The sequence below is a fragment of the Actinosynnema sp. NPDC020468 genome (genome assembly GCF_040642015.1).
In the GTDB taxonomy this organism is placed as follows: domain Bacteria; phylum Actinomycetota; class Actinomycetes; order Mycobacteriales; family Pseudonocardiaceae; genus Actinosynnema.
On the sequence record NZ_JBFAEO010000012.1, the window covers coordinates 1 to 57,671 of the forward strand.

General features: G+C 73.0%; 38 protein-coding genes (1 of these 38 running past the window's edge). 12 read left to right on the plus strand and 26 right to left on the minus strand.

Annotated features, from left to right (window positions below; genetic code table 11):
- From AB0G50_RS11175 to sigC, 4 genes are all read right to left on the minus strand, one after another.
- Positions 1-866 (minus strand): hypothetical protein (locus AB0G50_RS11175; RefSeq protein ID WP_360105341.1); only part of this gene is annotated, 866 nt, incomplete at its 3' end.
- Entirely contained in the window at positions 854-1,972 is a 1,119-nt protein-coding gene (locus tag AB0G50_RS11180; RefSeq protein ID WP_360105344.1) for an MFS transporter, read from the minus strand. The genes AB0G50_RS11180 and AB0G50_RS11175, both read right to left, overlap by 13 nt.
- 55 nt (positions 1,973-2,027) lie before the next feature.
- Positions 2,028-3,029, minus strand: a complete 1,002-nt coding sequence (locus AB0G50_RS11185; protein ID WP_360105347.1) for a hypothetical protein — start codon at positions 3,027-3,029, stop codon at positions 2,028-2,030.
- 209 nt (positions 3,030-3,238) lie between these two features.
- Positions 3,239-3,808, minus strand: coding sequence for an RNA polymerase sigma factor SigC (gene sigC / locus AB0G50_RS11190; RefSeq protein WP_360105730.1), 570 nt, complete (start codon positions 3,806-3,808; stop codon positions 3,239-3,241).
- Positions 3,809-3,879: 71 nt separating this feature from the next.
- Here sigC and AB0G50_RS11195 point away from each other — a divergent pair, with 71 nt between their 5' ends.
- A complete protein-coding gene (locus tag AB0G50_RS11195) occupies positions 3,880-4,611 on the plus strand; it encodes a zf-HC2 domain-containing protein (RefSeq protein WP_360105350.1) in 732 nt (243 codons plus the stop codon).
- Between the two features lie 277 nt (positions 4,612-4,888).
- On the opposite strand, the gene AB0G50_RS11200 is transcribed toward AB0G50_RS11195, so the two are convergent.
- The gene (locus AB0G50_RS11200; RefSeq protein WP_360105353.1) at positions 4,889-5,179 is read right to left on the minus strand and encodes a hypothetical protein; all 291 of its coding nucleotides are present in this window, start codon (positions 5,177-5,179) and stop codon (positions 4,889-4,891) included.
- 271 nt (positions 5,180-5,450) lie between these two features.
- On the minus strand, positions 5,451-6,536 hold the full coding sequence (locus tag AB0G50_RS11205) for an acyl-CoA dehydrogenase family protein (RefSeq protein WP_360105356.1): 1,086 nt from the start codon (positions 6,534-6,536) through the stop codon (positions 5,451-5,453).
- 90 nt (positions 6,537-6,626) lie between these two features.
- On the opposite strand from AB0G50_RS11205, the gene AB0G50_RS11210 reads away from it, so the two are divergent.
- Both AB0G50_RS11210 and AB0G50_RS11215 read left to right on the plus strand, forming a co-directional pair.
- Positions 6,627-8,201, plus strand: coding sequence for a CoA transferase (locus AB0G50_RS11210; RefSeq protein WP_360105359.1), 1,575 nt, complete (start codon positions 6,627-6,629; stop codon positions 8,199-8,201).
- Entirely contained in the window at positions 8,198-9,727 is a 1,530-nt protein-coding gene (locus AB0G50_RS11215; protein WP_360105362.1) for a class I adenylate-forming enzyme family protein, read from the plus strand. The genes AB0G50_RS11210 and AB0G50_RS11215 overlap by 4 nt, the downstream gene beginning before the upstream one ends.
- On the opposite strand, the gene AB0G50_RS11220 is transcribed toward AB0G50_RS11215, so the two are convergent.
- The 6 genes from AB0G50_RS11220 to AB0G50_RS11245 form a co-directional block, all read right to left on the minus strand.
- Entirely contained in the window at positions 9,717-10,148 is a 432-nt protein-coding gene (locus AB0G50_RS11220) for a hemerythrin domain-containing protein (protein WP_360105365.1), read from the minus strand. The genes AB0G50_RS11215 and AB0G50_RS11220 overlap by 11 nt on opposite strands.
- The gene (gene uppS / locus AB0G50_RS11225) at positions 10,145-10,888 is read right to left on the minus strand and encodes a polyprenyl diphosphate synthase (RefSeq protein WP_360105368.1); all 744 of its coding nucleotides are present in this window, start codon (positions 10,886-10,888) and stop codon (positions 10,145-10,147) included. The genes AB0G50_RS11220 and uppS overlap by 4 nt, the downstream gene beginning before the upstream one ends.
- Before the next feature lie 122 nt (positions 10,889-11,010).
- Complete coding sequence (locus AB0G50_RS11230; RefSeq protein WP_360105371.1) at positions 11,011-11,688, minus strand: DJ-1/PfpI family protein; 678 nt, start codon at positions 11,686-11,688, stop codon at positions 11,011-11,013.
- Positions 11,689-11,693: 5 nt separating this feature from the next.
- Positions 11,694-12,449, minus strand: a complete 756-nt coding sequence (locus tag AB0G50_RS11235) for a zinc ABC transporter substrate-binding protein (protein ID WP_360105374.1) — start codon at positions 12,447-12,449, stop codon at positions 11,694-11,696.
- Positions 12,428-13,264: a metal ABC transporter permease gene (locus AB0G50_RS11240; protein ID WP_360105377.1), complete on the minus strand. Its 837-nt coding sequence runs from the start codon at positions 13,262-13,264 to the stop codon at positions 12,428-12,430. The genes AB0G50_RS11235 and AB0G50_RS11240 overlap by 22 nt, the downstream gene beginning before the upstream one ends.
- Positions 13,261-13,893: an ATP-binding cassette domain-containing protein gene (locus tag AB0G50_RS11245; RefSeq protein WP_360105380.1), complete on the minus strand. Its 633-nt coding sequence runs from the start codon at positions 13,891-13,893 to the stop codon at positions 13,261-13,263. The genes AB0G50_RS11240 and AB0G50_RS11245 overlap by 4 nt, the downstream gene beginning before the upstream one ends.
- Before the next feature lie 310 nt (positions 13,894-14,203).
- On the opposite strand from AB0G50_RS11245, the gene AB0G50_RS11250 reads away from it, so the two are divergent.
- Together AB0G50_RS11250 and AB0G50_RS11255 are read left to right on the plus strand one after the other, a co-directional pair.
- Positions 14,204-15,163 (plus strand): ATP-binding cassette domain-containing protein, encoded by a 960-nt coding sequence (locus AB0G50_RS11250; protein ID WP_360105383.1) that lies wholly within the window; start codon positions 14,204-14,206, stop codon positions 15,161-15,163.
- Positions 15,160-15,972, plus strand: coding sequence for an ABC transporter permease (locus AB0G50_RS11255; RefSeq protein WP_360105386.1), 813 nt, complete (start codon positions 15,160-15,162; stop codon positions 15,970-15,972). The genes AB0G50_RS11250 and AB0G50_RS11255 overlap by 4 nt, the downstream gene beginning before the upstream one ends.
- A gap of 55 nt (positions 15,973-16,027) precedes the next feature.
- Here AB0G50_RS11255 and AB0G50_RS11260 read toward each other — a convergent pair whose 3' ends face one another.
- Entirely contained in the window at positions 16,028-16,258 is a 231-nt protein-coding gene (locus AB0G50_RS11260; protein WP_360105389.1) for a DUF397 domain-containing protein, read from the minus strand.
- Here AB0G50_RS11260 and AB0G50_RS11265 point away from each other — a divergent pair.
- Positions 16,215-16,643 (plus strand): hypothetical protein, encoded by a 429-nt coding sequence (locus AB0G50_RS11265; protein ID WP_360105392.1) that lies wholly within the window; start codon positions 16,215-16,217, stop codon positions 16,641-16,643. The genes AB0G50_RS11260 and AB0G50_RS11265 overlap by 44 nt on opposite strands.
- A 3-nt stretch (positions 16,644-16,646) precedes the next feature.
- Positions 16,647-17,987: a caspase family protein gene (locus AB0G50_RS11270; protein WP_360105395.1), complete on the plus strand. Its 1,341-nt coding sequence runs from the start codon at positions 16,647-16,649 to the stop codon at positions 17,985-17,987.
- Here AB0G50_RS11270 and AB0G50_RS11275 read toward each other — a convergent pair.
- Positions 17,984-21,109, minus strand: coding sequence for a BTAD domain-containing putative transcriptional regulator (locus tag AB0G50_RS11275; RefSeq protein WP_360105398.1), 3,126 nt, complete (start codon positions 21,107-21,109; stop codon positions 17,984-17,986). The two genes, AB0G50_RS11270 and AB0G50_RS11275, sit on opposite strands and share 4 nt — an antisense overlap.
- A 186-nt stretch (positions 21,110-21,295) precedes the next feature.
- Here AB0G50_RS11275 and AB0G50_RS11280 point away from each other — a divergent pair, with 186 nt between their 5' ends.
- Positions 21,296-22,918, plus strand: coding sequence for a hypothetical protein (locus tag AB0G50_RS11280; protein ID WP_360105401.1), 1,623 nt, complete (start codon positions 21,296-21,298; stop codon positions 22,916-22,918).
- Between the two features lie 10 nt (positions 22,919-22,928).
- The gene (locus AB0G50_RS11285) at positions 22,929-25,043 is read left to right on the plus strand and encodes a hypothetical protein (protein ID WP_360105404.1); all 2,115 of its coding nucleotides are present in this window, start codon (positions 22,929-22,931) and stop codon (positions 25,041-25,043) included.
- Here the strand turns inward: AB0G50_RS11285 and AB0G50_RS11290 are convergent.
- The 12 genes from AB0G50_RS11290 to AB0G50_RS11345 form a co-directional block, all read right to left on the minus strand.
- Positions 25,009-30,183, minus strand: coding sequence for an NACHT domain-containing protein (locus tag AB0G50_RS11290; RefSeq protein ID WP_360105407.1), 5,175 nt, complete (start codon positions 30,181-30,183; stop codon positions 25,009-25,011). The two genes, AB0G50_RS11285 and AB0G50_RS11290, sit on opposite strands and share 35 nt — an antisense overlap.
- Positions 30,184-30,924: 741 nt before the next feature.
- Positions 30,925-33,426, minus strand: a complete 2,502-nt coding sequence (locus AB0G50_RS11295; RefSeq protein WP_360105409.1) for a sensor histidine kinase KdpD — start codon at positions 33,424-33,426, stop codon at positions 30,925-30,927.
- Positions 33,427-33,438: 12 nt separating this feature from the next.
- A complete protein-coding gene (locus AB0G50_RS11300) occupies positions 33,439-33,843 on the minus strand; it encodes an ATP-binding protein (RefSeq protein WP_360105412.1) in 405 nt (134 codons plus the stop codon).
- A 4-nt stretch (positions 33,844-33,847) separates the two neighbouring features.
- Positions 33,848-34,222, minus strand: coding sequence for an STAS domain-containing protein (locus AB0G50_RS11305; RefSeq protein WP_360105415.1), 375 nt, complete (start codon positions 34,220-34,222; stop codon positions 33,848-33,850).
- Positions 34,223-34,497: 275 nt separating this feature from the next.
- Positions 34,498-35,115: a cysteine hydrolase gene (locus tag AB0G50_RS11310; RefSeq protein WP_360105418.1), complete on the minus strand. Its 618-nt coding sequence runs from the start codon at positions 35,113-35,115 to the stop codon at positions 34,498-34,500.
- 123 nt (positions 35,116-35,238) lie between these two features.
- The gene (locus AB0G50_RS11315) at positions 35,239-36,264 is read right to left on the minus strand and encodes a medium chain dehydrogenase/reductase family protein (RefSeq protein ID WP_360105421.1); all 1,026 of its coding nucleotides are present in this window, start codon (positions 36,262-36,264) and stop codon (positions 35,239-35,241) included.
- A gap of 92 nt (positions 36,265-36,356) precedes the next feature.
- Positions 36,357-37,514, minus strand: a complete 1,158-nt coding sequence (locus AB0G50_RS11320; RefSeq protein ID WP_360105424.1) for a glycosyltransferase 87 family protein — start codon at positions 37,512-37,514, stop codon at positions 36,357-36,359.
- A gap of 301 nt (positions 37,515-37,815) precedes the next feature.
- Positions 37,816-38,136: a DUF6355 family natural product biosynthesis protein gene (locus AB0G50_RS11325; RefSeq protein ID WP_360105427.1), complete on the minus strand. Its 321-nt coding sequence runs from the start codon at positions 38,134-38,136 to the stop codon at positions 37,816-37,818.
- A gap of 495 nt (positions 38,137-38,631) precedes the next feature.
- Positions 38,632-39,264 (minus strand): hypothetical protein, encoded by a 633-nt coding sequence (locus tag AB0G50_RS11330; RefSeq protein ID WP_360105430.1) that lies wholly within the window; start codon positions 39,262-39,264, stop codon positions 38,632-38,634.
- Between the two features lie 16 nt (positions 39,265-39,280).
- Complete coding sequence (locus AB0G50_RS11335) at positions 39,281-50,863, minus strand: fibronectin type III domain-containing protein (protein ID WP_360105433.1); 11,583 nt, start codon at positions 50,861-50,863, stop codon at positions 39,281-39,283.
- The gene (locus AB0G50_RS11340; RefSeq protein WP_360105436.1) at positions 50,856-51,851 is read right to left on the minus strand and encodes a hypothetical protein; all 996 of its coding nucleotides are present in this window, start codon (positions 51,849-51,851) and stop codon (positions 50,856-50,858) included. Before AB0G50_RS11340 ends, AB0G50_RS11335 begins: the two co-directional genes overlap by 8 nt.
- A gap of 25 nt (positions 51,852-51,876) precedes the next feature.
- Positions 51,877-52,416, minus strand: a complete 540-nt coding sequence (locus AB0G50_RS11345) for a hypothetical protein (protein ID WP_360105439.1) — start codon at positions 52,414-52,416, stop codon at positions 51,877-51,879.
- Positions 52,417-52,607: 191 nt separating this feature from the next.
- Between AB0G50_RS11345 and AB0G50_RS11350 the strand changes: the two genes are divergently transcribed.
- The 3 genes from AB0G50_RS11350 to AB0G50_RS11360 all read left to right on the plus strand — a co-directional run.
- Entirely contained in the window at positions 52,608-52,829 is a 222-nt protein-coding gene (locus AB0G50_RS11350) for a hypothetical protein (RefSeq protein ID WP_360105442.1), read from the plus strand.
- A gap of 98 nt (positions 52,830-52,927) precedes the next feature.
- Positions 52,928-56,830, plus strand: coding sequence for a DUF4132 domain-containing protein (locus AB0G50_RS11355; protein WP_360105445.1), 3,903 nt, complete (start codon positions 52,928-52,930; stop codon positions 56,828-56,830).
- Between the two features lie 306 nt (positions 56,831-57,136).
- On the plus strand, positions 57,137-57,671 hold the beginning of the coding sequence (locus tag AB0G50_RS11360) for an AAA family ATPase (RefSeq protein WP_360105448.1). The gene runs 539 nt beyond the window's last position; only the first 535 of its 1,074 coding nucleotides appear in the window; it begins with the start codon at positions 57,137-57,139; its stop codon lies off the right edge, out of view.

Here is a 57,671-nt window from a genome sequence, read left to right on the forward strand (position 1 = left end):
AGCCGATGCTCGCGCCGGGTCTCCAGGAGTTGGCCGAGCGGTTGTCGGACAGCTTCGACACCCGCGTGAAGGTCGAACTCGGGCAGCGGAAGGGCGATCGCCGCGCCGAGCAGCAGGAAGTAGTTGCCCCACACCGTCTCCAGGTCGTTCTGTCCACTGTAGACACCGCCGCGCAACCGACCGCGCCGCACCCGGTCGGCGACCCGCTCCAGCAGGTCGGCGCCGAGCCCGAGCTTGAGCCGCGCCACGGCCGCGATCGCGCCGGCCGACGTGTCGGCGAACTCCCCGCCGGTGTCGCTCTCGTGCCGCACGCCGAGCCAGTGCGCGGTGTCGGCGGCCACCAGCGCGTGCCACGCCCGGCCGCGGTCCCACACACCCGTCGGCCGCGCGAGGTGAAAACGGCTGTGCGCCAAGGCTTCCGTGCGGTGCCCGGCCCACGCGAGCAGCGGCACGGTGCCGGCCGCGCCGTCGACCCGGCACTCCGGCTCGGGTCCGAGCGCGGTGCCCCAGGGGATCTCCCGCCCGTCGAACGAGGACGCGAGCGCCGCGGCGGCGTCGGTGGCGACCGAGTGGTCGGCGGTCACCCCGAGCCGGTGCCCGGCCGCGCCGTACCAGAAGATCAAGCCCCGGCACGCGGTGTCCTCGTGCGTCCAGCGGACCAGCCTGCGGGTCCACGCCTCCGCCGCGCCGACCTCGCCGGTCAGCTTGGCGCGCAACCACAACGTCCCGACCCAGCACCCGCCCGCCCACGAGCCGCGCGCGGTCGTCCGCCACTGCTCCCCTTGCGCGTACAGGGGAAACCGGTCGCCCACCGCCGCGGCGACCCCGTCGACCCGGTCCAGCAGCGCGCCGATCAGCGCCTCCACCGCAGCACCACCGCTCCCGCGCCCGCGAACAGCGCCGCCACCAGCAGCCACCCCGCGCGGTACCCCGCCGCGTCCACCAGCACCCCGACCACCGGCGGTCCGAGCGCGAACCCGGCGAAGAACCCCGCCGACACCAGCGCCGAGTCGCGCCCGGTGTGCCCCGGCGTCGCCGTCGCGAGCACCAACGACATCGACACCGCGTTGGCCGACACCGCGAACGCGCCGACCGCGAGCACGCCGACCCACGCGAACCCGCCGCCGAGCACGCCCGCGAACGCCAGCGACAGCGCCGCGAGCACCGCGCCCGCCGCCAACGGCGCGAGCAGCACCCGCGGCGTCCCGACGCGCGTCCACAGCACCCGCCCGACAATCCCGGTCACCCCCAGCCCGGCCACCAGCGCGGCGGCCGACCGCGGCGGGAAACCCAGGTCCTGTCCCGCGAACAGCGCGACGTAGGTGTTCACCGCCGCGATGCCCGCGCCCAGCGGCACCGAGAAGGCGAGCAGTCGACGGACCGTCGGTTCCGCGGTCCACGCCACCCGCACCACCGTCCGCCGCACGGGCTCCGGATCGGCGGGCAACCCCAGTGCCGCCACCGCGGCCACCCCGGCGAGCACCGCCGCGCACCCCACCGCGACCCGCCAGTCCACCGCCTGCGCCACCCACGCCAGCGGCAACCCGGCGGCGAACGCGCCGAGCTGCACCCCCGACTGCTTGACCCCCACCGCGCCCGGCCGCCGCGCGGGCGCCACGTGCGCCGCGATGACCCGGTTCGTCGCCGGGTTCGCCAGCGCCTGCGGCACACCGCCCAGCGCGACCGCGCCGACCAGCGCCCCGTACCCGCCCGCGACCGCGAACACCCCGAGCGCGACCGCCGACACCGCGAACAGCGCCACCGTCGCCCGACGCGCGCCGACCGCGTCCACCACCGACCCGACGATCAGCGACAGCACCGCCGCCACCCCGAACCCGGCCGTGACGAGGACGCCGAGCAGCGGTCGTGCCACGGCCAGGTCCGCCACCAGGAACGGCGCCAGCGCGCCCAGCAGGAACAGCGGCAGCATGGAGAAACCCATGGCCGAGGTCAACAGGGCAACCAGTCGCACGCTTCTCCCCCCGGGGTACCGCCACTAGTCGCGGCCGGCCGCCCCGGAGTTCCCGTCACCCCTGGGGGAACAGCGCGCGCGGCGGCGGCAGCCGTTCGGTGAGGGTCACGCACTGGGTGGTGATCCGGGCCGCGGCGGCCGGCAGGAACGGGGTCAACTGCACCGACAGCGCCCGGCACGCGGAGAGCACCGCGCCGAGCACCACGTCCAGCCGCCGACCGTCCTGCTCGGTCGACCGCGCCAACTCCCACGGCCGCGCCCCGTCCAGGAACTCCGCCGCCCGCTCCACGATCCGCCACACCGCGCCGCCCGCGCCGACCAGGTCGAACTCGGCCAGCGCGCGGTCGACCAGCCCGGGCGCCTCGCGGCACGCGTCGGTCAAGCCCGGCACCTCCGCGGGGGCGGGCGGGCGGCCGTCGCGGTACCGGTGCACCATCACGGTCACCCGGTCGACCAGCGCGCCCAGGTCCTTGCGGCGCACGTCGCCCAGCAGCCACCAGCGCGCCCCGTCCGGACCGCCCACCAGGTCGGCCCGCGCGTCGACGCGCACCACGTCGGTCGGCGGCGGCAACCCGGCCGAGAGCAGCAAAGCCTCCAGCAGCAAGGGATCCCCGTCGGTCACGTGCACCCGTCGATCGGCCTCGAGCCACCAGCGCCGGTACCGCGCGCCGAAGCCCGTCACCGGTCGCAGTTCGGCCAGCCCCGGCGACAACCGCACGTCGCGCAACCCGGCCGGGTCCACCTCCGCCGACACCCGCAGCCGACCGCTGTCGATCAACCCGGCCAGCGGACCGGCGAACCGGGACAGCCGGAACACCCCGTCGACCAGGTCGCCCGCCTCGGCGCAGGCCCGTCCGATCCGCTCCGCACCGGCCCGGTGGGCCTCGTCGTCGACCTCGGGCAACACGGCGGTCGAGGACAGCGCCAACCCGTCGCGCAACTCGGGGTGGCACGCCGCGAACCACACCCGGTCACCGCGCAGTCGGTGGTGGCGCGCCAGCACGTCGGCGGGCACGAGGGCGGCGGACGAGTCGGCCGTGACGCAGCAGCGCGGCATGCGCGCGACGCTAACAGCGCCCCACCCGGACTCCACGCCGATTTTCGGCCCACCGCGCCGTGACCGGAGCCCGACGCCCGCGTCGATCCCGGCGGGGCTCGCACCGACTTCGGCAGCGCGCAGCCCTAACGCTGCGAACCGCGCGCACACCGTGAACAGTGCTCGCACTGCGGCCGTGCGACCCATCGCGACGGCCGCCGGCCGGGTGCTCAGCCGGTGCCGGTGTCCTCGTTGCCCTGGCCGCGCAACAGGTCCTCGCGCGCCCGCGCGACCCGGGACCGGACGGTGCCGATCGGGCACCCGCACACCTCGGCCACCTCGGCGTAGGACAGGCCGAACACCTGGGTCAGCAGCAGCGCCTCGCGGCGGTCCGGGGTCAAGCCCGCGAGCAGCAGGTTCAGCTCCACCACGTCCTCGAACCCGGCCGAGCGGCCGTGGTCGGCGGACTGGCGCGCGTCCGACACCACCTCGTGGTCGGCGGCCCAGGCGATGGACGGGCGGGCCACGGCGGCGCGGATGTGGTCGACCACGGTGCGGCGGGCGATCGACAGCAGCCACGTGCGCGCCGAGGAACGGCCTTCGAACGCGGGCAGGCTGCGCAGCGCGCGCAGGTAGACCTCCTGGGCGAGGTCGTCGGCGCGACCGACGTCGGTCAGGTGGGCGACCAGCCGCCACACGTCACGCTGGGTGGCCCGGATGAAGCGCTCCAGTGCCACGCGATCACCCGAACCGGCAGCGAGCGCCCACGCGGTGACCGCGTCGTCATCACCGTGTGAGATCGACACGATTCCGAAGGTTAGTGCACGACACCCCGGGAACTTCTACGGCCGGTCGGACGACAATCAACCACGTGGACTGCGAGACCTGCCGCGAAGCGCTCTCGGCGAGGCTGGACGCCGAGTCCGAGCCCGTGCCCGCCGCCGACACCGACGCGCACCTGGAGGGCTGCCCGTCCTGCCGCGCCTGGCAGGACTCCGCCGCCGCGCTGACCAGATCACTGCGACTGCGCCCGGCCACCGCGACCCCGGACCTGGTCGACGCGGTCCTGGCCGCCGCGCCGCCGCCACCCCGTCGTCGCACCGGCTGGTACCCGCGACTCGGGCTCGGCGCGGTGGGCGTGGCGCAGGTGACGCTGGGCCTCGGCCAACTGTTCGGCTCCAGCACGAGTCCCGACGCGACCTCGGGCCACGGCCTGCACGGCGCGAGCAGCGGGCACCTGTTCAACGAGTCGACCGCGTGGAACCTGGCCCTGGGCCTCGGATTGCTGTGGGCGGCCCTGTGGCCGCGCGGCACCTCGGGCCTGCTGCCGGTGACGGCGGCGTTCGTCGCCGTGCTGACGCCGTACTCGGTGGGCGACCTGGTGTCCGGTCAGGCGACCGTGCAGCGCGTGACATCGCACGCGATCCTGTTGCTGGGCTTGGCGTTGCTGATCACCGTGCACCGCGGCCGCCGCGACCCGGACGGCCACCGCGCGCCCGCGCCGACCCCAACCGTCGACCTCACCTCGACCACCGAGCTCACACCACCGTCGTCCACACCCCGCCGCACCCGCCTGCGCCCGGTGAGCCGCAAGGCCGCCTGACCCCGTGCTCGACCTGCGCGCCCTCGGTCCGGCCAAGGCGTGGGTCGACGGTGTGCGGGTCGACGCGGGCCACGCCCGGCAGCGCTGCGTCCTCGCGGTGCTGCCGGTCGACGCGGGTCGCGCGGTGCCGGTGGACGCGCTGGTCGACCGGGTGTGGGCCGATCCGCCGCGCCGGGCCAGGGGCCGTGGTCGCGGGGTGTGTGTCGCGGCTGCGCCGGGTGCCGGCGGTCGGGATCACCCGCGGTCCCGGCGGCTACGCGGTGTCCGTCGACTCGGGTCATGTCGACCTGCGCCGCTTCCGCAGACACCGCTCGGCGTCCAGGTTGTGCACGAGGACCGGGCCCGTACGAATCCCCGATCCTCGCAGTGCCGACGAACCCGCACCGCCGGCCGCACCCACCGCGCCGACACCACCGGCTGCACCCACCGCGTTCGCGACACCGACACCTGCCGCCCCGCCGGCCGCGCCGGTCGTGCCGGTCGCATCCGCCGTGCCGCTCAACACCGGCTCGGCGTCGGTCGTGCCGAAGGGCTGAGCCAGAACCGCCGTGACCGTGGTGATCGCCACCTGTCTCCACCGCATCGAAGCCGCCTCCCCTGACCTCACCGGAGCCCCGGATTTGCCGCCGCAGATGCCCCATTCCTGCAATTCCCCGCTCAATGCTCCCTTGCCCGGCGGGTCGATTGTTCAACAAGCAGACAACTCCACAATTCCATCCACCCCGCCGTGAACAAGCCGATGAAAAAGCCCGCCCTGGCCGAGGACATTGTCGGATTGAGGGATTGTTGAACAACTACACAAGGGAGCAAGGGGGCAAGGGAACGAAAAGGGGGCGAGGTCAGCGGAGGAGGCGGCGGGCGGTGGTGTCGATGTGGAGTTCGTCGGCGCCGTCCAGGATGCGGGCGGTGCGGGCCAGGCGGGTGAGCATGGGGAGTGGGGTGGTGGGGGTCAGGCCTTCCGCGCCGTAGACCTGGGTCGCGGAGTCGACCACGCGGGTCAGGGTGCGGGCGGCGGCGACCTTGGCCAGGCCGATCTCGATGCGGGCGTCCTCGCCCGCCGCCACCAGCGCCGCCGCCTCGTGGACCAGCGCACGGGCCGAGCGCACCGCCAGCGCCGACTCGAACACGTGCTGGCGCACGAGCTGACGATCACCCAGCGGCACCCCGCCCACCTCCCGCGACACCGCCCGCGCGCACAACAACCGGTAGGCCCGCTCCGCCTGCCCCACCCACCGCAGGCACCGCAACGTCCGCCCCAACGCCAACCGGGTCCCCGCGATCACCAACCCCTGCCCCACCTCGCCCAGCAACGCCTCCTCACCCACCCGCACCTCGTCCAACTCCACCTCGACCTGCCCGAGCGCACCCAGCACCGGCAGGTCCCGCACCACCCGGAACCCCGGCGCGTCGGTCGGCACCACGAACAACGACGCCCCCGCCGCCAGCACCGTCGTGAACGCCGCCTCCCGCACCCCGGACACGAACCACTTCCGCCCCGACAGCACCCACCCGCCCGCCACCCGCGTCGCCCGCAACCGCACCGCGCCCGGATCCGACCCGGCCACACCCGGTTCGGTCATCGCGTAACTCCCCCGCGCCTCCCCGGACACCAGGGCCCGCACCCACCGCTCCCGCACCGCGCCCGTCCCGAACGCCGACAGCATCCGCACGTCCAGCAGGCTCGCCGACCCCAGCGCCGCCGGACCGTGGTCGCTCGCCCCCTCGGCCTCGGCCACCGCGAAGTACTCCCCGAGCCCCCACCCCTGCCCGCCGCACGACCGGGGCAGCGGCAACGCCCAGAGCCCCGCCTCCTTGGCCTCCCGCCGAAGTCCGGCCAACGCCGAGGACGCCGCGGGCCCACCACCGTCCAGCACCGACTCCCACGGCTGCACGCGCGACGTCACGAAGCGACCGACCTGTTCCACCCCGACCAACCCCCACAACTCCCGACCGCCGGGAACCCGGCCGCCCGTCGATCCGACTGGTGGGACGCACCCCACCGGAAGGAGGACCGAGTGATCCAGCGGACGTCGGCCGACGCGACCGTGCGCGGCGACTCGGCGGCGGCGGACGTCCTCGGCGTCCTGCTGCACCAGTCGGGCGCCGGGGTCTCCCGGTTCCCGGACCACGACCGGGCGGCGTGGGCCCGGCACGGCGACACGGACGTCGAGGTCGACTGGGCCGGCCCGCTGCACGGCGACCAGGTCGTGGACGAGGCGAGCGCGCAGGCGGTCTGCGGCGTGATGCACGTGCACGGCCGCAGCACGGGCGTCCCGGCCGGACTGGGCCTGGACTACTGCGGCACGGCGGCGGGCGTCGTCGCCGCGACCGGCCTGAAAGCCGCCGCGCTGGGCGGTTTCCGGCACGTCACCACCTCCGTGGCCCAGGTCGCGCTGCTCACCGTCTCGCAGTACCTGGCCGCCGCCACCGGCGAGGAAGCCGCCGAAACCGGGCCGGGCGGACCGCCGTTCCGCAGCGCCGACGGCGTCCTGTTCGAGCTGGAAACCCTGGACCCCCTGGTGTGGCGGGACTTCTGGCGCGACCTCGACGTGCCCGGCCCGGTCGCCGGCACGTCCTGGCGCCCCTTCCAGTTCCGCTACGCCACCGCGACCGCGCCGCTGCCCTACGCCCTGCACCGCGCGTGCGCCGACCGCCTGTTCGCCACCCTGGCCGACCACGCCCGCGCCACCGGCATGGACATCTGCCCGCTGCACGACCCCGCGCCACCGACCGGCCCGGCCATCAATATGTCCACAATGGACACCGAGGCGAAAACCTCACCACCAGGCGATCTCCCGCTCTCCGGCGTGGTGGTGCTCGAGGCCGGCCGCCGGGTTCAGGCGCCACTGGCGGCCCACCTGCTACGACTGCTCGGCGCCCGGGTCACCCGGATCGAACCGCCGGGCGGCGACCCGTTGCGCGGCATGCCACCCACGTGCGGCGACACCTCCGCCCGCTGGCTCGCGCTCAACCGCGGCAAGGACGCGGAGGAGGTCGACATCAAGACCGAGGCGGGCCGCCGCCACCTGCGCGAGCTCACCGCCGCCGCGGACGTGTTCCTGCACAACTGGGCGCCGGGCAAGGCCGAGGAGCTGGCCCTGGGCGCGACCGACCTGGTCCGGGTCAACCCGAGCCTGGTGCACGTGCACACGTCGGGTTGGGCGGGCCGGCTCGAGAACCCGCCGCTGGGCACCGACTTCATGGCCCAGGCGCGCACCGGCCTCGGTGCCCTGCTGCGCCCCGCCGACGAGGCGCCCGCGCCGTCGCTGATGACGCTGCTGGACGTGCTGGGCGGTCTGCTCGGCGCCTACGCGGCGGTGTCGGGTCTGCTGCTGCGCCGGGACACCGGTCGCGCGGTGCGCGCCGAGTCCTCGCTGCTCGCCGCCTCGGACCTGTTGCGGCACAACGCGACCACCCGTCCGGAGCCGGGGTTCCGCCGACCGCGCCGCACCGACCGCGGCTGGTTCCACGAGGGCGTGCCGGTGACCGACGACCTGGCGGCCCTTCCCGACGACCCGAGGTTCGCCGACGCCGTGCGGCGCGACCACGACCACTGCCCGGAAGTACTGACACCCTGGGGTTTCCGATGACCGCTGTCGCCGCACGAGACCTGGTACCGCACGAGCTCCGCCGAACGTGGGCCGCGCGCGGCCACTACCCGGACCGCGACCTGCACGACCTGTTCTCCGTCCAGGTGTTCCTGCACCCCGACAGGCCGGCGGTGGTCGACGACGACGGCGTGCTGACCTACGCCGACCTCAACACCCTGGTCCGCCGGATGGCCGTCCGCCTCACGCGTCTCGGCGTCGGCGCGGGCGACGTGGTCGCGACGCAGCTGCCCAACGGCAGGCACGCCTGCGCGGTGGACCTGGCGGTGGCCGCGATCGGCGGTGTGGTCCTGCCGTTCCCGGTCGGTCGCGGCGAGCTCGAGGCCCGCTCGCTGGTCGGTCGCAGCGGCGCGGTGGCCGTGGTGCTGGACGACGGGGTGCACCACGACCTGGGCGCGCCGCCGTGGCTGCGGCACGTCCTGACGCCCGCCGACCTCCTCGGCCCGGACGAGCCGTTCACCCCGGTGCGCTCCGACCCCGACGGCCCGGCCCGGATCCTGGTGTCGTCCGGCTCCGAGGCCGAGCCGAAGATGGTGCTGTACTCGCACAACGCGCTGCTCGGCGGGCGCGGCGCGTTCGTCGGCCGGCTGATGGAGCCCGGCCGCGAGCTGCGCGCGCTGTTCCTGGTGCCGCTCGCGTCGTCGTTCGGCAGCAACGGCACCACGGTCACCCTGGCCCGGCACGGCGGAACCCTGGTGCTGCAACGGAAGTTCACGCCCGAGGGCACGCTGGCGCTGATCGAGCGGGCACGGCCGACGCACGTGTTCGGCGTGCCGACGATGTTCCGCATGCTGCTCGACCACGTCGGGGAGCACGACACGTCCTCGGTGCGGGTCCTCGCGCCCGGCGGCGCGCAACTCGACGCGGTCACCGCGCGCCGCTGCCGGGAGGCGTTCTCCTGCACGGTGGTCAACGTCTACGGCTCGGCCGACGGCGTGAACTGCCACACCGCGCTGGACGACCCGCCGGAGCGGGTGGCGGGCGCGGGCCGGCCGAACCCGGCGGTGGCCGAGATCCTGGTGGTGGACGAGGACTTCCGCCCGCGACCGACCGGCGAGGTCGGCGAGATCGTGGCCCGCGGCCCGATGTCGCCGATGCGCTACCTCGACGACGACCTCAACGTCCGCCACCGCACGCCCGACGGCTGGGTCCGCACCGGCGACCTGGGCGTGTTCGACGCGGAGGGCTACCTGACCGTGGTGGGCAGGCGCGACGACGTGGTGATCCGCGGCGGCGAGAACATCAGCCCGGCCGAGGTCGAGCGGCTGCTGGTCGGGCACCCGGCGATCACCGACGTGGCGTGCGTCGGCGTGCCGGATCCCCTGATGGGCCAACGGTTGTGCGCGTGCGTGGTGGGCGAGGTGGACGTGGCCGACCTGGACGCGTTCCTCACCGCCGCGGGCCTCGCCCGCTACAAGCACCCGGAACGCGTGGTGCGCCTGGCCGCCCTGCCACTGACGCCGGCGGGCAAGGTGGACCGGGACACCCTGCGCGCGCTCACGGGATGAACGTGACGATCCGGGCGACTTCCTCCGGCGTGGCGGGCAACCGGTCGAGCAGCGCGGCGATCTTGCGCTCCTCGTAGGTGAAGTGCGTTTCCAGCAACGCCGCCACGGTGTCCACTTCGGACCGCAGCCGCTCCGGGTCGTCGGGCGGCACGACCAACCGCGCCAACGCCTCGGTGATGATGTGGTGATCACGGGTGAGTTCGGCGAGCACCGGCGCCAACTCCGGGTGGTGCGCGCCGAGGACCGGGAACACGTCCCGGTCCTCGGCGGTGTGGTGCCGGGTGAGCGCGTCGCAGAACGCGACGCAGTACACCCGCAGGTCGTCCACCGGCAATCCCTCGCGCAACCGGTCGAGCTGGTCGCGCAACGCCAGGTGCACCTGCACCAGCTGGTTGCCGAGCGCGGTGATCCGGTCCCTCACGACGCCCTCCGAACCTGGAACGCCCGCAGCGCGCGCAGGAAGTCCACCTTCCGGAACCCGGGCCAGTGCACGTCGCAGAAGTGCAGCTCGGCGTGCGCGGCCTGCCACAGCAGGAAACCCGACATCCGCAGCTCGCCACTGGTCCGGACGACCAGCTCCGGATCGGGCCGCCCCGCACCGGGCAGGTGCCGCGCGATGTCGTCGGCGGTGAGCGACCGGGCGAGCACCGCCGGGTCCGACGTCGGCGCGGAGTCCAGCAACGACCGCACCGCGTCCACGATCTCCTCCCGCCCGTCGTACCCGATCGCGACGGTGAGCACCGAGTCGCCGTCGCCGCCCAGCGCGGCCTTCAGCGCGTGCGCCGTCGAGTCGGGCACCAGGTCCAGTCGCCCCGCCACCGCGAGCCGCCACCGCGGCGACCGCGGCAGCACCCGCCCGACGACGACCTCCTCCACCACCCGCATCAGGAACGCGACCTCGGCCTCGTCCCGCTTGCGCAGGTTGTCCGCCGACGCCACGTAGACGGTGACGTGCCGGATCCCCAGTTCCGCGCACCACCCCAGCACGGTCTCCAGGTGCTCGGCACCGTGCCGGTGCCCGACGCTCGGGTTGGCGTACCCCGCGCCCCGCGCCCACCGCCGGTTGCCGTCCATGATCATCGCCACGTGCGCGGGCACCGGTCCCCGACGCACCCTCCTCGCCCACCGCGCCGCGTACCAGGCGCGCAGCACCCCGTTCATGATCGCGACCCTAGTACCGGAACGACCGGCGCGCCGCCCCCTTCCGAGGGGTGGTCGCCCGGGTGCCGGTCACCGATCCGGCGTGCGGGTGAACGCCCTGGTCTCGGCCCCCGACCGTCCACTCAGGACTTCCGCCACACCGTCCCGCGCCGCTCGTACTCCAGCACGGTCTCCGCCCGTTGCGCGGCCTGCGCGCCCAGGAACCGCTCCACCACCCACAGCGCCGCGTCCAACCCCGACGTGATGCCGCCCGCGGTGATCAACGTGCCGTCGTCCACCACCCGCGCGTCGACCACGGTCGCGCCCTGCGCCGCCAGGTCCGCCTTCGCGCCGGAGTGCGTGGTCGCCGGACGCCCCTTCGTGAGCCCGGCCGCGGACAGCACCATCACGCCGGTGCAGACACCCACCGGCAACGCCTCGGCGGAGGCCAGCGCGGCCAGGAAGCGGCGGTCGGCGTTGACCCGGTGCACACCCGGCCCGGTCCGGTCGGTGTACCCGCCGCCGGGCACCACGAGCACGTCCGCGTCCCGCGGCGACCAGCCCTGGCGCACGTCCACGCGCGTGCCGTAGGTGCAGGTCACCACCGCGGGTCGACCGGTGGTGACCTGGCTGACGACCACCCGCCCGGTCATCTTCCCGACCAGTCCCAGCACCTCCACCGGCCCGGCGAAGTCCTGCTCCTCCACGCCGTCGAACATCAGCACCTGCACGCGCAGCGGCGACGAGGCGGACGCGACCGGCGCGGCGGCCAACCCGCCCGCGGACAGGGCCGACGCCTTCAGGAAAGCACGGCGCTCCACCGGGCTCACCGCAGCGCTTCCGCGATCGACTTCGCGTTCACCCGGTACACGCCCAGCAGGTCCAGGTCGTCCTCCGGGTAGTTCACGATCGACACCTGCTTCGCGGTGGTGTCCGGCAGCACGGTCCCGGTGCTCATGTGCGCGTTGTCGAACACGAAACCGGGCTGCTTCGCGGACAGCTCCGCCACCTGCGACGCGGTGACCGGCGCCGGGCCGTAGGTGCCGAGCACCTCCGCGCCCGCCAACGCCGCCGCGTAGCCGACGAACGCCTGCGCGACCACGGTCGGCCGCCGCCCACCCGGCCACGCCGCCTTCACCTCGTCGGCCAGCCGCGCGTACTCGGTGTCGAACGCCGCCGTCCACTTCTCCGCCGCCGACCGGGTGCCGAACAACTCCCCCAGCCGCAGCACCTCGGCCTTGACCTTGTCCCGGTCGTTGTCCAGCGCGACCTCGACGGTCTTCGCGGACGACCCGGCCGCCGCGGTGATCTTCGTGGCGAACCCCTCGAAAGGCGCGTACAGCACGAAGTCCGCCTTCGCGACGGTCGCCAGGTCCGACGGCTTGGGGTCGTAGTCGGGCGCGTGCACGACGGACTTCGGCACGATCACCGTGACGTCGAGCGCGCCGGCGGCCTTGGCGAAACCGGCCTCCCACGTGGTGGTCGCGACGACCTTCGGCCCGGTGGTGGAGGCCGGCGTGGCCTGGGTGCCGCACCCGGTCAGCACCAGCGCGAGGGCGACTAGTGCGTGGCGTGCTGCCATGTCGTGGTTCTCCGTTCGGGGATCAGGTGTGCGGCGAGGGCGACCACGCCGGCGAGCAGGACGAGCACCGGACCGGGCGGCTGGTCCAGCAGGAGCGCCAGGACGAACCCGGCGGCGTTGACCACGACGCCGATGCCGACCGCCCACGCGGCCATGCCCGACAGCGAACCGGCGAGCCGGCGGGCGGCCAGCGCGGGCAACAACGTCAGCGCGTCCACGAGCAGCGCGCCGGTCAACCGGATCGCGCCCGCCACCGCGACCGAGACCAGCACCAGCAGCACCAGGGTGAGCCGGTCGACCCGGACACCGGAGCACGCGGCCAACTCCCGGTCGTGCAACAACAGCGCGACCTGCTTGCGCCGCACCAGGAACAACCCCGGCACCACGACCGCGAGCACGCCGAGCAGCACCACGTCGCCGGTCCGGGTGGCCAGGATCGAGCCCCACAGCAGCTCGAACGCGCCCGCCGCGTTCACCCCGGACACCGACAGCACCAGCAGCGCGGCCGCGATCGCCATGCTCATCACCAACCCCATGGCGCCGGACAACCCGCTCGCGCCCCGGGCCAGCGGCGCGAGCCCCGCGCCGGAGAGCCCGCACGCGACCACCGCGCACAGCAACGGGTCCAGCCCGGTGAGCAGGCCGATCGCGATGCCCAGCAACGCGATGTGCATCATGGCGAACCGCACCGGCATGATGTCCAACCCGATGATCACCACGCCCACCACCGGGAGTCCGATCGCGCCGAGCACCAGCGCGACCGCCGCCCGCTGCACGGCGCCGAGCGCGAACAGGTCGACCAGGTCCGCGCTCACGACACCTCGCGCAACCGGCCGGCGGCCATCTCCAGCACCCGGTCGCAGCGCCGCACCACCGCGCGGTCGTGCGTCACCACCAGCACGGTGACCGGCAACGACGCGAGCAGTTCGGCCGCGGCCTCCTGACCGGCGAAGTCGAGCGCCGCGGTCGGTTCGTCGGCCGCCAGCACCCCCGCGCCCGCCGCCACGCACCCGATCGCCCGCGCCAGGTAGGTGCGCTGGAGCTGCCCGCCGGACAACGTGTGCAGCGCGCGTCGGCGCAACGCACCGACCCCGAGGTCGTCGGCGGCCCGCCCGGCCTGCTCGGGCGCGCCGGAGGACGCCAGCAACTCCTCCGCCAGCAACGGGAACCGACCGGCCTGGCGCTGCGGGATCCACGCCACCTCGCGCCGCCTGCGCGCCCAGTCCCGGGTGGACGCGGCGCGGTGACCGCCCACCTCGATCACCCCGGAGGAGTCCCGGTGCAGACCGAGCAGCGCGCGCAGCAGGGTCGTCTTGCCCGACCCGTTGGTGCCGGTCAGCGCGACCCGTTCCCCCGGCTCCACGACCAGGTCCACCTCGTGCACCACGTCACGTCCGCCGTGCGCGCACCGCACGCCCCGCAACACGACCCCCAGTCCCGCCACCCCGGTTGGCCTCCTCGCCGTCTCGCCGCACTAGTCGGCCGTCGTGGCGGGTTGGTTCCCGTTGATTCGATCGGGTGACCCCGGGAACTCGGCGGTCCGCCGAACCGACCTGGTACACGGCGGACCCGCACCCTTCGCGGGTCCGACCACCCGCACGCGTGCCCACACCGGGTCGGTCCGCCCGGACGGCCCACCGACCCGGTGTCACACGCCGTGCCGGCCGGCATTCGCCGTGACATGGATCTGCCCGCCTGATGACATGCGGCGGGGTCATCGTCTCTCCCGACGGAACACTTCCAAGGGGGATCCGATGACTTACGCCTTCGAGGCGGAGGGCCTGGTCAAGCGGTACGGCAAAACCACCGCCCTGGCCGGGATCGACCTGGCCGCCAGGCAGGGCACCGTGCTCGGGGTGCTCGGCCCCAACGGCGCCGGCAAGACGACCGCCGTGCGCATCCTGGCGACGCTGCTGCGGCCGGACGGCGGCCGGGCGAGCGTGGCCGGCTTCGACGTGGTCAAGCAGGCCGCGAAGGTGCGCCGGGTGATCGGCCTGACCGGCCAGTACGCCTCGGTCGACGAGGACCTGACCGGCGTGCAGAACCTGGTCCTGATCGGCCAGTTGCTGAACCTGCGCACCGGCGACGCCAAGGCGCGCGCCGCCGAGCTGCTGCGCCAGTTCGACCTGACCGAGGCGGGCGGGCGGCCCGCGAAGACCTACTCGGGCGGCATGCGCCGTCGGCTGGACCTGGCCGCGAGCCTGGTCGGCCGACCGGACGTGATCTACCTGGACGAGCCGACCACCGGCCTGGACCCGGCCAAGCGCGACGACATCTGGAACGTGGTCCGCACGCTGGTGTCCGAGGGCGTCACGGTGCTGCTCACCACGCAGTACCTGGAGGAGGCCGACGCGCTGGCCGACGACATCTCGGTGATCGACCACGGGCGCGTGATCGCGCACGGCACGCCCGCGTCGCTCAAGCGCGTGGTCGGCGGTCAGACGATCCTGGTCCGGCCGCTGGACCCGGAGCGGGTGGCCGACGCGGCCGGGATCCTCGCCGAGGTGTCCGGCACTCGACCCGAGTCGCCGAGCCGCGGCGTGGTGACCGTGCCGGTCGAGGACGACCGGGCGTTCACCGAGGTCGTGCGTCGACTGGACCACGCGGGGGTGTCGGTGGCCGAGCTGTCGCTGCGGCTGCCCAGCCTGGACGAGGTCTTCTTCACCCTGACCGGCAAGCACACCGAGGACAAGGAAGCGGAGGACGCGGCATGACCGCCGTGGCGGAACGGGTGTCGCCACCCACCCGGTTGACCGAGGAACGGCCGTTCGGCATCGTCCGGCACAGCCTGGCGCTGGCCCGCCGGTCGCTGATCAAGACGGCGCGCACGCCCGAGCAGCTGCTCGACGTGACGCTCCAGCCGATCCTGTTCGTGGTGATCTTCGTGTACCTGCTGGGCGGCGCGGTCGCCGGCAACACGCACGACTACCTCCAGCAGCTGCTGCCCGCGATCATGGTGCAGACCACCCTGTTCGGCGGCATGGCGACCGGCGTGAACCTGAACACCGACATCGGCAAGGGCGTCTTCGACCGCTTCCGGTCGCTGCCCATCGCCCGCTCGGCGCCGTTGATCGGCTCGGTGATGGGCGACCTGATCCGGTACGTGGTGGCGGTGATCTCGCTGTTCGCCTTCGGCACCGCGGTGGGCTTCCGCGTGCAGACGGACCTGTTCCACGCCCTCGCGGGCTGCCTGCTGGTGATCCTGTTCGCGTTCTGCGTCAGCTGGGCGTTCGTCCTGGTGGGCATGCTGGTCCGCGAACCGGGAGCCGTGCAGGGCGTGGCGTTCCTGGCCCTGTTCCCGCTGACCTTCGGCACGTCGATGATCGCACCGTCCTCGACCATGCCGGGCTGGCTGCGCACGTGGGTCGACTGGAACCCGGTCACGCACGTGATGAACGCCAGCCGAGCCCTCCAACTGGGCGGCCCCACCGCCGGACCGGTCGGCGTGACCCTGCTGTGGTCACTCGGCTTCCTGGTGGTCTTCGCGCCACTGGCGGTCCGCGCCTACCGACGTCGCGCCTGAACCGGGGGTAGGCCGAGGTGGCCGCGACACGGGGGTGCGCGGCCACCTCGACCTCTTAGTTCCCTCTGGCGTTACTCAGAAACGCACCCCAGGCCCGCCCGGACAGGGCAATGGCCCGGGGTGCGTTCTTGCTGTCCCGAACCCGCACCACCGGCCCGTCGAACCGGACCTCGACACACTCTCCGCCGGGGTTCGAAAGCTCGACTTGACCGTCTACAGGCCGAGTCGGGCAGCGGCCCGGCGTGTCGACGCCCTCGGAGTTGACCGGGGTCCGGGTGGCGGACATCCTGCGGGTGACTGCGGCGGAGGGGTGGCGGATGGCGGAGCAGGGCGTCGAGTTCGTGGTGCTGGGCGAGGAGCACGTGCTCGAGGCGCGGTCGTTGCTCAAGGCGTTGCGCGGTGACGAGGTGCCGGGGTCGGCGCCCGTCCTGCGGCGCGGTGCCGGGGTCGAGGGTGATCTCGGTGTCGTGGACGAGGTTCTCGCCTTGGTGCTCAGCCCCGAGTCGGTGGCCGCGGTGGCCGGTGCCGTCACGACGTGGTTGACCACGCGGCGGCGGGCGGTTCGGGTGCGGATCCGGCACAAGGGGCGGGAGTTGGAGGTCGAGGCCAAGAGCCGGCGGGACGCCGCCGAGTTGTTGGGGGAGATCAAGGATTTCCTGGACGGGAAGTAACCCGTGCGGTTGGGTGACCCGTCCGGCTCGCGGATCGCGTTGATCGGCACGTCGCGGTACCGCGCGGGCAGCGGGCTGGACGACGTGCCGGCGGTGGCGAACAACCTCCGCGCCTTGAAGGAGATCTTCGCCCACCCCGACCTCGGCGGGATGCCGGAGGCGCACGTGCGGACGTTGCTCGACGCCGAGACGCCCGCCCGGGTGGACGAGTGGTTGGAGGACATCGCGCGCGAGAGCCGCGACCTCCTGCTCGTCTACTACTCCGGCCACGGGCTGATCGGCGACGACGAGGAGTTGTACCTGACCGTCGGCGGATCCGACGTGGACCACGTGCACCGCACCGCCGTGCCGTTCGAGTGGATCAAGCGAGCGATCCTCGACAGCCCGGCCCGGACCAGGGTGCTGATCCTGGACTGCTGCCACAGCGGCCAGGCCATGGCGCGGATGGGTCGGCTCGGCGGCGGGGTGACGGCCGTGCTCCAGCAGGTCGACATCGAGGGCACCCAGGTGATCACCGCGTCCGGACCGAGCCAGGCGGCCCGCGCGCCGAGTGGTCAGGAGTTCACCGCGTTCACCGACGTGCTGGTGCAGCTCACCCGCGGCGGCGTCAACGGTGGCCCCGAATTCCTCACCAGCAGCTACCTCTTCCCCTACCTGCTGCACCTGCTCGTGCGCGCCGGCCTGCCCAAACCGCACCAGCAGACCAAGGACACCGCGGGCCAACTCGCCCTGGTGCGCAACGCCGCCTTCACCGACCGCTCCGCGCCCGAACTGCGCCTGCCCGGCACCGAACCCGTCCGCGCCGACCTCGTCGTGCCGCGCGAGGACTACGTCCCGGCCCGGAAGGCGTTGCGGGAGTGGGAGGAGCACGGCCGGTTCGTGCCGCGGCACTACGACCGGCTGGCCGCCGCCTACCGCGACGGCGGCTACGAGCACGACGCCGGTGTCGTGCTGATGGCCGAGGTCCGCCGCAGGTACCGGGCCCTCGCCCGCGAGCAACCGCTGGGTGGCCCGCACGTGCTGCTGTGGAGCGCCCTGCAACGCGCCGTCGCGGGCTACGGCTACCGCCCGGTCCGCGTGCTGGTGTGGCTGTTCGTCGCGATGGCGCTGGGCACCTCGTGGTTCTCCGCGAACCCACCGCTCTCGGTCAACCTGGACGACCGCCCCGCCGGCAACCCGCTCCTGATCTCCGCGGACCTGCTGCTGCCGATCGTCGACCTGGACCAGGACGGCCGGTGGGCGTTCGCGGGGCCGAGCATGTGGGTGGCGAGCGCGCTGATCGTGACGGGGTGGACGGCGCTCACCGTCGTCGCCGCCTGCGCCGTCCGCGTCCTGGGGCGCTAGGCCAAGGACGCCAACGTGATCGCGTCCTCCCGGTCCGACGCCACGCCCATCGCGTAGGCCATCTCGAACGCCGCGTCGCCGATGTCCGCGCGCAGCGACGCCGACAGCCGCACCACGTCCGGGTCGCGCGGGTCGGGCGCGCCGCGGAGTTGTTCCGCCGCGCCGAGAACGCGGGCCGCGGCCGCCGGGTCGCCCGCCGCCACGACGGTCGCCGCCGCGGCCACCGCCACCCGCGCCAGCACGGGCATGTCCTTGCCCACCATCGCGTGGTCCGCCGCCTGCTTCACCAGCGACCGCGCCTCCTCCGGGTCACCGAGGTCGGCGGCCAGGTAAGCCTGCCCCACCACCACCATCGCCCGGAACTGCGGCACGAAGTACGTCTCCGCCACCGCCATCATCGCCATCCGGTACTGCCGGGCCGCCTCGGCCGGGTCGCCGTCCCACCGCGCCAGGTCGCCCAACATCAAGCGCGCCAACGCGACCGGCGTGAACGCGGTCCACCCCTCGAACGCGGGCCTGGTCAGGCTCAGGCACTCCTCGCGCGCCCGCTCGACCTCGCCCACGTGCACCAGGGCACTGGCCAGCAGCACCCGCTCGTGCGCCGCCTCGTCGGTCGGGTCGAGCTCGCGCAGCAGCGAGATCGACTCCTCCAGCGCCTCGACGGCCTTCTCCGCCTCGCCGAACGCCTGGTGCACCGACGCGACGGCCGCCTGCACCTGGGCCAGCCCGAACCGGTCGCCCACCGCGCGGAAACCCTCGATGGCGCGCGTGCTCGACTCCCGGGACGCCGCGAGGTCGCCGACGTTCTCCTCCACCGCCGACCGCAGCATCCACAGCAGCGCCCGCGTCCACGGCACCGGGTGGTCGTGCGCCCGCTCGATCGCGGCCAACGCCAGGTCCGTGTCGTCCAGGAACAACCCGATCAACGGCTCCAGCAACGGCAGCACGGGGTGCTCCGGCACCGACTCGGCGACCTCGGCCACCTCGCGCATCCGGCTGATCTGCTCGGCCAGGTCCCGGAAACCGCCGGTGATCGCGGAGTTGATCAGCTGGAACGCCCGCACCACCTCGCGTTCCGGCGACGGCTGCTCCCCCGGCGCGTCCAGCGCGAGCTGGAACCAGCCGAGCGACTCGCCCCGGTTGCCCCGGATGGTCCAGAACAACCCGAGGGCCGCGGCCAACCGGACCGCGGTGTCCGCGTCACCGGAACCGGCCGTGAAGTGCAGTGCCGCCAACAGGTTGTCGCGCTCGGCGTCCAACCGCGCGATCCACTCCAGCTGCTCGGCCGCGCGCAGGTGGGGCTCCGCGGTCTCCGCCAGGTCCCGGAAGTACTCGGCGTGCCGCCGCCGCGCCTCGCCGATCCGCCCGGTGTCCGCGAGCCGCTCCATCCCGTACTCGCGGATCGTCTCGAGCATCCGGTAGCGCGGCTGCGGCGCTTCCGCCACGTGCAGCAACGACTTGTCCACCAACGCGTTCAGCAGGTCGAACGCCCGATCGCCGACGAGCCGTTCGGCCGCCTCCACGTCCACACCGGCCGGGAACACCGCCAGCCGCTCGGCGAAATCGCGCTCGTCGTCGTCCAGCAGGTCCCAGCTCCACGCCACCACCGCGCGCAACGTCTGGTGCCGGGGCAACGCCGTCCGACTGCCGCCGGTCAGCAACCGGAACCGGTCGTCCAGCCGGTCGGCCAGCTGCGCGGGCGACAACGTCCGCAACCGGGCCGCCGCGAGTTCGATCGCCAGCGGCAACCCGTCCAACCGGCGGCACACCTCGGCGACCGCCGCCGCGTTCTCCGGCGTCACCGCGAACCCCGGCCGCACCGCCGCCGCGCGCTCGGCCAGCAGCGCCACCGCCGAACTCGCCCGCACGTCGGACTCCGGCACGTCGCGACCCGGCACGTCCAGCGGCGGCACGGGCCGGATCGCCTCGCCCGTCACGCCCAGCGGTTCCCGCGACGTGGCCAGCACGCGCAACCGCGGGCACCGGCCCAGCAGCTCGTCGGCCAACCGGGCCGCCGCGTCCACCAGGTGCTCGCAGTTGTCCAGCACCACCACGACGTCCGCCTGCGCCAACGCCTCCACCAGCCGGCCCATCGTGTCGACCGGCCCGCTCGGCCGGTCCACGCTCCGGTTCTCCCGCAACGACAACGCGCCCAGCACCGCGGGCGCCACGTCCGCCGGGTCGGTCACCGACGCCAATTCCACCAGCCACGCGCCGGGCTCCCGCACCGCGACCTCGGTGGCCAACCGGGTTTTCCCCGCGCCACCCGGCCCGACCAGCGTCACCAACCGGTGCGCCGACAGCGCCGCGCCGACCGCCGCGACCTCCGCGTCCCGACCGATCAGACTCGTCAACGGGGTGCGCAGGTTGCCCGAGCGCGGCCGTTCCTGGGGTTCGGCGCGCAGGATCGCCAGGTAGGTCTCGCGCAGCTCGGGCCCGGGGTCCGCGCCCAGCTCGTCGGCGAACGTGCGCCGGACGTCCTCGTAGGCGGCCAACGCCTCGGCGGGCCTGCCGTCGGCGAACAACGCCCGCAGCAGCAACCCCTGCAACCGCTCGCGCAACGGGTGCCGCGCGGCCAGGTCGGTCAGCTCGGCCACCAGGTGCCCGGTCTGCCCTACCGCGAGGTCCGCCTCGGCCCGGTCCTCGACGGCCGCCAGCCGTGCCTCGTCCAAGCCGGCGATGTACCCGGTGGCGAACGGCAGCGCCGCCGCGTCCGCCAACGCCGGGCCGCGCCACAGGTCGAGTGCCTCGCGCAGCAGCCGGCGCGCGGTCGTCGGGTCGCCGTCGGACAACGCGCGCCGCGCCTCCCGCGCCAACCGGTCGAACCGGTGCGCGTCCACGTCGTCCGGAGGCAGGTCGAGCAGGTAGCCGCCGGACGCCGAGCGCAGCGCCGTCGGCTCCGGGAGCACGCGGCGCAGCCGGGACACCAGGGAGCGGACCGCGCTCGTCGCGTCGGCCGGTCGCTCGTCGGGCCACAGCGCCTCGGCCAACTCCTCGACCGTCACCACGCGACCGTTGGCGAGGGCGAGTCTGGCCAGCAGCACCCTCAGGCGCGCGCCACCGACGTCCACGGTCCCACCCGCCGCGACGACCCGGAGCGGCCCGAGCACACCCACCTGCATGGCGCAACTGTGCCACGGGTGCCGCGATCGGGCCCCGCACGGGGGGTGTCCCGCTTCCGCCCGGAAATCGGCCGAACCGACTGGTCCCAGTGGGTGAAAGCACATCAAGAGTGGATTACGACCCCCACGGCGCGGCCGCGGATGTGGTGAACCTGAAAGGGCCACGATGCGCGGAACGGGGGAAAGGTGGACCAGCACACCGGCCTCGAACAGGTGCTGACCGCGGACCAGCCGTTCGGGCCGATAGTCACCGAGGACGTCGTCCACCTCGGACGATCCCAGGTGGACCAGCTGTTCGACCGCGGCAACCGCAGTTATCGACTGGCCGTGGCGGAATCGACGCCGACCTACATCATCGGCCGGAAAGGGGCGGGCAAGACCGCATTCCTGCTCGGTTCGAATCTGGCCGGCGGAGCGCCCCGGGAAGTGCTCCGGACGGAAAACGTCTACCACGAGATGCTGAAAGTCCTGCACGCCTACAGCCGGGAGCACGAGCCGTTCGTCGACCAGCGCGCCGCGCTGTGGCACGCGCTGTTCGACCACGTCGCGCTGTTCCACGCGTGGGTCGGCTTCGACGGCGACGACCGGCTCGGCCGGCTCAACGTCCTGGGCGCGTACCTGGGCCCGTCGACCGAGCCGGGCGTGACCGCGAGCGAGGTCGCCGAGCGGTTCCTCGGCGAGTTGCGCCGGCGGATCGAGGAGCACTCGGGCGAGTCGCTGCGCGAGGCGGTGGACAACGTGACGCACGGCGGCGCGGTCCCGTTCGCCCAGGCGCGGGCCGCGATGCACGACCTGCCGGCCGACCGGCCGTTGGTGATCGTGATGGACAACCTGGAGGACCTGCACCTGCGGTTGCCCGAGCTGACACCGGCGTTGACCGGGTTGTTCCGGTGCGTCGGCACGATGATCGCGCGCAACCGCGACAACCGGCCGTTCGGCGTGCAGATCTGCCTGCCGTCGGAGCTGTTCGACAAGCTGCACGAGATCGCCGCCGCGCCGGAGAAGGACCTGCGCGGCCGGTACCTGAAGATCTTCTGGACCGCGCCGGAACTGCTCCGGCTCACCGGCAACCGACTGGCGCTGTACCTGCGCACGCACCACCCCGCGCAGCTGGAGGTGTTGCGGCGCAAGGCCTCCGGCATCGACCCGAGCGAACCGGCGGTGTCGCTGCTGCGCGCGGCGCTTCCCGAGCGGGTGCGCACCGGCCTGGACTTCGAGGAGGACCCGCTCGCGTACCTGTTGCGGCACACCCAACTCCTGCCGCGGCACCTGATCCAGATCCTCAACTGCGTGTTCAGCCGCCGGGACCGGGGTTCCACGCCGTGGGCGGTGACGCCGACCGCGGTGATCGCGGGCACCCGGTACGCCGAGCACGTGCTGGTGACCGGCGTGCTGACGGCCTACCAGGCGTCGTTCCCGCTCGCGGGCGCGGTGCTGCGCAAGCTCGCGGGCCGCGTCGACATCTCGTTCCCGGCGCGGTCCCTGCACAAGGTCTACAACCAGCAGGGCGTGCGCAAGCTGACCGGCCTGGACTTCGACGAGTTCCTGGCGATGCTGTTCACCCTCGGCGTGCTGGGCGTGCGGTTCGACCAGACCGGCCGGTACAACAAGGCGCACTTCCAATACACGTTCGACTACGACCTCGTGGCACGCGAGGATGTGGACGAGTTGTGCGTGCACCCGCTGTTCACCCGGTACCTGCTGGAGCGCTCGCTGCCGAGGTTGCGCGAGGCGGGCGCGCACGCCACCTACCCGTACGGGTGCGACCCGGCCGGAGCCGATTACCGCGACGCGTTCGGGTACGCCTGAGGAGGCCACCGTGGCCGTGGCACCACGCACGAACAAGCCGATGCCGGGGGTGTCGGCGGAGTACGTGGCGCCGCCGCCCGAGGGGCCGCGGATCGGGATCGCGCTGTCCGGCGGCGGGATCCGCTCGGCGGCGTTCAACCTGGGCGCGATGCAGGCGTTGCAGGAGAACGGGTTGATGGACAACGCCGAGTACCTGGCGGCGGTGTCGGGCGGCAACTACGTGGCGAGCGCGCTCGCGATCTCGGCCGCGCGCGTCGACCCGGAGTTCGCCAACGGGAAACCGCCGTGGGGCAGCGGGTCGCCGGAGGAGCGCTACCTGCGCCAGCACACCGACTACCTGGCGCCGGGGTGGGTCGGCAAGCTGTGGATGCTCGCGAGCGTGGTCTACGGCTTCCTGGTCAACTACGTGCCGTTCGTGCTGACGGCGGTGATCGTCGGGCGGCTGGCCGGGTGGGGCCTGTGGTCGGTGGGCGTTCCGCTGTCCGACCTGCGCCTCAACGGCCTGCGCCCGCCGCACTCGGTGCTGGTGGCGGTGCTGGTGGGCGCGGTCGCGGCGGCGGTGCTCGCGGCGCTGCTGCTGGTGCTGTACCGGCGGTGGTTCAAGAACGACGACCCGGGCGACTACGGTGGTTCGGCGGCGGAGAAGGTGGCGTCCCGCCTGCTGGTGTCGGCGGGCGTGCTGCTGGTCGCGATGGCGCTGCCGCCGTTGGCCCGGGCGTACGGCGCGGGCTCGACGTGGGTGCTGGCGGCCGTCTTCCACGAGGACCCGGCGCTGTTCCACACCACGTGGGGTCGGCTGGTGATGGCGTTCCTGTGGCTGCTGGTGTCCCTGGTGCTGGCGGGCGTGGCGCTGGTGCTGAGCAACCGGTTCCGGGCCCGGCGGGCGATGCTGGTGCTGTCCTCGTTGGCGGGCGCGGGTTTGCTGCTCGTGCCACTGCTGTCCGCGCTCGAGCACTCCGCCCGCACGGGGTTGCACTCGTGGTCCGACGCGATCGGCGTGACGGCGTTCGCGTTGGTGCTGCTGGGAATGGCGGTCTTCGTGCACAACCGCCGCTACTCGATGCACCTGTTCTACCGGGAACGCCTGAACAGCGCGTTCGCCCTGCACCGCACCCGCGACGAGCAGGGCCGGGTGGTCGCCCAACCCATAGACTTCCGCGAGCGGCTGTACTTCACCGACCTGAAACCGTTGACGCGCATGCCGAAACTCGTCGTGTGCTGCGCCGTGAACCTGACCACCGACGACGTCCCGGTCGGCCGCTTCGCCGAGTCGTTCACCTTCGAGCAGGACCGCAGCGGCGGCCCCCTGTTCGACTACGACGACACGTTCCGGATGGAGCAGCGCGACGGCCTGGCCGGCACCCAACTCACCCTGCCGTCCCTGATGGCCGTCTCGGGCGCCGCCCTGTCCCCCCTCATGGGCCGGTACACCTATCCCCCGCTGCGCTTCCTGATGGCACTGACCAACGTCCGCCTGGGCGTCTGGATCAAGAACCCGCTGCACCAGGCGTGGCGCGCACCCGTGGAACCGACCACCGGCTGGTCACGCGCGTGGCGCGCGGTGAAACGCGGCTGGCTGGAACCGGGAGCGTGGTACGTGCTGCGGGAAGCCTTGGGAGCAGCCAAATCCACCCACCGCTACATCTACCTGACCGACGGCGGTCACTGGGAGAACCTGGGCCTGGTCGAACTCCTGCGCCGCCGCTGCACGCACATCCTGTGCTTCGACGCGAGCAGCGACACCACGGGCGGCGGCCTGGACATCGGCCGGGCCATCGCGCTGGCGAGAAGCGAACTGAACGTGGACATCACCCTGAACCCCCGCCCGGTGCTGCCGAACGAGGACGGCATGAGCGAGGAGATGACGGTGGAAGGCACCATGCGCTACCCCAACCCAGGCGCCCAGGAGGGCAAACTCGTCTACGCCAAAGCCGTCCTGACCCCAACCGCAACGTGGGACCTACACGCCTTCAAGGCCAGGGACTCCCGCTTCCCGAACCACTCCACCGGCCGCCAGATGTTCACCGACGAACAATTCGAGGCCTACCGAACCCTGGGCCACGAAGCAGGCAACCAAGCCTGCACCCGCCTCAACCTCGCCCCCCGCCAGTGGAAACGCCCCTGAGCGTTTTCAACAACGCCCGCGCGTCCTCCTTCATCACCGGACTCCACCACGCCAGGTGACAAGCGGCGTCATCCCGGATATGCCGCGGGACGGCGTCGTCGAACGCGATCTCCCTCGCGACCACGGCACCGAACTCCTTTTGATCCCGGCGCAGGTCGACCATCCCCACAGCACACGAAAGCCGCTCCCAGGGACTCAGTGCCGGATCGAACGCCATCTCCCGGAGACCCTCGGCGCCTTCGTCCGCACGAGCCTCGCCGATGGCCAGAAAAACGAGCCTGCGGTGCGTGGGTTCGGCACCCACCAGAAACGCCCGCAACCTGTCGAGCACCTGTCGCCGGCGCCCGGGGAACACCCTGTTGAGGGTTCCGGCACTTGCGACCCTCGTGGTCAGTGGCACCGACTCGTCGACCAGCAAGTCCTGAAGGGCGTCCAACGCCATCGCACGGCCCTGTGCCCCGAATCCGACCAGGTCCTCGGCCACAGCCCACCGCAGGCGGGGGCGCACCGCCCGGTCCCGCGCGATCGCACCGAGAACCGCGGCACCGGCCCGGCGGTCCTCGATCGTGCGTGCTCCCAGCACGTCGGCCGCCTTCCACCGCAGGACGGTCGAGCTCCGCACGTCGTCCCTGATCGCCCGGAGCCCGGCCAAGCCGTCAAGGAGTCTCAGCCGGAACAACGCCGTCACCCGGCGCTGCTCCGAGCCCGACTCCCCTCGCGCGACGTGGCGGAAGAAGGCCGCCACCGACGGCGATGGAGCCCAATCCAAAGTCTGCGCCAATTGGGCCGCCCTCCACCGCACCGAGAATCCGGCGGAGCCGTCCACCACCAATTCTTCCGCTTGGTCGAGGACACGACCCCGACTTTCCGCACCAAGGGCGGACAGTTCCGACCACGCGGCGAATCGCGCACGCGGTTGCGCCGCCAGTGTCGTGAGCACGTCCACTGCCTCAGCCCTGCACTCGGCGGACAGCGAGGCGAGCACGCCGGCGGCCGACACCCGCTCCGACAGGCTGCTCTCGGCGGCGGTCAGGGTTTCGCGGACGAACACCTCCGCCCGCCTCACGGTCGACCTGTCGCGGAACCGCCCGGTGAGGCGTCGATCCGACATCCACGAGTAGTCGTCCACCCACAAGGCATGTTCGGCGTGCTTGCGCCACTCCAGTGGCAGTCGACGCAGCAGGCCGGCGTTCGGCGCGATCGCGCGATGCAGAGCGGCGCCGAGGATCAGGTGCAGCATCTCGTCGTCCCGCCAAGACACCGTGTTGTCCCACAACAGCACCGCGGTCGCCTTCTCGGACGCGGTGAACGTCATCCCCGAGGCGAACCGTCGAAGTGCGGCAACCGCTGTCCCGGCCTGCGTCCGGTCCAACCCCGCCAGTCGGCTGGCCGCCATGCAGCGGGTGGCGATCTCCTCGTCGTCGTCGTTCACCACGCGCGACTCGAAGGTCACCGCCTCCGACCGCATCGCCGGATCCGCCTCGACCAGGTACCCGTACATGCCGGAGCGGTCCAAGTAGGGCGAGCACTCGTTCCGCGCTTCGCTGCGCAGCCAGGACGACATCCCGACCTCCCCCAGGTCCGCGAGCACCTGTGCGGCCAGCACCCTCTGGTAGCACCCGCTGTCGGGATCACCGTGGATCGCGCGCAACCGCCGGGTCACGTCACCTCCCAGCCGGGCGATCGTCCGACAGGCCACCCTCCACGAGTCGTCCCGCATCGACCAGCGGACATCGGTCACGAACGCCACCGCGACCTCCAGGTCCTCCGGAGACCAGCGCGCGAGCAGCACCGCGGCGTCGTCGTTGCGCCCGGCCTCGATCGACCTGTCCGCGAGGAGGCCTTTCAACGCGCGGACCACGTCCGGATCCCCGCCCACTCCCAACTCGTCCAGCGCCCGGACCGCCTGCCACACCCGCGCGGACGGTGATCGCCGATCGGCGATCACGGATCGAAGTGCGGACACCAGCCGATCGCGGAACGCGATGCCGGCATCGGTGAGGCAATTCGCGAGTCGACCCAGGTCGACCAACTGCCCGTGGCGGTCAGCGCACATCTCGACGAGCGCGTCGCAAACGCGGTGCTCGTATCCCCTGCCCAGATGCAGAAGCCCCAGCGCGGCCGACAGCCGAACCGTCGCCGTGCGCGCCGCATCGTCCAGGACTTCGAACATGGATCCCGCCACCGCGTCGTGATCATGCGCCGTGCCCCAGGCGATGGCGACCCGGTGGGAAATCCCGACACCCGAATCATCCCCGCGCACCAGGTCGAGGAACACCGCACACGCCTCGTCACGCAGATCCTCCCGCAGGCGCACCAACTCTTGCCACGCCTCCACGACCAAGCGCGGATCCGGGTGGTGCCGCGCCACCACGACCAAGCGCTCCACCGCCATCGCGTGGAAGCCGGGTCCGCAGTTCACCAACTGCCCCGCCAAGTGCGGCACCCTCCGGTGATCCGTACCCGGATCGGAGAATTCCGTCAGCATCATGTCCAACGCCGGCGAGCGGAAGGGCTCACCGAGGTCGATCAAGGCGCTCAGCACCCGGGTGCGGCGAGCAGGAGCGATCAACGGGTCCACGAGCAACCCGCGCAGCGCACGACCGCACTCCTGACGGAAGTCCGGTCCGTGCTTGGCCAGCCACACCGACGCCCACAACACGTCGGACGCGGTCGTGCCGGGGTCCAGGAGCGCGTCCCGCAGAATCGGGATGCCCTCCCGCTTCCACTCTCCACCCAATCTCGCGAGGTCGTCGGCGCAGTACACCCGCTCCGAGGGGCTGACGCCCGGTTCGGTCAGCAGGGACACCAGTCGCGTGCCCGCCGCTTCCTGGAAGCGCGGGCCGAGGTCGGCCACCGCGGACGCCACCCGAACCCGGTCGGAATGAGACAGGCGCAGATCCCGGCTCAAGGAGAACAACGCGTCAGCGGCCTCATCGGGTCGAGTAGCCCCCAACGACGCCAAGGCCTTGGCCGCCGCGGAACGCCCGGTCAGGCTCAACACCGGATCGCGCAGCACGGCGCGGAACACCTCCGCACCGTGCTCGGCGAACTCCGCCCCGACCTCCACCAGGCCGGTGGCCACCTGCACCACGTCCGTGGTGGGCAGTTCCCCGCTGTCCAGAGCCACCGACAACGCTTGCGCCGCCATCGCCTTGGCCTCGCGGCCGAACGCGGACAGGACGACCGCGGCCGTGCGCAGGCTCGCGCCGCTGCTCGACGGGTCCGCGAGCACCGCTCGCAACCCCCGCTCGGACACCGCCCGCTCGTCAGGTCCGCTCTGCGCCAAGGCTTCCGCGGCGACCAGTCGGTTGCGCACGGGCACACCGGCGTCGTCCACGACCTCGCGCAGGAACGCCAACGCCTCCGCCGTGTGCGCGCCGCGCAACCGGTTGGCCAACGCGGTGGCCGCCGACGCCCGGGACGACCACGGCGCGGCCTCGTCCCGCATCAGGTCCGCCAGCCACGCGACCAGTCCCCGGTGGTACCCGGCCCGGCTGACCCTCCCGAGAACCGTGGTGCCCGGATAACCCGACACCATCGCCCACGACCGGGCGGTGACCAGGAACGCGGTCAGCACCTCGGCGCTCACGGGGGCGTGGTTGGCCAACAGCCGCGCCGCCAGCACGTGCTGATCCGCTCCCTGCGCGTGCAGGTGGTCGATCAACGCGTCGGCCTGGTCCGGTCGGAGCCGGGTGTAGTGCAGCAGCACCGCACGGGCGTGTCGCCCGGGCTCCCAGGACCTCGCCACGTGCAGGAGGTGGTCCACCAGGTCGTGCGCCGGGTCGAACACCTCCGGCAGCTCGCGGGCCCTGGCCGTCGCCGCCAGGTGTTCGGCGAAGCTGTGGTGCAGGAACGACACGTCGTCGTTCCTGATCGTGAACAGCCCCACCGACACCAGGAACGCCATCAGCTCGACCCGGTCCGGCGTGTCGACCCACGCCTGCGCCGCCTCCGTCAACGGGGTGTCCGACTCCAGCCGGGTGCGGCCGAGGTGTTCCAGCAGAGCGGTGCGGCGCGCCTCGAACCGACCTGCCGGGCGATCCGCGCACAAGAACGTCAGGTAGGCCTCGTACAGCTCGTACTGGTTGTCCGGCAGCGGCCGGTCGGTGTGCTGCTCGAACACGATCGCCGCGATGGTGGCCAGCAGTGGCACCTGGACGAGTTCCTTCAGGTGCGCGTCCCGGACCTGGTGCAGGAAGCGCTCCGCGTCGGCCTCCGGGAACCAGTTGCGCGCGAAGCGCTCCAGTGCCTCCTCGTCGAACGGCTGGAGCTCGTACCGGTTCGCGTGGTGCAACGGGGCGAGCGCGGTGCCCTCGATCGGCCGAGTGGTCAGCACGACCCGGTAGGTGTGGCCCGCCCACCGCGCCAACACCCGCACCAGGGTGTCGCGCTCCTGGGTGTCGACGATCTCGTCCAGCCCGTCCACCAGCAGCAACCACCGACAGCCTGCCACCCGGTCACCGAACACCGCCGCGTCGATCGGCGGGCCCAGCAGCGCGCCGTACTCCGTGCTCGCGCTGTCCGCCAACGCCCGCGGGAACGGCACGCCCAACCGGGCCGCCAACGTGCTCGCGGTGAGCCGCAACGGCACCACGCACTCGGCCAACGGGGTGTCCGCGTCCGGATCCTCCCACCGCCCGACGACGTCCGCGGCCAGCCGCAGCGAGAGCGTCGACTTGCCCTGCCCCGGGCCGCCGGTCACCAGCAGGTGCTCGTCCTGGTCCAGCACGTCCCGCACGGTCCGCGACGGCGGTCGCACGGACACCCGGATCGCCGGCGCCGCGGGCAGGTTCACCAGGTGGTCGTGCTTGTCCAACACCGGCCACGACTCGTGCTCCGGTCGCTCGACCGCGGTGCCCAACTCCTGCCGCACGTACACCGTGTCCAACTGCGGCCGCCGAGCCCCGCGCAGCTTGTACGTCGAGTCCTGCGCGAGGTGCACCTGCGCCGCCATCAACGACCGCACGCCGTCCGGCAGCTCCGGGAGATCGGACCACCCGAGAGAAGCCGGGCGCGGGGCCGGCACCACGACAGGTTTCCCCGTCGAGTGGAAATGCACACCGCCACCGATGTACCCGGCCTGGACGCTGATCCCCTCGACGTCGCCGCCGATCTGGTTGCCCGGCACAGGTTCCACTCGTGGTCCCCTCTCTCCCGACCCGGCATGGTCTCACGATCGCGGGCCGCGAGAGGTGCGACATGGTGGCCCGATGGGGGCGGATGTGCAGGTGTGCGCGAACTGTCCGGAACCTGTCCTGCGGCCGACGGCGATCGCCTGGCACAACCACTGCGGGCCGGGTGCCGAACTCGTCGGCCGGCGAATGGAAGTGGTGGCGGAGTTCGGGAACACGCACATCCTGCGGTGCGCGCGATGTGGTGCGGAACGTTTGTGTGCCAAGGGTTGGAAGACTCGGTGCCACCTGTGTCCGGACGAGCGGTCGTCGGTGGAACCGGAGGTTCTCGGCGAGGGCAAGGCAATTCCGCTGATCAAGTCGCACGGCACGAGGTGTGCGGCACGGGCCGGCTGATGACCCGTGGGCGCACCGAGTGCGAGGTCTGCCCGCCGGAAGCCGCGTCACGCGCGCACCGGGCCAAAGCGGACCGGACGCACCTGCTCTACCTGGTGCGGCACCAGAACCTGCTCGAGTTCGGGCACGGTGACGCCGCCCGGGTCAGGGCGCACGTCCCGCTACGGCGCCACGCCCGTCCAGTGCTGGAGGCCGGGCACGCCGACGTGGTGGCCGCCGAACTCGCGCTCAAGCGCCGATTTCGTTTCACCACAAGCAACAACCTGCCGCCGTCGTTCGGCCCCGGCACCGAGGTGGTGCCCCGTGGACGAAGATCGATCTGCGTGACGGGCAGCCCCACGGGGAGGACGTCACGCGTCTTCACCCGCGCACGGCAGCGACACCACCACCGTGAGGCCGCCACCGGGGGTGTCCTCGGCTGTGATCACGCCGTCCATCGCCTCCACGAAACCCTTGGCCACGTTCAGGCCCAGGCCGATGCCCGGGGTCGCGTCGCGGTCGCCCAGCCGTTGGAACGGGGCGAAGGCGGTGGAGGCGGTGTCACGGGGCAGGCCCGGGCCGTGGTCGACCACGCGGAGTTCCACGCGGGCGCCGTGGGCGCTGGCCCGGACCGCCACCCGGGTTCGGCCGTGGCGCAGGCCGTTGTCGATCACGTTCGCCACCACGCGTTCCAGCAGGCCCACGTCGGCCAGCACCGGCGGCAACGACTCGGACACCTCCACGAGGACCTCGTCCGCCCGGTCGAGACCGGTCAGCGCGCGGGCCACCACCTCGTCGTAGGTCACCGGGCGCAGCAACGGGGTCACCGCGCCGGTCGCCAACCGCGACGAGTCCAACAGGTTGTCCACCAACGCGGTCAGCCGGTCCGCCGACACCTCCACCGTCTCCAGCAGTTCCGCGACGTCCTGCGGGGACAGCGTCAACTCCGGACTGCGCAACGCGCCCACCGACGCCTTGATCGACGTCAACGGCGTGCGCAGGTCGTGCCCCACGGCCGACAACAGCGCCGTGCGCAACGACGTCGTCTCCGCCTGCCGCCGCGCGTCGGCCGCCTCCGCCGCCATCCGCTGCTGCCGCAACGCCAGCACCGCCTGACCTGCCGCCGCCTCCAGCACCCGCTGGTCCGCCGCCGGCAACGTCCGACCGCGCAGCGCCAGGTGCACGTTCGCCGTCACCGGCACGTCCACGTCGGCCTCGTCGGGCTCCGAGCACGGCCGCGCGCCCACGCACGCCACCCGCGTCCACGCGCCGTCCAACCGCTCGAGCAAAGCGACCGACTCCAGCCCGAAGTTCTCCCGCACCTTCTCCAGCAGCCGGGCCAACGGGTGCGCCGCCGCCAGCACGGTCCGCGAGTACGACGCCAGCAACGCCGCCTCGGTGCGCGCCCGCGCGCCCTGCTCGCCCAACCGCGCCGCCCGGTCGACCACCAGCGCCACGAGCACCGCGACGACCACCATCACCACCAGCGTCACCAGGTTCTCCGGCTCCGCGACGGTCAGGCTGTAGAGCGGCTCGGTGAAGTAGTAGTTCAGCAGGCCCGCGCCGAAGAACGCGGCCACCAGCGCCGGACCCAGCCCGCCGACCAGCGCGACCACCACGATCGCCAGGAAGAACCCCATCAGGTCGGTGGCGGAGGACAGGTCGTCGCGCCACAACGTCCCGATCCCGGTCACCAGCAACGGCGCCGCGACCGACAGCAGCCAGCCCACCAGTCGGCGCCGACCGCGCAGCGACGGCGAGCCGGTGCCCCACCGCACCCCGCGCCGAGCCTCGTCGTGCGTCACCATGTGCACGTCGATGGACCCGGACCGACCGACCACGGCCGAGCCGATCCCCTCGTCGAACACCCGCGCCCACCGCGACCGCCGCGACGTGCCCAGCACCAGCTGGGTCGCGTTCACCCCGCGCGCGAACTCGAGCAGCGCGGACGGCACGTCGTCGCCCACCACGTTGTGGAACGTCGCGCCCAGGTCCTCGGCCACCCGCCGGAACCCGGCCACCCGTTGCAGCGGCACGCCGACCAGCCCGTCGCCGCGCAACACGTGCACCACGAGCAGCTCCGCGCCCGCCCGCACCGCGATCCGCCGCGCCCGCCGGATGAGCGTGTCGCTCTCCGGACCGCCGGTGATCGCCACGACGACGCGCTCCCGCGCCTCCCACGTCTCGGTGATGTGCTGCTCGCTGCGGTAGCGCTGCAACGCCACGTCGACCTGGTCGGCCACCCACAGCAGCGCCAGTTCGCGCAACGCGGTCAGGTTGCCCACCCGGAAGTAGTTCGCGAGCGCCGCGTCCACCTTGTCCGCCGCGTAGACGTTGCCGTGCGCGAGCCGGCGGCGCAGCGCCTCCGGCGTCAGGTCGACCAGCTCGACCTGTTCGGCGCGCCGCACCACCTCGTCCGGCACGGTCTCGCGCTGCGGCACGCCGGTGATGCGCTCCACCACGTCGTTCAACGACTCCAGGTGCTGCACGTTCACCGTGGACAGCACGTTCACGCCCGCGTCGAGCAGCTGCTCCACGTCCTGCCACCGCTTGAGGTTGTGCGAGCCGGGCGCGTTGGTGTGCGCCAGCTCGTCCACCACGACGACCTCGGGCGAGCGCGCGAGCACCGCGTCCACGTCCAGCTCGGCCAGTCGCACGCCCCGGTGCCACGTCTCGCGCTGCGGCAGCTGCTCCAGGCCGTCGAGCAGGGCCGCGGTCCGGGCCCGACCGTGCGTCTCGACCAGCCCGACCACCACGTCCGCGCCGCGCTCGACCCGCCGATGCGCCTCGCCCAGCATCGCGAACGTCTTGCCGACACCGGGCGCCGCGCCCAGGTAGATGCGCAGCTCGCCGCGCTTGCGTCCGGTCACCACCAGCCCAGTGTGCTAGGCGATCGGCAACTCGGCCCACACCGTCTTGGTGTCGTCGGCCACCCGGATGCCCCACGAGCTGCTCAACGACTCGACCATCCGCATGCCGTGACCCCGGTGCGGCCCGAGCGTGGACGCGCCGACCTGCGGCGACCGGTCCGGGCTGCCGTCGCTCACCTCGACGCGCACCTCGGCGACGTGCCGGCGCAGCACCAGCAGGTGCGGGCCCTCGGCGTGGTCGCACGCGTTCGCGGCCAGCTCGGTGCACACGAGCTCGACGTCCTGCACGAACTCCGGGTCGAGGTCGCTCAGCTGTTCGGCGACCCGGCGGCGCATGCGCGCGAGGTCGGCGCCGTCTACCTCCAGGGCGAGGACGTCACCGTCGGCGGTGTCTCCGGCGTTCGGCGGTTCGAGGAGCATCCGATCAACCGCTCCCCCGCGTCGCGAGCGCCGTGTCCAACGAGTCGTGCAGTTCCAGCGCCCGGTGCAGGCCCACCGCGACCAGCGCGCGCCGGACGACGGGCGCCGTCACCACGCGCAGCAGGCCGTCGCTGTGGCTGAGCTTCTCGTGCGCGACCAGCAGCGCCTCGATGCCCGCCGACGAGAAGAACCCGACCTCGCCGAGGTCCGCCACGACCACGCCACCGCAGGGCGACTCACCCGCCAACGCCACGAGCGGCGTGCGCAGGCCCTCGGCCGTGGCGATGTCGATCTCGCCGCGCACCGTCAGCACGACCAGGTCGTCGGCGATCCGACGAGTGGTCGTGTCCAACCCTCCGGTGCGTCCTGTTGACGTCATCAGTGCCATCCTGGGTGACTCATCCTCGCGGGTGGAAGTGGGCGCGCTGGTGGCTCAACGTCGCCGTCCTCCCAGGAGATCACACGGTCGGGACCGCCGCACGACAAACGATCAGGTGGTCGCGCGCGCGTCGGGTAGTGGGATGTCCGCCCGACGGCCGGGCCACCCCGCGACCCGACCCTATCCGCACGTCCCGCGCCGGCCTCGACCTCCCCGGCGGAACGTGGCACCCCTGGTCTCGAGGTGCCCGCCGCCGGCCCGGCTCAAACCGCCCGTCACCGGATCAGCGCGGAGATCACCTGCTCCGCGGTGACCGGCACCGAGAACATGGGGTAGTCGTACTTGATCGCGTTGTCGTGCTCCTCGTCCGACGTGCCGGCGACGCAGTCGGTCAGCGTGACGACCCGGTAGCCGTTCTCGTAGCCGGTGCGCATGGTCGACTCGACGCAGCAGTTGGTCAGGAAGCCGCCGAGCACGATCGTGGTGATGCCCTTGCTGCGGAGGATGAAGTCCAGGTTCGTGCTGGCGAACGTGTCCAGGCCGCGCTTGCCCTCGACCACGATGTCGCCCGGACCGGGCGCGAGGTCGTCCACGATGGCCGCGCCCCAGCTGCCCTTCACGAACGCCTTGCCGTCCACGACGCCCTTGAGGATCCCGTACGGGTGGGCGGAGATCTCGTTGTAGCCCTCGGCGAAGGTGATGGGCGCGTGCATGACCGTCACGCCCGCCGCCCGCGCGGCCGCGACCAGCTCCACCGTCCGAGCCAGCATCCCGGTGCGCTCCATGACGCCGCTGACCGCGCCGTGCAGCACGCCGCCCTCGGAGGTGAAGTCGTTCTGGTACTCGATGAGCACCACGGCGGTGGTGGCGGGGTCCAGCGTCAGCTCGGTCATGGGTGGCTCCCGGGGTTCGGCGCGCGGGGTTCGGCGCGGCGGCGTTCGGCGCGGCGGTGTCCGGCCCGATTCAACGGGGCCGACCGGACGACGGCAATGCGACGTACGGGTTGTCGGCGCCGCTCACGGCACGAGCACGACCTTGCCCGCCACGGTCCCGGACTCGGCCAGCGCGACCGCTTCGGCAACCCGCTCCAGCGGCACCCGTGCCGCGACCTGCGCCCGCAGTTCGCCCCGCGCGAGCAGGCCGAACACCTCGCCGAGGTCGCGGCGCAGCCCGGCGCGGAACCTGTCCGCGTCGCGCCGACCGGCCCAGATGTTGAAGAACCCGGCCCGGTGGCCGTCCGGTCGCGCGTTCCACCACAGCAGCCGGAGGAACAGCTTGAGCACCGGCAGCCGGGACGAGCCCGCCTCGTCGCGGGTGGACGCGGTGCCGTAGGAGACGAGCGTGCCGCGGCGGGCGAGCAGCCGGTAGGAGTCGACCAGCCCGGGGCCGCCCACGTGGTCGAACACCGCGTCGACGCCGTCCGGCGCGAGTGCCCGGACCCGGGCCCGCACGTCGTCGCGGTAGTCGACCGGGATCGCGCCCAGCGCGCGCACCGCGTCGTGGTGGCGCGGCGAGGCGGTGCCGATCACCCGGGCGCCCGCCAGCACGGCCAACTGCACCAGCGTGGACCCGACACCGCCGTTGGCGCCGTGCACCAGGACCGTCTGCCCGGACCGGACGCGCGCGACGCCGTGCAGCATCCGCCACGCGGTCAGCCCGTTGACCACGAACGTCTCAGCCTCGGCCGGGTCGACCCCGTCGGGCACCTCGACCAGGTCCGCCGCGTCCAGCAGCACGTGGCTGGCCCAGCCGCCGACCTTGGTCAGTGCCGCGAACCGCCCGCCGACCAGGCGCGCGTCGACACCGGCGCCGACCTCGACCACCGTGCCGACGAGGTCGTAGCCGGGCACGAACGGGAACGCGGGCTGGTCGTAGTACTTGCCGCGCCGCATCTGCTGCTCGGCGAACGACACCCCGCTGGCCTCGACCCGCACGAGCGCCTGCCCCGCGCCCGGCCGCCCGACCTCGCGTCGCCGCACCTGGAGCCCCTCCGGCTCGACCACACCGGGCAGGACCACTTCGAGCAGCTGTTCGGCGGACATCTCGACTCCTAGTGAGTGGTTGGTCAATCACTCTTTCCAGGCCGAGTCAACACCCCGCGAACACGCGATGTCAAGAATGAGTGATTGGCCAGTCACTCCACCGCGCCGACATCGGCGACGGCGGGCCGATCCGGGACGACGGGCGCGGCGGGTTCCACGGGCACGACGGGGTCGACGCGCCGCAGGGCGAGCGCCACCAGCAGCACCACCCCGGCCAGCCCGTAGGAGTTGCCGACCACGTGCTGCCACCAGCTCCAGGACAGCTCCGCGTCCGACGAGCTGGGCATCCACCACAGCGGCGCCACCGCGAACAGCACCGCCGCCCCCGCGGCCCACCACCGGTGCCGCCCGATCCCGAGCAGCAACCCGGGCACGACCCACACCCAGTGGTGCGACCAGGACACCGGCGAGATCAACAACCCGCCGACCGCGACCGCGAGCAGTGCCGCCACCCGGTTCTCCCCCGCCCGCCGCACGGCCGACCACACCAGCACGACGACGCCGAGGGCGAGCACCGCCCAGAGCGCCGACCCCACCGCCTCCGGCAACGACAGCCGGCTCAGGAAACCGCGCAGCGACTGGTTGGACACGTAGGCGAGCCCGCCGACGCGGCCGGGGTCCAGCAACGACTCGAACCAGTACTGGAGGGTGTCCGTCGGCGCCGCGACGAAGCCGACCAGCCCGAACCCGGCGAACGAGGCGAGCGCGGTGAGGACCGGCTTGACCTGCTTGCGCGGCAGGAAGAACAGCACGAACACCAGGGGCGTCAACTTGATCGCCGCGGCGAACCCGATCAGCAGCCCCCGCGGCCACCGCGGCCGCGGCGACAGGCAGTCGAGCGCCACCACTCCCAGCAGCAGCAGGTTGATCTGCCCGAAGGACAGCGTGCTCCGCACCGGCTCCAGCAGCAGCGCCCCGCAGGCCAGCCCCGTCCCGACCACCACCGCCCGCACGCCGGGCCCGCACACCTGCCGCGCGCCGACCAGGCAGACCGCGGTGAGCAGGAACAACCCCGAGCCCGTCCACAGCAGCACGGCCACCGACCACGGCAGCACGGCCAACCCGCTGAACAGCACCGCGGCCAACGGCGGGTAGGTGAACGGCAACGCCGGCCCCTCGAGCGGCCGGGGGAACCCCTCGGCGTACAGCCGAACCCCCCGCAACCACGCCTCGCCACCGACCAGGTACACCCGCAGGTCGATCAGCCCGTCACCGGACCCCGCCACCACGACGGCCGCCATCACGCCCATCACCACCAGGCAGCACAGGAATAAGCCATGCCTCAGGTCAACACGCCGACGCACGAGTAATCGACTCCCCCATTTGGTTGTTGGGGCCTATCGTATCGACCTCGCCGAAGGCTTCGGGTTCGCCCCCGCGCACCTCGCCGGAGGCGGCGATCCGACCGCCACCCGTCCACATTCGCGACGAGTGGCGGTCGGCGGCACGGAAATTACCGGCGTCGGGCGCGCCGAATTCACCGAGAGGTCGGACCCGACCGGCGGTTGGTTATTCCCGGGCGATTATCGCGCCATTCGCGGCGCGATCCGGTCAGCAGACGTGCGAGTACCAGGCGTTGTCGACCGCCGCCGCGCCGCCGATGTCGACGGTGCCGTTGCCGAAGATCTTCTTGTACTCGTTCGGGCCGGAGGAGTAGTCCACGATGATCCAGATACAGTTGGTGCCGCAGTGCGTGTAGTACGCGGTGGTGTGGTCCTCCCAGAAGCCGCAGGGGTTGGGGAGCAGGGCGTTCGTCGCGCTTCCCGCCACCTCGCCGACCTGCGCGGCCGGGGACGCGATCGCCGACACACCGGTGAACACCAGGCCCAGCGTGGCCATGCCGAGAACCGCGGCCGCACGTAGAGCACGCATCAGATTTCTCCTTCGAGGATCGGAACAGCGTCGAAGAGTTCGATCGACGGGCACGCCGAACAACGGGTGCGGCATTGTCGGGGAATACCACGAAGAACCCGCCCGACGTCGGCCGGAACCGAATCGGGACAGCCCTCGGACCGGTCCGCACAGGCACGGACCGGAGAGTTCGACCGAATATCTTCGCCCCCCGGCGCTACCGGATTTTCCACACCCCCGTCCGGCAAGTACGAGTTAATCGGCTCCCGATGATCCGGTCAAGGGATCCGATCCGCAGTGCCCCGACCGCCTCAGCACGACCGATTTCCCCGGGCAGATGATCACGCTCGGTGAAATTCACTCGGTCGGGGTCGGGGATACCTCACCCGGACGGCCCATCACTCGCCGGCTTTTGTGCCCGACCGGCCACCACAAGGCCATTTCCGGTAACACCGGACAACGAATACACCCGCCGCCGGTGAACGACGGCGGGTGGCCACCTCCCGAGCCGACGGCTCAGACGCGCTGGGTCTCGCGCTGCTCCATCATCGCCCGCCACGCCGCGTCCCGCGCCGCTTTCCGCTTGCGCCCCAACAGGAACGCGGCCAGGGCCAGCACCGCGAGGCCGCCGCCGATCAGGTACCAGCGCAGGCGGTACGCCCACGACGTCGACGCCGTGGTGCGCCGGGCCTCCGCCGCCGCGCCCGCCGGCAGCTCGTCCGAGTGCGACGCGCACACCAGCGGCGGGTCGTCGTCACCCACCCGCGCGCACGCCGTCGCGGCCAGCCTGAGCTGGTCGCGCGGCGTCTCGGTGACCGACGCCGTCACGTGGAACTCCGCCTCCCCCGCCGCCGGCAGCGTCACGGTCCACCCCACCTCGCCCTTGCCCTCGGCGCCGTCGTGGTCGGCCGACTCGTAGGCCAACCCGGTCGGCAGGGTGAGCACCACCTTGAGGTCCGCCACCTCCTCCGCGCCGAGGTTGCGCAGCGTCACCGCGTAGGTGAGCGTGTCGCCGGGCGCGGCAGACGTGCGGCCGTCGTCCACGCCGATGCTCAACTGCGGCTGGTCGCCCGACTGGTCCGCCCACGCGGCGGGCGCGGCGAGCGCGATCACCACGGCCGCCACGCCCAGCGTGCGAACGACGAGCATCCTGGTCCTCCGGTTCTCACTGCGCACTGGCGATGTACTCCAACGTCGTGGTGTAGGTGTCCGAGGGGACGAGGGGGATGTCCACCCGGTAGTCGTTGCTCACCGCGTCACCACCGGGTGACGACGGCGCGTTCTGCCGGTGCACGAGCCGCGGATCGGTCACCGACAGCGGTTGGAACGCGGTCGTTCCGCTCTCCCGCACCGCCAGCCGCTCCACCGGGATCGACGCGCCGTTGCCCGGCGTCACCGCGTTCAGCGCCGGCCCCGTCGCGCGCACCGTCACCACGTAACCCGTGGTGCTGTTCGTGGTCACGGTCATCGTCACGATCCCGTCCGCGCTCACCGCCGAGTTCGGCAGGCCGGACAGGGTGAACGACTGCGCGAGCCCGGTCAGCGCGATCGTGCGCGCGGCGATCGGCGTGGACGTCGAGCACGGGCACGTGTTGCCGGTCGTGGTCGACGTGACCCGGTTGACGAGCACCCCGTCACCCGTCGCGGACACCGGCACGGCCACCGAGTAGCCGATCACCACCCAGGAACCCCTTGCCAGCGGCCCGGTCCAGGACACCACACCGTCCGAATAGGACACCGAGCCCGAGGACGCCGTCACGTCGCCGCGGTAGGACGCGTCGTCCAGCACGCCCGCGAGCGAGTCGGTCAGCGTCGCGGCCGGCAGCGCGGCCTCGCCGGTGTTGACCGCGGTGATCGTGTACGCCAGCGTCCCGCCCGCCACCACCTGGGCGCGGTCCGCGGTTTTGGTGATCTCCAGCCGGGGCACCAGGACCGGCACCGAGGTGCGGCAGCGCGACCCGTCCCCGCAGTCCGCGCCGGGCGAGGTGGAGGACACCGAGTTCGCCAGCACCCGGTCGCCGGTCGCCGGGAAGCGGGTGGTCACCGAGTAGGTGACGGTCGCGGTGTCGCCCTTGGCCAGCGGACCGGTCCACGACAGCACGCCCCCGACCACCTCGACCTGGCCGACCGTGGCCGTCGCGTCGTTGTTGTAGACCGCGTCGTCCAGCACGCCCGCCAGCGAGTCGGTGAACCGGGCCGGCGCGTACGGCGTCTGCCCCGAGTTCGTCACCACGACCGTGTACCGGACCGCCTGCCCGGCCACCGCCGTCGTGGTGTCCGCGGACTTCGCCAGCGTCAACCCCGGGATCAGCACCGGCACGAGCGTCGAGCACGCGGCCGCCGTGCCGCCGGACGGGCAGGTGCTGCCCGGGTCGTCGGACACCACGCCGTTGGTCAACTGCCGGTCGCCCGTCGCCGGGCTGTTCACCAGCACCGAGTAGGTGATCACCGCCGCCGCGCCCTGCGGCAGCGAGCCGGTCCAGGTGACCGTCGAGTCCGCGTACCCGACCACGCCGCCGCCGACCACCGCCGCGTCGCCCCGGTACGCGGCCTCGCCGAGCAGTCCGGTCAGCGAGTCGGTGACCGTCGCCGCCGAGTACGTCGTCTGCCCCGTGTTCGTCACCACGATCCGGTACCCGACGACCGAGCCCGGCGTGGTCGTGGGCGTGCTCGTGGTCTTCGCGATCGACAGCGCCGGCACCAGCACCACCACGGTCACCGAGCACGACGGGTCCGTCCCACCCGGACGGCACGTGCTGCCCGGCGCCGAGGACGCCGACGTCGCGACCAGCCTGCGGTCGCCGTTGTCCGGATCGGACACCACCACCGACCAGGTGATCGTCACCGTCGCGCCCACCGCCACGTCGCCGACCCACGACACGGCGGGCGCGGCGTAGGTCGCGGTGCCCGAGGACGCGGTGACCCGACCGTCGAACGTCGCGTCGTCCAGCGCCGCGGCCAGGTCCGTCGTCACCGTGACACCGGTGTACGGGGTTTGCCCGGTGTTGGTGACGGTCGTGGTGAAGGAGACCCGGCTGCCCGGCGTCGTGGTCGTCGGGTCGGCCGACGTCGTCACCCGCAACCCGGGGATCAGCACCCGCACCGTGTTGACGCACGGCGACCCCACGCCGCACGTGCTCCCGGTCGCGGCCGACGACACCGACGTGACCAGCGACCGGTCGCCGGCGTCCGGATCGGACACCACCACCCGGTAGGTCACCACGGCCTGCGCGCCGACCGCGAGGTCGCCGGTCCAGGTCAGGTTCGTGCCACTGTAGGCCACCGCGCCCGCCGTCGCGGTCGCGCCGCCGGGGTACGCCGCGTCGTCCACCACCCCGGCCAGGCTCGTGGTGACCGTCGCCGCGGTGTACGGGGTTTGCCCGGTGTTCCGGATGGTCACCGTGTAGCCGACCGTCGAGCCCGGCGTGGTGGTCGTGGTGTCCGCGGTGACGGCGACGGCCAGCGCGGGTACCAGCACGTCCACCGTCGCCGTGCACGGCGCGGCCGGCGGACAGCTGCTGCCCAGCTCGGCGGAGGACACCTCGTTGACCATCTGGTGGTTGCCGTAGTCGGGATCGCGCACCCGGACCTGGTAGGACACCACGGCCCGCTGCCCGAGGCCGAGGTCTCCGGTCCAGGTCAGCACCGGCGCCGCGTAGTTCACCGCGCCCGAGGTCGTCGTGCCGCCGACGTACTCGGCGTCGTTCAGCACGCCCTCCAGCGAGTCCCGCACCACCGCGCCCTGGTACGCCGTCTCGCCGGTGTTCGCGATGGTGACCGTGTACCCGACGAGAGCGCCCGGCGCGGCGGCCGTCCGGTCGGCGGTCTTGGTGACGGTCAACCCCGGCGTGAGCACGCGGACGCTGGTGCGGCACACCGGGTTCGTGCCGCCGACCGGGCAGTTGCCGCCCGCGACCGACGACGTCACCACCGTGGTCAGCACCTTGTCGCCGCGCGGCGGGTTGTCCACCGTCACCGAGCCGGTGATCACCGCGCGGGCGCCGACCGCCAGGTCGCCGGTGAAGCTGATCCGGGCTTCCGCCGGCACGATCACCAGGCTGCCGATCGTGGTGGTGGCGTCGCCGTTGTACGTCGCGTCGTCCAGCGCGCCGGCGAACAGCGCGTCCGCCGTGACCCCGTTCAGCGCCACCTTGCCGACGTTCTCGATCACCACCGTGTAGGGCACCACGTCGGTCGGCTTGGCGGTCGTCACGCCCGCCGTGTTGGTGATCCGGATCCCGGCGATCGGCACCGTCACCGCGCAGCGCGGGTCCGTGCCGCCCGCCGGACAGGTGCTGCCCTGCTCGGCCGACACGACCACCTGGTCCAGGTCGTAGTCGCCGGACACCGGGTTCGCCACCACCACCGCGTAGGTGATCGTGGTCGACGCGCCGACCGCGAGCGACCCCGTCCAGGTCAGGTCCGTGCCGGCGACCGCGACCGTGCCGCCGGTCGCGGTCGGCGCGCCGTCGAGCGCCGCGTCGTCCAGCACGTCGGCCAGCGGCACCCGGAACGTCGCCCCGGTGTACGCGGTCTGCCCGGTGTTGGTCGCCGTCACGGTGAACACCACGCGCCTGCCCGGCGCGGTCGAGGTCTGGTCGGCCGACGAGGTGAACGTCAGCGCGGGCGTCAGCACGGCGACCGTGGTGCGGCACGCGGCGTTGCCCGACGCGGGCGGGCACGTGCTCCCGGCGTCGGTCGAACCGACCGTGTCGACCATGGTCTTGTCGCCGGTGGCCGGGCGGCGCGCGGTCGCCGTGTAGGTCACCACGGCCTGGGCGCCCACCGCCAGGTCGCCGGTCCAGGTCAACGACGGCGCCGTGTAGGACACCGCGCCTCGGGTCGCGACCGCGTTGGCGTCGTAGGTCGCGTCGTCCAGCAGGCCCGCCAGCGCGTCGACCACCGTCGCGCCGGTGTACGGCGTCTCGCCGGTGTTCGCGATGGTGATCGTGTAGCCGACCGTGCCGCCGGGCACCACGAACGTCGCGTTGGCGGACTTGGTGATGGTCAGCGCGGGCAGCAGGACGGGCAGCGACGCCGTGCAGCGGGCGTCGGTGGTGCCGGACGGGCAGTTGTTGCCCGGCGCGGTCGACTGGAGCGTGCCCTTGAGCAGCCGGTTCCCGGTGTCGGGGTCGCGCACCTGCACCTTGCCGGTGACGGTGACCGTGCCGCCGACCGGGATCGAGCCGGTCCAGGTGATCGACGTCGAGGTCAGCACCAGCGAGCCGGACGACGCGGTCTGCTCGCCGTAGGGCACCGCGTCGTCGAACGTGTCGGTGGTGGGGCTGGAGATCGTGATGCCGGTGTAGGCGTACTTGCCGGTGTTGGTGAACGTCGCGGTCAGCGTGGCGATGGACCCGGGCGTGGTGGAGGTCTGCGCGTAGGCCTGCTGGAGCACCAGGGACGCCACCGGGATGCTGGAGAAGCACCGCGCGTCCTGCGCGCCCGCGTTGCAGTTGTTGCTGGTGAGCAGGGAACCCGCGTTGACGTTGCTGTTCAGGACCTTGTCGCCGGCGCCGGTGGTGGTGACCGAGTAGGTGACGGTGGCCGTGCCGCCGCCCGCGACGCTGCCGTTCCACACCACGCCCTGCGCGGTGTAGGTGACCACGCCGATGCTCGCCACCGCGTCGTTGTTGTACGTCGCGTCGTCCAGCACGCCCGCGAGGTTGTCGGTGTAGTTGGCCAGCAGCACCGGCAGGACGCCCGAGTTCGTCGCGGTGATCGTGTAGTTCACCTTGGCGCCGACGGTCGTGTAGCTGACGTCGGCGGTTTTGACGAACGTCAGCGTGACCGAGTTCAGCACCGAGACGGTGGCCGTGCAGCGCGAGTCGCCGCTGCCCGAGGCGCAGTTGCTCCCGACCGACGTCGAGGTGACCGTGTTGGTCATGGTGCGGTCGCCGGTGGACGGCGAGCGCACGGTGCCGGTGTAGGTGATCGTCGCGGACGCCCCGACCGCCAGTGCGCCGGTCCACGACACGGTGCTGTTGGCGTAGCCGACCGTGCCGGCCGTCGCGGTGGCGTTGTTGTTGTACGTCGCGTCGTCCAGCACCGCGGTGAGCGGGTCGGCGAACGTGGCCGCCGCGTACGGCGTCTGGCCCGAGTTGGTCACCTTGATCGTCCACGTCACGTCCGACCCGAGCGTCGCGGTCGGCACGTTCGCGGTTTTCACGATCGTCAAGCCGGGCGTGAGCACCGTGGTGGTCGTGCCGCAGATCGACGCGCCGCCGCCCGGCGGACAGGTGCTGCCGACCGCGGCCGACGCCACCGAGGTGATCATCGACTTGTCGCCGGTGGGCGGCGACTTCGCGGTGGCGGAGAAGGTCACCGTCGCGGTCGCGCCCGCCGCGAGCGTGCCGGTCCAGGTGAGCGTCGGGCTGGTGTAGCTCACGCTGCCCGACGTCGCGGTGGCGTTGCCGTCGTAGGTCGCGTCGTCCAGCAGGCCGGCGAGGGCGTCGGTGACCGTGATGCCCGTCTGCGGCGTCTGGCCGGTGTTGGCGATGGTGATCGTGTAGCCGACCGTGCCGCCGGGCGCGACCGACGTGGCGTTCGCGGACGTCGTGACGGTCAACCCGGGCACCAGCACGGTGGTCTTCGCGGTGCAGCGGGTGTCGGTGGTGCCGGACGGGCAGTTGTTCCCCGGCGCGGTCGACTGGAGGGTGCCGGTGAGCACCTTGTCGCCGGTGTCCGGGTTCTTCACGGTCAGCGTGCCGGTCACGGTGACCGTGCCGCCGACCGGGATCGAGCCCGTCCAGGTGATCGCGGTCGAGGTCAGCGCGAGCGTGCCGGAGGACGCCGTCTCGTCGCCGTTGGGCACCGCGTCGTCCACCGTGCCCGCGCTCGGGCTGGTCACCGTCACGCCGGTTTGCGGCACCTGGCCGGTGTTGGTGAACGTCGCGGTCAGCCGGACCACCGCGCCCGGCGTGGTGGTGCTGTCCGCGTAGGACTGCTGGAGCACGAGCCTGGCCACCGGGACGGTGCTGGTGCAGCGCGCGTCGCCGGTGCCGGACACGCAGTTCGCGCCGCGCGCCGTGGAGGTGACCGTGCCGGTGACCAGGTCGTCGCCGGTGTCGGCGGCGTGCACGGTGACCGAGGTGGTCACCGTCGCGGTCGCGCCCACCGCCAGGTCGCCGGTCCACTTCAGCGTGCCGCCGGTCAGCGTGACCGTGCCGCGGTCCGCGGTCGGGCCGGCCGTCACGTCGGCGTCGTCCAGCACACCCGCGAACGCCTCGGTGACGGTCGCGCCGGTGTACGGGGTCGCGCCCGAGTTGGTGATCGTGAGGGTGCGGACGATCACCGCGCCCGGCGTGGCGGTGCTCTTGTCGGTGGTGGTGCTGATGGTCAACCCCGGCACCTGCACGCTCACCGCGGCCGTGCACCGGGTGTCCGTGCCGCCCTGTGGGCAGTTGCTGCCCGGGCTGCCCGAGACGACCGTGTTGAGCAGCCGCTTGTCGCCCGGGTCCGGGTCGCGGACCACCACGTCGTAGCTGATGGTCGCGGTCTGTCCGGGCGTGAGCGTGCCGCTCCACGAGAGCACCGGCGCGCTGTAGGACACCGTGCCGCGGGTGGCGGTCGCGTTGGCCGAGTAGACCGCGTCGGTCAGCACCGTGGACAGGTCGTCGGTGAAGGTCGCGGGTGACTGGGTGGTTTCGCCGTTGTTGACCACCGCGATCGTGTAGGTGACCCGGTCGCCCGGCGTCACCGCCGACGCGCTCGCCGTCTTGGTGATCGTCAGGCCGGGCACCAGGACCGGCACCGTCGTGCCGCAGGACGAGCCGGTCGAGCCCGGTGGGCAGGTGCTGCCGGGCGCGGTCGAGGACGCGGTGAGCCGCAGCGCCTTGTCGCCGGTGACCGGGTTGTTCACCGTCGCGGACAGGGTCGTGGTGGCCGACGCGCCGGGCGCGAGCGACAACGTCCAGGTCAGGGTGCCGTCCGCGTTGGTGACCAGGGTGCCGGTGCTGACGGTGGCGTTGTTGTCCGACGTCGCGTCGTCGTAGACGCCGCGCGGGTCGAGCGTGACGGTGACCGGGCCGTAGGTGGTCTGGCCGGTGTTGGTGACCTTGGCGGTATAGCCGACCGTCTGGCCCGGTGTCGCGGTGGCCTTGTCGGCGGTGACCGCGAACGACAGCGCCGGCACCAGGACCGCGACCGTGCTGGTGCAGCGGCTGTCGGTGCCGCCCTGCGGGCAGCTGCTGCCCGCGTTGGTCGACACGACCGTGCCGGTGAGCGAGCGGTCGCCGGTGTCCGGGTCCTTCACCCGCACCGAGTAGGTGACGGTCGCGCTCGCGCCGACCGCGAGCGTGCCCAACCAGGTGATGGTCGAGTTGGTGTAGCTGACGGTGCCCGACGTGGTCGCCGCGTCACCCAGGTAGGTGGCGTCGTCCAGGATGCCCGCGAGCGGGTCGCTCACCGTCGCGCTGGGGTAGGCCGTCTGGCCGGTGTTGGTGACCGTGACCGTGTACTTGACCACCGAGCCGGGCGTGGTGGTCGCGACGTCGGCGGTTTTCGCGATGGTCAGCTGCGGCACCCGGACCTGGACCGTCGCGGTGCACGCGCCGCTGGTCGAGCCCGGCGGACAGGTGCTGCCGGACGCGCTGGAGGACGCGACCGTGGTCAACGTCTTGTCACCCGGATCGGGGTTGCGCACGGTGACCGAGCCGGTGACCGTGACGCTCGCGCCCGCCGCCAGGTCACCCGTCCAGGTGAGGTTCGGCGCGGCATAGGAGACCGTGCCGCCGGTCGCGGTGGCGTCGTTGTTGTACGTCGCGTCGTCCAGCGCGCCGGCCAGCGCGGTGGTGACCGTGATGCCCCGGTAGGCGGTTTGGCCGGTGTTGGCGATCGTGGTCGTGTAGCCGACCGTGCCGCCCGGCGTGGTGGTGGAGGTGTTCGCGGTGTGCGTGATCGACAGCGCGGGCACCAGCACGGTCACCGTCGCGGTGCACTGGGCCGCCGTGCCGCCGCTCGGGCACGAGCTGCCCGCCGTCGGCGAGACGACCGTGCCGGTGAGCGAGCGGTCGCCGGTGTCCGGGTCGTTCACCGTGGCGGTGTAGGTGATCGTGACGGTCGCGCCGACGGCGAGCGCTCCGGTCCAGGTCAGCGTCGAGCCGGTGACCTGGACCGCGCCCGAGGAAGCGGTGCCGTTGCCGTCGTAGACCGCGTCGTCCAGCACGCCCGCGAGGCTGTCGGTGATGGTCGCGGCGGGGAACGCGGTCTGCCCGGAGTTGGTGGCGGTGATGGTGAACCGGACCGTGCCGCCGGGTGTGGTGGTCGCCGTGTCCGCGGTTTTGGTGATCGTCAGGCCCGGGACGGTCACCGTGCTCGAGCAGCGGGCGTCCGTGCCGCCCGACGGGCAGTTCGTGCCCAGCGTGCTCGACGTGACCGTGTTGGTCAGCACCTTGTTGCCGGTGGTCGGGTTGTTGACCGCGACGGAGTAGGTGATCGTCGCGGTCGCGCCCGCCGCGACCGTGCCCGACCAGCCCAGCGTCGAGGACGAGTAGGTGAGCGTGCCGGTGGTCGCGGTGGCGTCGTTGCGGTAGGTCGCGTCGTCCACCACGCCCGCCAGCGGGTCGCTGAGCTGCACCGGGAACGCGACCGCGCCGGTGTTCGCGACGGTGATCGTGTAGCCGACGGTGGCGCCGGGCGCGGCCGAGGAGGTGGTGGCGGACTTGGTGATCACCAGCGGACCCGGGTTGACCGTGACCGACACCGACTTCGTCGCGGTCTGGTTGAACGAGTCGGTGACCTGCACGGTGAACGCGTAGGTGCCCGCCGCGGTCGGGGTGCCGACGAGCTGGCCGGTGGCCGGGTTGAGCGTCAGGCCCGGCGGCAGGCTGCCCGCGGTGACCGCGTAGGCGAACGGCGCGGTGCCGCCCGTGACGTCGAACGTGGTCGAGTACGGGACGCCGACCTGCCCGGACGGCGGCGGCGTGGTGCCGAACGCCGGCTTGGCCGCGATGGTGATCGTGGCGGTTTTGCCCGAGGTCTGGTTGAAGGCGTCGGTGACCTGGAGCGTCACCGGGTAGCTGCCCGCGGCCGTGGGCGTGCCGCTGACCAGGCCGGTCGAGGTGTTCAGGGTCAGGCCGGGCGGCAGGCTGCCCGCCGTGACCGCCCACGTGTAGGGCGCGGTGCCGCCGGTGACCGTGGCCTGCGCGCTGTACGCGGCGCCGACCTCGCCCGCGGGCGGCGTGAACGCGGCCACCGGCTGGGCCGCGATCACCACCGTGACCTGCTTGGTCGCGCTCTGCCCGCTCGCGTCGACCACCTGCACGGTGAACGTGTAGCTGCCGGCCGTCGTCGGGGTGCCGCTGAGCACGCCGGTGCCCGGGTTCAGCGCGAGCCCGGGCGGCAGGCTGCCGGCGCTGACCGACCAGGTGAACGGCGCGGTGCCGCCGGTGACGGTGAACTGGGTGCTGTAGGCGACGCCCACCTCACCCGACGGCGGGGCCGGGAAGGTCAGGCTGGGCGAGAAGTTCGGCGTGACGGTCGGCGACTGCGCGGACGGCGGACCGGTGCCGGCGGCGTTCTGCGCGGCGACCGTGAAGGTGTAGGCGGTGCCCGGGGTCAAGCCGGTGATCGTCTGCGTGGTCGTGGTGCCGGAGAACGTCTGCGGCGCCTGGGCGACACCGTTGACGTAAGGCGTGACGACGTAACCGGTGATCGCGCTGCCGCCGTTGCTGCTCGGCGCGGACCAGGTGAGCGTGGCGGCCGAGTCGCCCGCCGACGCGGCGGTGATCGTGGGCGCGGTCGGCACCGTGTACGGCACCACGGCGTTCGACTTCGCGCCGGCGGCCGAGGTGCCGTAGGCGTTCGTGGCGGCCACGGTGAACGTGTACGTCGCGCCCGCGGTCAACCCGGTGAGGGTTTGGCTGGTCGCCGTGCCGGAGTACGTCACCGGGGTTTGCGCGACGCCGTCGCGGTACGGGGTCACCGTGTAGCCGGTGATCGGGCTGCCGTTGGCGGCGGGCGCGGTCCACGTGACGGTCGCGCTGGTGATGCCGGCGGTCGCGGTCGGCGCGGCGGGCGTCGCGGGCGCGGAGGCGTAGGTGTACGGCGCGGACGCGGCCAGGCCCTGGGTGACGGCCGTGACGGTGACCTGCGCGGCGCTGGAGCGGCCCGGCATCGACGGGATGACCAGGGTGGTGCCGCTGGTGATCGTGAAGCAGTTCGTGGTGGCCGTGCCGACGCACGGGAACAGGGTGACCGGCGTACCGCCCTGCTGCTCGGTCGTCGTGCCGATCTCGATCGCGGTGGCGGTTCCCAGGTTCGTGCCGGTGACGGTGACCGCGCCGCCGCCCGCCGTGGAGCCGGCCGACGGGGTGACCGCGGTGACCGTCGGCGTCGCGGGCAGGGTGCCCGCCGTGGTCGCCGAGTCGGTGGCCGGGTTGCCGTCCGCGCTGGACACCGTCGTGGGCGAGCCGCTCTGCACGGTCGCGGCGGTGATCGTGGTCGTGGCGATGCCGACCACGGTGATGTCGGGCAGCGTGGTCCCGTTGGCGAACGACGTCGCGCTGGTCGTGCAGGTGACCGACTGGCCGACCGGTGTCGCGCACACCCAGCCGGTGCCGTACGCGCCCTGCGGCGCCACGCCCGTCGGCACGGTCTGGGTCACCGAGACCGCCTGCGTCTCGTCCGCGCCCGCCAGCACGCTCGGCGTGACCTTGTAGGTGACCGGACCGCCCGCGGTGACCGTGGCCTGGGCGTAGCTGGTGGTGTCGATCGCGAGCTGCGGCACCGGGTTGAACGTGAGCGCCTTGACGTTGCCGATCTCGTGCACGTCCGTGACGCCGCCGGTGGAGCCGATGAAGCCGAACGCCAGCTGCTTGGGCACGCCGCTCGCGTTGAGGTAGCTCGCCGACGGGTAGAGCGACGAGGACACCGAGGGCAGCGTGCCGGACAGCGTCTTGGCCGTGCCGCCGACCGGGGTGGCGACGACCTTGTACGTGCCGCCGGACACCGAGACGCCCGACGGCGAGGTGTAGGTCAGCGTGGTCGGGTTGATCAGCACCTGCACCGGCACGACCGACGCCGCCCTGGTCGCCGCCTTCAGGGTCAGCTTGGAGGCGGCGGTGCCGGAGTAGGTGGTGGTCAGGCCGCAGTAGCCGACCGTGCCGTTGCCCGGACCGCGCACCACGATCGCGCCCGCGACCGCCGCGGAGATGGTGGACGGCACGGACGTGCAGCCGGAGCCCTGGAAGGACGGCGAGCTGTAGTTGCCGTAGACGTCCAGGCCGATGCCGAGGTAGCCGTTGGTGAGGCCGACCAGGCCGGAACTGGTGGAGTAGCCGAGCGAGCCGCCCTGCGGGCCGATCGCGGTCGGCGGCGCCGGGTTCGCCGGGTCGACCGCCGCGAGCACGAACGAGATGCCGTCCGCGCCGCTGCCGCCGTACTGGTAGCTGTTGAAGCTGATGTCCAGGCCGTTGGACGTCGGGAAGCTCGTCTTGCCGTACACGCCGCCGATCTGGGTCGCGACCGCCGAGGTGAACCGGAGCTTGCCGTTGCCCGCGGTGTCCGTCGTGCCGACGCAGCTCAGCAGCGGACCGGTGGTCAGGTTGCCCACCGCGGTCAGGCAGGCCGCGTTCACGCCGCTGACCGGGGTCGGCACGGTGACCGTGCCGGTGCCGTTGACCGTGCTGTTCGCGAAGGAGTTGTCGAACAGGGTGGTGCCGGCGGCGCGCGCCGTGCCGGGCGTGACCACGCTGGTGACGGCGGCCAGCAGGGTGATCACGACGGCGAGCGGTAGCGCCCTACGCATCGCGGTTCATCCGCGCCGCCTCCCGCGCCACCTTCGCGCGGTACCTCACCCGGCCGAGCCGGAACAGCAGGAACGCGAGCAGGGCGGCGCCCAGCACGATGCCGATCAGGTGCAGCGGCACCACGACCACGGTGGTCGACGCGCGCTGCACGGTGCCGTCGGGGTTGCGGAAGGCGACACCGGGGTGGCAGACGCAGAACAGCGGCGGGTCCCAGGCCGCGCTGACGTCGCGGGTCGAGCCCCGGGACACGGTGAAGTCGGGGAACACCGCCCGCTCGCCCGCCGTGTCGACCAGGATCGCGTCGTCGCCGCGGAAGTCGCGGTGCACGGTGCCCGTGTTGCGCACCACCGCCGACACCTCGACCGGGCCGCCGAGCGCGAAACCGTCCGCGGTGAGCCCCTCGACCACCGCGGAGTCGTCCAGCGCGCCGGGCACCGTGACGTAGATCGGCGCCGCCACACCCCGGTTGATCCGCACGTTCTCCACCGTGCGACCGGCTTCGACCAGGAACACCACCGCCACCTGGTGGTCGCCCGCCTCCGGCTCGGCGGGCACCTCGACCGTCGCGGTGACGATCTGGGTCGCGCCGGGACCGACGGTGAACGCGGTCGGCGACAGCGTCACCCAGCCCGACGCCGAGTACGGCGCGTCCTGCTGGAACACCAGCGACCCGTCGCGGCCGCCGGTGAAATCGCGTTCCTGCACGACCACCGTCGCGGCCGCCTGACCGCGGTTGACCACGGTGATCTCGTGGACGTGGTCGGCGTCGTCCGCGCCGGCGGTGATCCGGGTCGGGCTCACCAGCAGCGAGAACTCCGCCGGCACGGGCTGGTAGGAGGTGTTCGCGGTCGGGCGCGCGGAGGTCGAGGAGGGTGTCGGGGTGGACGGCGGGGCGGTCGGGGTGGTCGCGGTGGCCGCCGCGCTCGGCCAGGTGGCGAGCAGCACGCAGACGGCCACCAGCGCAGCACGTCGGGTCGTGCTGGTCATCGGGGCGCCCTCCGGCGGGGTCTGGTCAGAGGGTGGTGGCGACGTAGTCGAGCGTCGCGGTGTACCTGTCCTCGTTCACGAAGGGGATGACGACCTGGTAGTCGTTGCTCAGCGGGTCGCCCGCGTCGGCGGACTTCGTCGGCTGGGTGTGCACGGTGACCGGCGCGGTGTTGCTCAGCGGCAGGTACGCGGTGGAGCCGGACTCGCGCACCGACAGGTTGCCGATCGGGATGGTGTCGGTGTTGCCGGGTTTCGTCGGGTTGAGCGTCGCGGTGCGGGCCTGCACCGTCACCACGTAGCCCGCGAAGTTGTTGGTCTGCACGGTGAACGTCACCGCGCCGGGTCCGGTGACGGTCGCACCGGGCAGGCCCTGGAGGGTGAAGTCGTCGGTCAGGCCGGTCAGCGAGATCGCCGACCCCACGATCACGTTGGCCTGCGTGGTGTCGCTGGACGTGCTGCCGGGCGCGGCGGAGGCCGTCGGGGCGGCCAGCGCGGCGGAGGCGAGGACGACACCGAGGGCCACGCGGGTCGCGCGACGGAGGGTGTCGGTTCGGACCGGTTCCATGGGTGAGCCCTTCCACCGGGGGTTTCGGGTGCGGTTCTGAGGATGGCCCGTGGGACCGACAACGTCGGGTCGAGATCGGGGTGGGGGGCCGAAGACGCCCTGATCGTGTGATCCCCGTCGGGTCCACACCGGACGTGCCTGGACCCGAAAAACCTTCTCGTGCGGCGGGGTGCGGGCCCTAGCATCCGGCCATGCCCACACCGAGCGGTTTCGACCACGTCCGGCACTCCGACGGCACGGTGGTGATCACCCACCACGGCCGCGAGGCCGGCCGGTTGCGCGGCGGTCGCGCGGCCAAGTTCCTGGCCGAGGTGGCCTCCGGCGACGCGCAGCTGGTGATGGCCCGGTGGACCGGCGCCTACAAGCACGGCAACGAGCGCACCGCCCGCGACCACCCGCGCAACCGCCGCTGACCCCGTCCCGGACGGCCGCCGACCTGGGCCGACCGGAATTGTCGTACCCCTCCCGTATGGTCGCGGCAATCGATGAGGACGAGCAGGGGGTGCGGGGCGTGCGCAGGTGGGAACTGGTCGACGCGGGGTCGGCGAAGTTCTGGGAGGTCACCAGAACCGGGAAGTCGGTGACCGTCCGGTTCGGACGGCTCGGTTCGGCCGGCCAGACGAAGGCGAAGGACCTCGCGTCGGAGGCGGCGGCCCAGGCCCACGTCGCGAAACTGGTGGCGGAGAAGGAAAAGAAGGGTTACGCGGAGGTGACCGCGCCGGCCGCGGCCGGCACCGGGTCGGCGACATCCGCCGCCACCCAGGCGCCCGCCACCGCGTCACCTGCCACCGGCGGAACCACCTCCGGCTCACCCGCTTCCTCCGCGCCGGCCGCCACCCCCACGTCCTCCCCCACCACCGCGCCACCTGCCACCGGCGGAACCACCTCCCGCTCGCCGGCTTCCTCGACGCCGACCGCGACCATCGCCGACTCGGCGGCACCCGCCGACACCACCCCGGCGACCTCGCGCACCGCGCCACGTGCCTCCGGCGGAACCACTTCCGGCCCGCCCGCTTCCTCCGCGCCGGCCGCCACCACCGCGTCCTCCCCCACCACCGCGCCACCTGCCACCGGCAGAACCACCTCCGGCCCGACCGCGTCCTCCGCTTCCACCACCGCGCAGGCAGCGCCGCGGGTTCGCGTCGACGAGGACGTCTTCGTCCTGCCCGAGCGGTGGCGGATCGGGCTGCACCACCGGCACGGCGGCACCCCGGGCGCGAAGGTCCCGCCGGACGCCGCCGCCGTCGCGACCCTGCGCGCCGCCGCGCAGACGTTGTCCGACAAGGGTTTCGAGGCGCTCGAGAACCCGAAGAGCGATCTTCCGCTGGTCGAGGCCGCGCAGGCGTTCCGCGCCGGCTCGCCCTCGCCCGAGGGCGCGGCCGCGGTGCTGAAGCTGCTGGAGACCGGCCGCGCCTGGAACGACCGCGAGGCGCTGACCTACGTCGCGGACGCCTGGGCCGCCGAGCACGGGCCGGTGTTCGCCGCGCGGGCCGCCGTCGAGGCCGCGCGCGTCGAGGTGCACTGGACCAGTCGCGGCGGCACCGAGAGCCCGCGCGAGCTGCGGTACCGCAACCCCGCGCAGCAGTACCACCACCACGGCCAGGCCACGTTCGTGGAGACCAGGCTCCGGCGGATCGTCGCGGGGCTGTCGGACGCCGAGCACGCGGCCGTCGTGGCCGGGCTCGGCGACCTGCGGCTGGACGTGCGGACCAAGCTCGTCGTCTCCTACCTGGCGCCCGCGCGCGAGGACTGGGTGGACGACCTGGTGGACGACGTGCTCGCCGGCGACAGCTCGCGGGTCGACTGGACGATGCTGCTGTGCGCGTTGGGCACCGTGGCGCAGTTCGAGCGGTTGGCCAAGGAGGACTACTTCGGCTGGCGCCTCGGCTCGCCGCCGGTCCTGCACACGGTGGTCGACGCGCTCGGGTCGGGCGTCGTGCCCACGCTCGTCCGGTTGCTCGACAGCCACACGAACAGCGGGACCACCCGCAAGGTGCTGCTCGAGGCGCTGGCCACGATCCCGACCGACCAGGCGTTCGGCCTGCTGGTCGAGCGGCTCGACCACAAGCACGTGCAGCCCTTCGTGCTGGAGATGGCGAAGCGGTTCCCGCTGCGGGGGTTGCGGGTGCTCGCGGCCACCGCCGCCGGCACGTCCCGCAACGCGATGACGGCGCGGCTGCTGCTGCACGGCCAGGTCCAGAACCACCCCGACCTGGTCGCCGAGCTGCCGCCCGCGGCCCGCGCGGTGGTGGACGAGGTCGAGGCGCAGCACCGCCTGCTGCCCGCCGTGGCCGAGGAGTCGCTGCCGCGCGTGCTGGTGTCCCCGCCGTGGACGGCCGCGCGGCGCAAGGCGGTGCCGATCGTGGTGCGCGACCTGACGCCACCGGTGATCCGGGACGTGTTCTGGGCGCCGGGCGAGCAGGAGCGGTGGGCGGACACCCGCGTCGGGCGCCGCCGGGTCGCCGACGTCGTCGCGCTGGTGAAGAAGTACGCCGGCGGTCAGCTGCACGCCTACCAGCAGCCGTCGGTGTTCGCCGACGGGCCGGCCGCGCTGGTCCGCCCGCTGCTGGCGGACTGGAACCCGACCGACGCCTGGGGCGCGCACACCTGGGCCTACTCGATCGCGGCCCGGTTCGACTACGACGCGCGCAACCCGTTGCTGCACCTGGCGAAGGCCAACCCGGGGACGTCGGGTGAGCTGCTGGCGCCGTTCGTGGACGAGGAGATCGCGCTGCTGATGGCGGACTGGCTGGTCCGGCTGAAGTCGGCCCGGTCCACCGCCGCCGCCTGGTTGCGCCGGCACGCCGCCGACGCGGCGAGGCTGTTGGTGCCGACCGCGCTCGGCCCGGCGGGCGTGGTTCGGCGCAGCGCGGTGACGGCGCTCCGGCTGATCCCCGCCGAGGCCGTCGCCGCGGGCCGCGAGCAGGGGGTGGAGGCCGAGGTGCACGAGCTGGTGTCGGTCGACCCGCTCGACCTGCTGCCGGCGAAGGCGCCGACGCCCGGCGCGTGGGCCGATCCGTCGATCCTGCCGCAGGTCCTGGTGCGCGGCAGGCGGGAAGCGCTGCCGCCGGCGTCGGTCGGGCACGTGCTGACGATGCTCGCGCTGTCCCGCCCGGACGACGTGTACGCGGGCGTCGAGGTGGTGCGGGAGGTCGGTGACCCGAGGTCGCTCGCCGAGTTCGCGTGGGCGGTGTTCGTGCGCTGGCAGGCGAACGGGATGCCGGCCAAGGACGGGTGGGCGCTGACGGCGCTGGGGCTGCTCGGCGACGACGCCACCGCCCGCGCCCTCGCGCCGCTGATCAGGGCGTGGCCCGGCGAGGGCGGCCACACCCGCGCGGTGGCGGGGTTGGACGTGCTGGCGTCGATCGGGTCGGATGTCGCGCTGGTGCAGCTCAACGGCATCGCGCTGAAGGCGAAGTTCAAGGGGCTCAAGCAGCGCGCGCAGGAGAAGATCGAGGCGGTCGCGGCCGAGCTCGGGTTGACCGGCGAGCAGTTGGCCGACCGGCTGGTGCCGGATTTCGGCCTGGACGACGCGGCCACCCTGACCGTCGACTACGGTCCGCGCCGGTTCGTGGTCGGGTTCGACGAGCAGCTCAAGCCCTACGTCACCGACGAGGACGGCAAGCGCCGCAAGGACCTGCCCAAACCCGGCGCGAAGGACGACCAGGAGCGGGCCACCGCCGAGTACCGGCGGTTCGCGGCGCTGAAGAAGGACGTGCGGTCGGTCGCGGCCGACCAGATCGCCCGCTTCGAGCAGGCGATGGTGATGCGGCGGCAGTGGCCGGCGTCGGAGTTCACCACGTTGTTCGCCGGGCACCCGCTGCTGTGGCACGTGGTGCGGCGGCTGGTGTGGACGACGGAGCGGGGCGCGACGTTCCGGCTCGCCGAGGACAGGACGTTCGCCGACGTGCACGACGACGCGTTCGAGCTGCCCGAGGACGCGGTGGTCTCGCTGGCGCACCCGCTGCACCTGGGCGCGGAGCTGACCGGGTGGGGCGAGGTGTTCGCGGACTACGAGATCCTGCAACCGTTCGCGCAGCTGGGCCGGGCCGTGCACCACCTGTCCGCCGAGGAGCGCACCGCGCGCCGGCTGACCCGCTTCGAGGGGGTCACCGTGCCGGTCGGGCGACTGCTGGGCCTGACCAAGCGCGGCTGGAACCGGGGCGAGCCGCAGGACGCGGGCGTCGAGTGCTGGATGACCAGACCCCTGCCCGGCGGCGGCTCGGTGGTGGTGGGCCTGGAGCCCGGCATCGTCGTGGGCCTGGTCGCCGAGTTCGCCGAGCAGAAGCTGACCGACGTCTGGGTGAGCGCGGACGGCGGCACCTGGACCCCGCGCGGCAACCGGGTCTTCGGCGAGCTGGACGACGTCACCGCCTCCGAGCTGCTGTCCGAACTGGCCGGTCTGACGAGCTGATCCTGTTGTCCACCCACCTCTCCCCCGCGATCCCGTGGTCGGCACCGCGCCGAGGCCGGCGCGCTCGGACGACCACCCCAACCGATCGCGGTCCCGCACCCGACGCGTCACCCGCCCGCACCCGACGCCCTACCGCGGGCGGTCGCTCCCGCGGTGCGGCCACCACGGCCGCACCGCCGCCCGACCCGAACCCGGCACCGCGCCGACCACGCGCGTGGTACCGGTGCTCGTGCGAGTCGGCACCGCGTCGCGTCCGCCGATCACCACGCCCACCGATCACCACGTCCACCAGCTGAGGGGAAACCGTTGTCCGACAACACCGTCCAGCGGCCGCCGGCCGAGGTCCGGTACGCCGACGAGCTGGACCGCCTGCGCGACCAGGACCGCGCGCACCGCCCTCCCGGCTGGGCGCTGAGCCTGGACGCGGCGCGCCGGTTCGTCGTGGGCGACGAGCGGCTCGGCGTGCGCCGGAAGTTCGTCGGCGACCCGTCGCTGGTCGATCGCGCGCTGGTGACGTTGGCGACGAGTCGCGGGTTGATGCTGGTCGGCGAACCCGGCACGGCGAAGTCGCTGCTGTCGGAGCTGCTCGCGGCGGCCGTCTGCGGCGAGTCGACGTTGACCATCCAGGGCGGCGCGGCGACGACCGAGGACCAGGTCCGGTACTCGTGGAACTACGCGCTGCTGGTGTCCGAGGGGCCTACGCCCCGGTCGCTGGTGCCCGCGCCGATGCTGCGGGGCATGGCCGAGGGCAAGGTGGTCCGGTTCGAGGAGATCACCCGGTGCCCGCTGGAGGTGCAGGACTGCATGCTGTCGCTGCTGTCCGAACGGGTGATCGCGATCC

Excerpts from the sequence above, each read along its gene's own strand:
- AB0G50_RS11185 (WP_360105347.1), bottom strand. The coding sequence starts at position 3,029 with ATGCCGCGCTGCTGCGTCACGGCCGACTCGTCCGCCGCCCTCGTGCCC.
- AB0G50_RS11215 (WP_360105362.1), top strand. The coding sequence starts at position 8,198 with ATGACCGCTGTCGCCGCACGAGACCTGGTACCGCACGAGCTCCGCCGA.
- uppS (WP_360105368.1), bottom strand. The coding sequence starts at position 10,888 with ATGAACGGGGTGCTGCGCGCCTGGTACGCGGCGCGGTGGGCGAGGAGG.
- AB0G50_RS11235 (WP_360105374.1), bottom strand. The coding sequence starts at position 12,449 with ATGGCAGCACGCCACGCACTAGTCGCCCTCGCGCTGGTGCTGACCGGG.
- AB0G50_RS11250 (WP_360105383.1), top strand. The coding sequence starts at position 14,204 with ATGACTTACGCCTTCGAGGCGGAGGGCCTGGTCAAGCGGTACGGCAAA.
- AB0G50_RS11255 (WP_360105386.1), top strand. The coding sequence starts at position 15,160 with ATGACCGCCGTGGCGGAACGGGTGTCGCCACCCACCCGGTTGACCGAG.
- AB0G50_RS11260 (WP_360105389.1), bottom strand. The coding sequence starts at position 16,258 with ATGTCCGCCACCCGGACCCCGGTCAACTCCGAGGGCGTCGACACGCCG.
- AB0G50_RS11275 (WP_360105398.1), bottom strand. The coding sequence starts at position 21,109 with ATGCAGGTGGGTGTGCTCGGGCCGCTCCGGGTCGTCGCGGCGGGTGGG.
- AB0G50_RS11300 (WP_360105412.1), bottom strand. The coding sequence starts at position 33,843 with ATGCTCCTCGAACCGCCGAACGCCGGAGACACCGCCGACGGTGACGTC.
- AB0G50_RS11305 (WP_360105415.1), bottom strand. The coding sequence starts at position 34,222 with ATGACGTCAACAGGACGCACCGGAGGGTTGGACACGACCACTCGTCGG.
- AB0G50_RS11310 (WP_360105418.1), bottom strand. The coding sequence starts at position 35,115 with ATGACCGAGCTGACGCTGGACCCCGCCACCACCGCCGTGGTGCTCATC.
- AB0G50_RS11315 (WP_360105421.1), bottom strand. The coding sequence starts at position 36,264 with ATGTCCGCCGAACAGCTGCTCGAAGTGGTCCTGCCCGGTGTGGTCGAG.
- AB0G50_RS11320 (WP_360105424.1), bottom strand. The coding sequence starts at position 37,514 with ATGGGCGTGATGGCGGCCGTCGTGGTGGCGGGGTCCGGTGACGGGCTG.
- AB0G50_RS11325 (WP_360105427.1), bottom strand. The coding sequence starts at position 38,136 with ATGCGTGCTCTACGTGCGGCCGCGGTTCTCGGCATGGCCACGCTGGGC.
- AB0G50_RS11330 (WP_360105430.1), bottom strand. The coding sequence starts at position 39,264 with ATGCTCGTCGTTCGCACGCTGGGCGTGGCGGCCGTGGTGATCGCGCTC.
- AB0G50_RS11335 (WP_360105433.1), bottom strand. The coding sequence starts at position 50,863 with ATGCGTAGGGCGCTACCGCTCGCCGTCGTGATCACCCTGCTGGCCGCC.
- AB0G50_RS11340 (WP_360105436.1), bottom strand. The coding sequence starts at position 51,851 with ATGACCAGCACGACCCGACGTGCTGCGCTGGTGGCCGTCTGCGTGCTG.
- AB0G50_RS11345 (WP_360105439.1), bottom strand. The coding sequence starts at position 52,416 with ATGGAACCGGTCCGAACCGACACCCTCCGTCGCGCGACCCGCGTGGCC.
- AB0G50_RS11350 (WP_360105442.1), top strand. The coding sequence starts at position 52,608 with ATGCCCACACCGAGCGGTTTCGACCACGTCCGGCACTCCGACGGCACG.